A 57,671-nucleotide genomic window follows, 5' to 3' on the forward strand; every position below is an offset into this window, starting at 1 on the left:
CAACGAACGGGCCACCATTGTAGATGCCATTGGTCAGGCAGGCATTACAGAGCAAGGCATGCGTACCAATATCCTGCTCATTCGCCAGCAGCCCAACGGACAGGTAGAAACCCACCGCATCGACCTCAACGATGCCCTCATCTTTCAATCGCCCTACTACCAGCTGCAGCAAAACGATATCCTCTACGTATTGCCCAACGACAGCAAGCTCATTCAATACCAACGGAGCAACTCACCCTTCTTTCGCGACCTGCCGGTTTACCTCGGTTTGGTTACCTCCATCATGGCCTTCGGCACACTGATTATTAGTTTAACGAGGTAGGGTTTGGATGTATGAGTTGACGAGTTGATAAGTTGATAATACAGTCACATTACTCAGCTTCATGCCATATCACTCATTTGAAGAATTAAAATTTTGGCTGGAAGCCAAACAATTGAAAAACTATTAAGTGGCTACATCTCTTGGTTGGAAAAACAAACAAAGCAGGATGGAAACAAAAATGCCTGACAGCTCCATATTTATAAATGGCTCTCATTTTGTTGATGTCGCAACTCGTCAACGCATCAACCCGTTAACCCGTTAATCTTCCCAACTAATTCATGACTCCATTTCCTTCCGAATACAACCCCACCGGCGACGGTAGTGGCGGCAAATTTTCTCCGGCAGATATACTGTTCAAGTACCTGGCCTTCTTGCCCCTCTTCATCGTGAGTCTCGCCTTGTGCATTGCCGGCGGCATGATATACCTGCGCTACACCACGCCCAAGTATACCAGCAGTGTACAAATGCTGGTAAAAAGTGGCGAAACCAATCCCGTATACGGCAATCAGGGCGACATTGTAGAACGGGCCCTCTACGGCCCCCGCGACATCAATATGAGCAACGAGATTCAAAAGTTGCGCACCATTGCTGTGGTAAAACGGGCCGTCGAAAAAAACAATTTTCACATCCAGTATTTCAACGAGGGCAATATCAAAACCTCCAACCTCTTCGATCAGGTGCCCTTCCGCCTTGTGCCCGTAGCCATTGCTGATAGCAATGCTTCTTACAAAATACGCTTTACCAATATGTCGCCTTCGGGCTATACCCTGCTGGTAGGCCTCGAAGGCCGCGAAACCCATGTTTGGGGCGATGTACTAAATATTAATGGAAGCAGATTTAAGCTTGTAACCAAAGACAGCAGCATCTACATCCCCACCACCGATGCGGTGAATATTGTTACCTGGAGCAACCCCGCCAGCAGAGCTTCCGAAATACTCAATGGTCTGTTGATTTTCCTGCCAGACCCCAACACCACCATCCTCAACCTCAGCATTACCAACGACAACCCCCACATGGGCCGTGCCATTTTGGATGCCCTGGTGCGGGAATACATATTGTTCAGCGTTGATACCAAAAACGTAGCTGCAGAAGCCACCATCCGGTTTATTGAAGAACGGCTTGACTCACTGAGTGGAGAACTTAAGCAAATTGAAAATTCTTTGCGTGACTACCGCGACCAAAACGATGTACTGCCGGTAGAAGAACAAGCCTCACTGTTTTCTACCCGGCTCACAGAAAGTCAGGAAAAAGCAGCCCTGCTTGACTGGCAGCTGACGATGCTCAGCAACATTGAGCAATACCTGCAATCGCCCCGCAAAAAAACCGAACTCGTACCCAGCTCACTGGGTATTGAAGAACCAACAATCTCAGCACTCATCGGCACATTCAATTCGCTGCGACTGGAGCGGGAAAAAACCGGCCGCCAGCAAACTGCCGGCAGCCTGCAGGTGCAGGAGCTCGACAAGCAACTGGAAGAAGTACAACGCAGCCTCAAAGAAGCCATTGGCAACTACCGCAACGTATTGCTACGCCAGCGGGGCGACCTGATGGCCAAAAGCACTTTGTACACCAGTTACCTTGCTAAAATACCCGACAAGCAGCGCCGCCTGCTTGAAATGGAACGCCAGCAAAAAGTAAAAGAAGGCCTCTACCTCTACCTGCTGCAGCGCAAAGAAGAAATTGCCATCACCACTACCAGCACAGACCCGGGTTATGCGGCCCTCAACCCTGCCGGCGGCAGCCTTACCCCCGTAGAACCCGACGAAGGCAAAATCCGCATGTTCAGCATTTTGCTGGGCCTGCTGCTGCCCATTGGCGTTATCTACCTCCGCGATTTGCTCAACGATAAGCTAATGACCCGCGACGACATTGCCAAAGCCACCAAGGTGACTATCATTGGTGAAATTGGCCATGTAGAAAACAACAAAAGCCTGGTGGTGGCCGACAAAAGCCGCAACCTCATATCCGAACAGTTCCGCATCATCCGGAGCAACCTTGCCTTTATGATGGAAAAGCGGCCTTTCCAAACCATCCTCGTTACCTCTACGGTATCGGGCGAAGGGAAGTCGTTTATCAGTATCAACATTGCCGCGGTACTGGCCCTCAGCGGCAAGCGGGTGGCCCTGCTCGAATTTGACCTCCGCCGCCCCCGCATCATGAAGAACCTCGAACTGAAAAAAACAGGGGTCGGTATCTCCAATGTTTTGCTGGGCCTGGCCGACCCCGCCGATGTGTACACTGCCCTTCCCGGCTATCCCGAGCTGCATGTATACCCCACCGGTATTGTACCCCCCAACCCCGGCGAACTGGTGCTCAGCGTCAAAAACAAGGAATTCTTCGATTATCTCAAAGCCCATTACGATTACATCATCATCGACTCCGCTCCCGTAGGCCTGGTGAGTGATACTTTTAGTCTGGCACCATATATCGACACTTCGGTGTTTATTGTACGCCACCGCTTTACTTACAAGCGGCAGCTGAGTTTTGTAGATGAAATTTACAAACAGGGTAAGTTGCCATTCTTATGGTTGGTGGTAAATGACCTGAAAATGGGGGCCCGTTTCGGCTACTACGGCTATGGGTACGGCTATGGCAAAGGATACGGTTACGGCTACGGCCACTACTATGGCTATGGCGGCGAATACTTCAACACTGGTGCCGATGAATACTACGACATCAAAGTGCCGCAGTGGCGCCGCAAATGGAAAAAATGGAAACAAAAGCTGATGTTTTGGGACCGTTAAACCAGTCAGCAGTTGACAGTTGGCAGTTGGCAGTTGGCAGGATGAGACGTTTGCAATAAATATCCATGTTTAGCAATCATGGGAACTTTTAAAGATCTCACGGTATATAAAAAGGCTTTTGCGCAGGCAATGGAAATCTTTCATATCAGCAAAGAATTTCCACCGGAAGAGAAGTATTCCCTAACAGACCAGATAAGAAGATCTTCTCGTAGTATTTGTGTGAATTTGGCTGAAGCATACAGGAAGCGACAATATGAAGCCCATTTTGTAAGCAAACTATCTGACTGTGATGCTGAAAACAGTGAAACGCAGGTATGGTTAGACTTCGCACATGCCAGCCACTATATCAACAACGAAACCTACCAAAAGCTGTATTTGTCAACGGAGGAAATTGGTCGCTTGTTGAATGACATGCTGGCTAATCCTAAAAAGTATATCGGCTTCCTGTCAAAAAAATAATTGGCAGTTACCAGTTTGCAAGGCAGCCTTCATCCCTCGCAAATTGCAAACCCTCACAGCTGCCCCACTGCAAACTGCAAATTGCAAACTGCCAACTAGCTATCACCCCCTGCCAACTGCAAACCGCAAATTGCAAACCCCTCACAACTGCCCCCCTGCAAACTGCTAACTGCAAATCGCAAACTGAAATGGAAACCACCATCATAGAACCCAACCGCCGCAGCCGCACCTACCTGCGTGACCTTTGGCAGTACCGCGACCTGATGGTATTGTTTGTGAAACGCGACTTCACCGCTCGGTACAAACAAACCCTGCTGGGTCCGCTCTGGCACCTCATACAACCGGCCCTCACCACGGCCATGAGTGTGCTGCTCTTCAATGTGGTGGCGGGCATAGGTACCAATGGCGTCAACCCCGTGCTGTTTCAAATGAGCGGCATCGTTATCTGGAGCTATTTTGCCGCCTGCCTCACCAATACCAGCAACACCTTCATTGCCAATGCCGGCATTTTCGGCAAAGTCTATTTCCCCCGCTTGGTCAGTCCCATCAGCGTGGTCATCAGCCAGCTCATCCAGTTCGGCATCCAGCTCTTCCTCCTCATCTGTGTGATGCTCTACTTCCATTGGATAGCACCCGCCAGTCAATCCCATTCGGCATTCAGCATTCCTCATTCATTATTCATCATTCCCATAGTCCTGCTCATCATGGCCGGTATGGGCCTAGGCCTCGGCATCATCATCAGCAGCATCACCACCAAGTACCGCGACTTCACCGTACTCATTGGTTTTGGCGTACAGCTGCTCATGTTTGCCAGTGCAGTCAACTATCCGCTGAGTGCCCTCAGCAACCTGCAAGCCAAACACCCCTGGGTATATAAGCTGATAGAATACAACCCGCTGGCAGCCCTTGTGGAGCTGTTTCGCAACAGCATCCTCGGTGCCGACGTGCAATACTGGCAACTGGCATACAGCAGCGCCTGGATGCTGGTGCTCCTGTTCATCGGCATGCGCCTGTTTAGCCGGGTAGAAAAGACGTTTATGGATACCGTGTAGATGATGGTTGGTTGATCGTACAACATATCAATCCATCAAGCTGCCAACTTACCAACCTCTCCCAATGCCCGGCACAACCTTGCTCTACAGCCAACCCACTCCACAACCCTGTTTTTTATACAACATAGCGGCGAAGCAAGGGCTTGTAACGAATGACATCCATGCCGCACCATACCTGCTGCTGCCATTTGCTTACGAAACGCTTGTGTATAACCAGCCGTCGACTAAGCATGAAGAAAAGGCAGCAAAAGAAGCATATGAGCAAATGCAACAGCTGGCTGCACATTACGAGCAGCTTTCCATCACGCATCAAAAAAAGCTGATTGTATTCTTTTACCACGACTCTGAAGAAGAACTGCCCTTTAGCAATGCCATTATTTTCCGCACATCCTGGCGCAGGAGCAAGCAACGGCCCAATGTGTTTGGCATGCCCGCATTTGTGGACAGCCTGCCGCAAAACCCGCAACCCACCATACTACCATATCAGCAGCAGCCCACGGTTAGCTTCCGGGGGCAATCGGCGCCATTAACGGTGCCAATTACGATGCGCTTAAAATTTGCCATCAACCGGTTATTGCGCAAAGCAGGTATAAACCGCCACCAACTGAAGCTTTGGTACTTACCGAATTATCTTTATAGAAGAGCAGCAATACAAAGTCTGTTACAATTGGATAATGCAATACAGTTTGATGTAGCCATTACGCAACACCATGGTGCTTATGCACACCCGCTAAAAAATGATTATTTGCAGGCTATGGCTCAGCATGCCTACATACTGTGTGTGGGCGGATTTGGCAACTACTCCTATCGGTTTTATGAAGCCATTCGGGAGGCCCGCATTCCCCTGTTCGTAGATAGTGATTGCCTGCTGCCCTGCACCGATGTCATCAACTGGCGGGAGCATCTGGTATGGATAGATACCGCACAAATACCACAAACAGGGGCTATCCTTTTGCAGTTTCACCGCCAATGCAGCCCGGCCCAATTTGAAACCCGCCAACAACAACTACGACAGTTGTACAACCAATACCTTACCCCCGAAGCTTTTGCACAATATGTACTTGGTATGCTGCAAAACAACATGACAAACAAATAACTAGTCTTTGCATCGCCTCGTCAATATCATCGCTTTTATCGTTTCACACCCTTTCAGTAAAAATCATCCGCTGAAAGCGTTTGTACGTTTTGTATCCTGGCAGTTGTATGCAAAACTCATTCAAAAACCCAAACTGGTAAGATGGACCAATAACAGCAGACTTTGGCTTGCGCCGGGGCTGAGCGGAACAACCGGCAACCACTACTGCGGCCTTCACGAATTTGAAGACATGTCTTTTTTGCTGCACCTCCTGCGGCCCCAAGACAACTTTGCAGATGTGGGTGCCAATGCCGGTTCATATACGGTACTTGCCGCTGCACACACAGGTGCCCGTGTGTACAGCTTCGAACCAGTACCGGCTGCCCTGCATTGGTTGCAGCAAAATGTAAGCGCCAACGATATACAACAACAGGTCACTATCATTCCCAAAGCAGTGAGTGACCAATCGGGACAAGTGCATTTTACCAGCCACCTCGATGCCATGAACCACGTGCTCGACCGTGCCGATGCTCACAGCATTGCCGTACCCTGCACCACACTGGATGAAGCCCTGCATGATACTACACCGCTGCTGCTGAAAATAGATGTGGAAGGCAACGAACACCGGGTACTACAAGGTGCCACAAAACTGTTGTCATCACCTGGCCTCAAAGCCATGATTATAGAAACCACGCAACAACCCTTTCAACCACCACACCCGCAAACCACACATGAGTGGTTGCTGCAGCAAGGTTTTGTTGCATTTACATATGCGCCATATAGCCGCAGGCTAATTGCGTTGACGCAACCGCATGGTCACAATACCATTTATATCAGGGATATCGATTTTGTAAAAACAAGACTTCAAACAGCTCCGCAATTTTCACTTTGGCGTAAGAAAGTCTGACAGCTTACATAACGTTATTATGATTAAAAGAAACTTCTGAAAACAATGCTGATTTTCAATGAAATCCTTTCTTAATAAAATTCTTAGAAACAAAGAAAAGTTAGAAATACCAGAAGTTCCTCATTGAAAAAGCTATGCCCAGCATGGCGAAGATTTGCTGGTAGAGCACCTCATGCGTGTATTACAGGTGCAGCAACCCTTTTTCGTTGATATAGGAGCTCACCACCCGTTTATCCTCAGTAATACCTACCTGATGTATCAGCAAGGCGCCCGGGGTATAAATATAGAACCCGACCCTTCGCTAATGGCCGCTTTTCAGCAATACCGGCCAGCAGATACGAACCTGCAATGTGGCGTCCGGTTCAACGACAGATCCGAATCAACCTTGTATGTCATGAGTTCCCCAGTGCTAAACACTTTTAGCCAACAGGAAGCAGAACATGTAGCTGCGTTTGGTACCTATACCATTACTGGCAAAGTAAGGGTTCCACTACTATCGCTTACCGAAATCATCGAGACACATTGCCCTACTGGTGTAGTCGATTTTATGAGTATAGATGTAGAAGGACTTGATTGGGAAATCATTCACTACAATCCGCTTCATCTGATACGGCCCAAGGTGCTCTGCGTAGAAACCATGCGTTACACAGAAGCAGGAATTGGACAAAAAAACCAGTCCCTCATTCAATATCTTACAGACATTAATTATCAGGTATACGCCGATACCGGGCTCAATACCATTTTTATAGACAACACACTGTTATAAGTTGATACGGGTTATTTCGGATGGCCGCTTGGGTAATCAAATGTTTCAGTATGCCTTTGCCATTGCTACTGCAAAGCAATTCAATACCACATTTCAGCTTGAATTTGTACACCACAAAGACGAAGTGGCAGATTGGTTTAACATCAAAGAAATACTTCAACCACTGATAGCCACACCACTTGAGCAGTGGATTTTTAAGCAACGCAGCCGCTTGCTACAGAAAAACTTCCTGGAAGAAGACATGCGCCTGTTTTATCCAGATTTGTCGAATCATTGTACCTACAAAGGCTTCTTTCAAAACGAACAATATTTTGCCCAAGTAGCCCCGTTTATTAAAGAGGTCTTTCAGCTGCAACCGCAATGGAAAACGGCATTTGAAAAAGTAAAATTCCAATATGATTTCGACAACAGCATTGTGGTACACGCAAGGTTGCGAGATTACATTACCTGGGGTAATGACGAACTTGGAGGAATGGACTTAAGTCTACCAACTAGTTATTATATAAACGCCATGACACAGTTAGGCGCAACCACAAACACTCCTGTTATATTAATCAGCGACGATGAAGCGTATGCACAGGAAAGGCTATCTTTCTTGAAAAACCTTGTGGTTTTTAGCCATGGCTCCCAACTAAGTTTTCAGGCAATGCTAGAGGCAAAAAGACTTGTTATCTCCAACAGCACTTTTGCCTGGTGGGCCGCATGGCTCAATTCACATCAACCGCAGGTGATGGCCCCCCAACATTGGCTGGGTTTTAAAATTGGCCAAGAATATCCGCAGGGTATTTTACCGGCTTCATTTACACCGGTTCCGGTATATTAATTTCATCTTTTAGCAGCACTGGCTGCATCCTCTTATGACTCCTATCATTTCCGTTTCTAATGTATCCAAGCAATACCGCCTCGGCGAAGTAGGTACCGGCTCCTTTCAGCAAGACCTCAACCGCTGGTGGCACAAGCTGCGGGGTAAAGAAGACCCCTACCTGCAGGTGGGCGATACCAACGACCGCAGCACCCGGGGCCACAGCGATTATATATGGGCATTGCAGCATATCAACTTCGAGGTACAACAGGGCGAAGTGCTGGGCATCATTGGCCGCAACGGCGCCGGCAAAAGCACCCTGCTCAAAATACTGAGCCGGGTAACTGAACCTACCACCGGCCGCATAGCCATGCGGGGCAGGGTAGCCAGTCTGCTCGAAGTAGGCACCGGCTTTCACCCCGACCTTACCGGCCGAGAAAACATCTACCTCAACGGCGCCATCCTCGGCATGACCAAAAAAGAAATTACCCGCAAGTTTGATGAGATTGTTGACTTTGCCGGGGTAGAACGCTACATCGACACCCCCGTAAAACGCTACAGCAGCGGCATGCATGTACGCCTCGGCTTTGCGGTAGCCGCCCACCTCGAACCCGAAATCTTAATTGTAGATGAAGTATTGGCCGTGGGCGATGCTGAGTTCCAGAAAAAATGCCTCGGCAAAATGAAATCCGTGAGCACCAACGAGGGCCGGACCGTGCTGTTTGTGAGCCATAACATGGAGGCAGTCAAAAATCTTTGTACCACCGGCTTAGTCTTACAGAACGGAACTTTCAGCTTTCATGGTAGTGCATTACAAGCCATTGAACATTATCAAAGACACAATATTGTTGCTAGCACAAACAATCACTGGTCATTACCTGAGGCACCCGGAAACCTCAAAGCAAAATTGCTTTCTGTTAGTGTCGTAAATCCAAAGACAGATGATTCATCTCGTTTTGATACGACTACAGGTTTTCATATCAACTGTATAATACAACTATTGGATATTGATGATGAACAATTAGATATTACAATTCACTTGGTGGATGAAAAAGGCATACTAGTGCTTGTAACATCAACTGCACACTTTTTTGAACCAAAAAAATTCAGTTCATCAGAACTGCATTGCAAAATTGAGTTTCCGGCAAATATTTTAAATGAAGGTATTTACTCTGTAAGCAGATTACTACTGGTAAAAGACCGGGGTACTGTAATAACCGAATGGAACGACACTGTGACATTCGAGATAGAACAAGGTATGGAATTAGGATTTGGATGGCAAGGTCAAAAGGAAGGAGTCATTCGTCTTTCAAACATTCAATGGCAGATAAACACAGAAAAATAGTGCTCACCGTTACCAAAACCACACTCCCCGATTTCGATCAGTTCATCAGCATCCTGCGGCGTGCATGGAGCAAAGGATATGTCACCAACAACGGTGCGTTAGTACAAGAACTGGAAACACAATTACGCCAGTACCTGCAATCGCCGCTGCTCTGGTATTGCAGCAATGGGACCGTGGTATTGCAAATGGCCATCAAAGCCCTGCAACTACAACCCGGCGATGAAATCATTACCACACCTTTCAGCTATGTAGCCACGGCCAATGCCATAGCCTGGGAGCAATGCCGGCCCGTGTTTGCCGACATTGACCCCAACACCTGCTGCATAGATGCAACACAAATAACCCGGCACATTGGCCCCCGCACCAAAGCCATTTTGGCCACCCATGTGTACGGCCTTCCTTGCAATACTGCCGCCATCGACAGCATTGCCCGGCAGCACCACCTCACGGTGATATATGATGCTGCCCACGCCTTTGGGGTACACTATCAGTCGCAACCGCTGCTGCAGTATGGCGACATGGCCACCTGTAGCTTTCATGCCACCAAGTTGTTTCATACCGTAGAAGGCGGCTGCATTGTGTCGCACAACGAAACCCTGCACCATACCCTCGAACTCTACCGCCAGTTTGGACATATTGGCGAGGAATACAGCAGCATTGGCATTAATGCCAAAAACAGCGAAGTCCATGCCGCCATGGGCCTGGCCATGCTGCCCATAATGGATGGCCTGATAGCCGAACGGAGGCAATTGTTTGAACAATACCGCCAACTGTTGCAGGGCCTTCCGCTGCGGATGCTGCAACCCGAAGCCATTGAAGGACTGCAATGGAACTATGCTTACTTCCCCGTGTTTTTTGAAACCGAAAGCACCACCCTGCGCATCCGGCAGGCCTTGGAAGCAGCACAAATTTTAACCCGCCGCTATTTTCATCCTTCACTCAATACATTGCCCTTTTATGGACCGGTACAACAATGCCCCGTAAGTGAGCAGCTGGCCGCTACCGTGCTTTGCCTGCCGTTTTTCAACGGCCTCAGCAGCACCGACCAGGAACGGGTAGCCAGCATCATACGCAACAATTGCTGAGCAGTTCATCATGCCGAGGAACGAGGAATCTCAACAACTAGAATTCAATAGCCGAATCGTGGGACCCTTCCTCCGTCAGGGTGACTGTAATACGACGTCATGCTGAGGCACGAAGCATCTCAACCACAAAACGTTTCAGGAGATCCCTCGTACCTCAAGATAACACTCCTGGACCTCAATCTCGGCCTTGCCCTCCTAACATCTAACATCTGTCATCTAACATCCAATATGCAACTCGCCATCATGCAGCCCTACCTGTTTCCCTACCTGGGCTACTTTCAGCTCATGCACCGGGCCGACAGGTTTGTATTGCTTGATGCCGTGCAATACATCCGCCACGGATGGATCAACCGCAACCGCATTTTGAAACCCGGCGAAGGTTGGCAATACTTCATCTTACCACTGCAGCCGCATCATCAAACAGATAGCATTGCGCAAATACAATATCAACCCCAGCCCAACCACCGCGAAAAATTGTTGCGCCAGCTGGAACACTATAAAAAGAAAGCCCCACACTACGAAGCCTGCCGGGCCGTGGTAGCCGAAGCACTGGCCACGCCAGAGCTATCGGTAACACAGGTAAATGCCCATGCCCTGCTATGCTGCAACCGGTACATCGGCATCCACACACCGGTACACATCAGCAGCCAGCTGTCACTCCAATACCACGAGGTGCAACATGCCGGCCAATGGGCACTGCGCATTGCCCAGCAATTGCAGGCAACAGCCTACCTCAACCCCGAAGCTGGTGCCGAATTGTTTGTACCCGAAGAGTTTGCAGCCGCAGGCATAGCCCTGCAATTTTTACAGCCAGCACTGCCGGCCTATAGCCAGCGCCGACCCGTTTTTGAACCCGGCCTCAGCATCATTGATGTGATGATGTACAACGAGCCCGCCGCCATCCGGCAAATGCTGGATGCCTGCACCATAAACAACCATGCCTGAAATAGGAGGATACTTTCCCACCGAAAGCTGGCTGGGCGCCAACAGCGCCTACCACCACACGCTGGCACTCAAAAGCGGCAGAGCCGCCCTCTTGCTGCTGTTGCAGCACCTCAAGCCCACCCATGCATGGCTGCCCCGCTATACCTGTGGCGTCGTGTATCATCCTTTTGAAACGCTGGGTATTCCATATAGCCTGTACAGCATCAACGAACAGGCTGAGCCTATTGAGCTGCCTGCTCCACAACCCGGGCATCTGTTGCTCTACATCAATTACAACGATGCCTGCAGGCCAGTGGCCGAAGCCCTGGCAGCCGAATGGCAGCAACAACTCATCATCGACAATACACAGGCATTTGGCTGGCAGCCCCGGCTAGCTGCCTGGTCGTTCAACAGTGCCCGCAAGTGGTTGGGCGTAGCCGACGGTGCTTACCTCTATGCCCCCTCAGGCCAGCCACTACCCGATGCTGGCGGGCTGTTGCCCAACACCGCTTACACCACCCGCCACCTCGAACTGCGCAGGAAGGGCCACACGCAGGAAGGCTATCCTTTCTTTCAGGAAAATGAACGCTTGTGCGGAGAAGGGCTGGCGCTGATGTCGGCATACAGCCACAGTATAGTACAGCAGGCAGATGTGCCCGCTATGCTGGCCCGCAGAAAAGCCAACTACCAACAATTGCATCAAGCCTTGCAGCCTTACAATCAATGGCAGCTGCATTCCGGTGATGGCGATGTCACACCCATGTACTATCCATTCTTGCCAAACCTGCACATCAGCCACCAAGCCTGCTGGCAGCAGCAGTTGTATGTACCCCGCCTGTGGGCTGAAGTGCCACATACACCCGGCAGCAACGCCAACGAAATACAATGGGCTCAGCAATTGCTGCCGCTCCCTATCGATCACCGCTGCGGTGTAAAGGATATGAAAACAATCATAGACTTTTTTCTTCAGCACTATTAATACCCAACAGCATTCTTATGCATTGCCTTATTTGTCAAGAGCCTACTTCTTACTTTTTATCCAAGACGTATACTGAACAGCCTTTTGCCGCACATATGGAAGACATTGGTACAGTTGATTACTTCAAGTGTAGCAACTGTGGATTTACTTTTTCCAAAACCCATGCCTCACTCAGCCCTGAACGATGGGCCAAATTAAACCTGGATGTACATGCTTTTATGGAAGACCCTGCGGCTGAAAAAAAGGGCAATCAACCACCCTATTTAGAGCAGGCTGCCATGATCAAAATTCTCATAGAGCATGGTCTTATCAACGGTACAAACATGCTTGACTATGCAGCTGGTCATGGCACACTCAGTCGGGTGCTGGAAAAATATTTTCAGCTACATCTACCCATATTTGACGAGTATGTAACTGACGGGGATGTAAAGAGGTATATCCTAAAAGAAAACCTTGGATTGTACAACACGGTTATCAACAGTGCCATGTTTGAACATGTGCTGACCAGAGAGGATCTGGATAAGGTCAATCAACTGGTTACAGACGATGGAGCTCTCATACTTCATACGGTTATCTGTGAAAATGTTCCTGCCGATCCCGAATGGTTTTATTTTAGACCGCCTGTGCACACAGCCTTTCATACCAATAAGAGTATGAGTATTCTGATGCAGCAATGGGGTTACGCTTCTTCATTGTATTGCCCTACTGCTAAGTGTTGGATTTTATTAAAAAAGGATACTGACAGTATCGCAGCAAGCGTAGCACAAATCAATCTGGAATTACAGAAAGAGTATTTGATGTACACTAAAGGGTTCGTTGATTATTGGAAAGGTTTCTGATGCAATAATCATAGCTAATAGCTACAAGAAGTGAGTATTATTTATTTGCGGGATTTGACCATAGCTGATGCCAAAACTTCATGGCCATGGCGCAACGATGCCGATGTGTGGCAGTACACCGGTAGCCGACCCGACCGTGCCATTACCGAGGCCATCGAAACCGCTTGGCTGGAAGAAGCCCTACAACGCCCCAATGAACGCCGATACGCCATTTGCCTGACCGATACGCATGAATACATTGGCAATGTGCAGCTCACCCATATTACCGCCCGTGGGGCACAGGTACACCTGTTTATTGGTGTCAAACAATACTGGGGCAGCGGCTATGGCCGGCAAGCCATAGCCGCTTTGTTGCAACTGATTGACCACTTACCTGAAAGTGAAGTACTCTACCTGCAGGTTCACCCCGATAATACCGCTGCCATTCGCCTGTACCAGCATGCAGGCTTTGTGCCCGTTGGTCACATCAGTAGTCAACAACTGCTTATGGAAAGACGCAAACCCAGCGAGAGTAACCCTACGCTCAGCGTATTTATGATGAGCTACAACCATGCGGCCTTCATTGGGCAGGCCTTGCAAGGAGTGTTCGATCAGCAAGTGGATTTTCCCATAGAAATTGTACTGGGCGACGATGCCTCTACCGACGATACCCGTGCGGTTATCTTTCGGTATTACCAGCAGCGGCCCTGGCTGTTTCGTTTGATATTGCATGACATGAACATTGGTGCCTGTTTTAACCAAATGGTGGTTTTTAAAACATGTAAAAAAACTAATGCCAAATATATTGCTATATGCGAAGGCGACGACTACTGGACAGACCCAATGAAACTACACAAACAGGTAAGCCTTCTGGAATCAAACCCACAATACTCACTGTGTTTTCATGATGCCTGGCTGCTTTTGAATAAAAGCGGAACTATGCAGACTTATGGCCTGTTCCGACAAGATATTTATAAAACTGTTGATATATTAAAAACAGGCGCCTTCATTCCTAGTTTAAGTATTGTATTTCGAGTAGAAGGATTCGACTTTCCAAGTTGGTTTTCCCGGACATCTATTGGTGATATCGCCCTTGTTTTGATGAATTCTTTACAGGGAGATATAATCCTCCTCCGCGAAAAAATGGGCGTGTACCGCAAACATGAGAAGGGTGTGAGTGTTGAAATGGAAGCCAATCAAATTCAGCTGTCATTAGAGTCGGTAAAATTGCTGCACTATTTCAATTTGCATACACAATTTGAGTATGACCACATCATTCAAGAAGTAAACAAGGCCACACTTTACCGAATGAAGCATTTTGTGGCCTACCAAAACACCAGCGATACAAGACCACTGCGGCAGAAATTAGTATCGCCTGATTTTTGGCGCCGCAAAATCAGGGAACTCATCTCCTGAAATCAACAATAAATTATTATTCAAGCAGACGCTAGCACTGTATATGGATACACCCATTGCCATCATTTTTTACAACCGGCCTGCCTATCTGCAATCGCTCCTCAATGTGTTGGCCATCGTTCGGCCAACACGGCTGTTTGCCATTTGCGATGGGCCTAAAGATGCCGCTGCAGCCGTACAGGTAAACGCCTGCCGGCAACTGATAGACCAAATCTCATGGCCCTGTACCGTTACAAAAAACTATGCCGCTACCAACATGGGCCTGCGGGGCCGCTTCGATAGTGGCCTCGACTGGTTTTTTGACCTCAACGAAGCAGGCATTGTACTGGAAGATGATGTGATACCCGATCCTTCTTTTTTTACCTACACAAGTACCTTACTCCACAGGTATATGCATGATGACCAGGTAATGCAGATTGGCGGATTAAACTTCCAGGATGGTATCAGGCGTACCAAACAGGCTGGCTATTATTTTTCGGCTTACGCTCACTCCTGGGCTTTTGCTACCTGGCGCAGGGCCTGGCAACTGCACGACAAATCCATGGCCGATTGGCCTACTGATGGACTACACATTTTACACCGCCAGTTTGGTAAGGATAAGCAAGCCATTCAGTACTGGCAGTACATCTTCAACCGGCATCATCAATCGCCCAACGATACCTGGGATTATCCCTGGCAATACTCCATTTGGCGGCATCGGGGCATCTGTTGTATTCCTGAAGTAAACCTCATCAAAAACATTGGTTTTGGCCCCGATGCCATTCATACCAAAGACCCCAACGGACCAGGCATGAATAAAAATACGTTTACATTAGAAAATTGCACAGCACCCACTGAGAAGATAATAAACCGGTTAGCAGACCTATACACACTGCAGCATATTTATGGAGTAGACACCAATTTTTGGAGAAACTCGAAACTCAGGCAATACTGGATGGGTTTTAAACATAAAATTTTCAGCAAAACTGCACAGCATCAAGCAATGTAAGTATCAAGCTGCGCAAACAATCATACCGCTTTACCTTACCATTTTTCTGAAACGATACATGCTAGGACGTTTGGCCAATATGTTACTTCGCCCTTTAGGTGTACGATTAGTACCCGCATTGCCAGCTGATTCAATGCAACAGCAGGCAAACATCCGCTCCTTTAACAGAACAGACTACCCCGATTTCGAAACCTTTCATACCAACATTATTGAAAAGGTTTTTCCATACACCATGACTTCCCCCGAACGATTGTATGCACTCATCAATGCAGTGAAATACATCGTAGAAAATAAACTGCCCGGCGATATGGTGGAATGTGGCGTGTGGCGTGGCGGCAGCATGATGGCTATTGCAGAAACCCTGCTGGCATTGGGTGATACAAGCCGCCATTTGTACATGTATGACACTTATGAAGGCATGAGTGCTCCTTCAGATCACGATAAAGATTTTGGCAACCAGGCGGCGGCTGAATTGCTGCAACAAACTTCCGTGGGTACTTCGTACGACAATATCTGGTGCTATGCTTCTTTGGAAGATGTACAGGCCAATTTGCAATTGACGGGCTATCCTGCAGCACAATTGCATTTTATAAAAGGCCCCGTAGAAGAAACCTTGCACCAGCATGCGCCGCTTCATCCGCATATTGCCATGCTGCGGCTCGATACCGATTGGTACGCCAGTACCAAAGTGGAAATAGAACAACTGTATCACCAATTAGTGACGGGTGGTTTTATGATAGCCGACGACTACGGACACTGGCAAGGTGCCCGTCAGGCCATTGATGAATATGTTGCTACACTACCGGCTGCACCTTTTTTGCACCGCGTAGATTATACCGGCAGAATGATGCAAAAACAACCTGACTTTTCTTAGCAATGACCTTACTCAATCTTGGTTGTGGCCAACGCTTTCATCCCGATTGGATGAATATCGATTTTGTGAGTCATGCACCCGAAGTAATGGCACACGATCTCACTACCGGTATACCCGTACCGGATAACCGTGCCGATGCCGTGTATCATTCGCATGTGCTGGAGCATTTCAGCAAAAGCAACGGAGCAGCTTTTATACAAGAATGCTTTCGGGTGTTAAAACCCGGTGGTGTGTTGCGGGTGGTAGTGCCCGACCTCGAAGCACTGGCCCTGCAATATGTGCAGGCATTGAATGCCTTTCGCCAACAACCCGATGCAATGAACAAAGCCAACCATACATGGGCTACCATTGAAATGATTGATCAGCTGGTACGTACCCAAAGCGGTGGCGATATGATGGCTTACTGGAGTCAGCCACAGATCCTCAACGAAACTACATTGGAGCAAAGGCTGGGGTACGAATTTACCACATGGCGTAAAGCATATTTGCAAAACCAACAGGCCTCTCCTGTAAACAATTACCGTATTAAACATGCATCGCCTTCATGGCGTCAACGCATCAGCATGCATTGGAAAAATTACTGGCTGCACCGTTGGGGCATTGCTGCATCGCAACTACCCGATATGCTGTTTCAACAGTCGGGCGAAAAACATTTGTGGATGTACGATGCCGTTTCGCTGCAGCAACTGCTGGAGCAGCAAGGCTTTGAAGCCATCACACAAACAGATGCCTTTCATAGCCGCATTCCGCAGTGGAACAAGTATCAAATGCTGGATGTAGAAGCAGGTGTTGTTCGCAAACCCGATTCGCTGTTTATGGAAGCCCTGAAGCCATTGTAGCGCCTATGAAAGTGGTTCATGTTTGCCTCAACAAAAATGGCGGCGCTGCCGCAGCAGCCTGGCGTTTGCACCTGGCCTTGTTGCAAAGCGGTGTGAACAGTTGGTTTTATACACTCGAACCCCGCGGTGCCGAAGACCCTGCACAACAATGGATCTGCTGGAAAGAACCCAAATACAATTGCTGGCAAAGAATAAAAGCCTACAGCATCCGCAAATACTGGCAATGGCAAACAGCCGGCAGCAGAAAAGAGTTGCATACAATGGCAGTTACCTATGCGGCGCTGCTCCCCGGCATAACAGCAGAAATGGTTTCACTGCCCGATGCGCAAAAAAATATTTTGGAAGACCCCCTGTTGCAGGATGCCGACATTATTCACCTGCATTGGGTCGCCCTCTTTATCAAACAGCATGAGTTTTTCCGTAGGGCCCGTGGCCGCTATGCCCTCTGCTGGACACTGCACGACCTCAACCCCATCAGTGGCTTATTTCACTACCATTACGATGTGAAACGCAATCCGCAGGCTGCCCTGTTAGAACAAGAAGTGGTGGCATTTAAACTGCGATGTATGCAAGAGTATGGGCAGTCAGTTGTAGCCATTGCACCCAACACCTGGATGCAGCAGCAAATACAGCAGTCGGATTTTGCCGCACACATGCAGGCGGTTAACATTCCTTACTGTTTGCCCAAGCAACCTGCCGCACCTGTAACCCGCTTACAAGCCCGCCGGCAATTGGGCATCGATGCTCATCAAACAGTGCTGCTGGCGGTGGTAGAAAGCACAACCGTGGCCCGCAAGCAAACAAACCTGATTTATGAAGTGGCGCCACAATTCCCCAATATTCAATGGGAAATTGCCGGGCATTATACCAACGGCACACTTGCCGGCAGCAATATGCGGTTGCATGGTTTTATCAGCAACAACAGCTACATGCAACTGCTCTACACTGCTGCCGATGCTGTGGTTATACCCAGTGCCGAAGACAACCTGCCCAATGTAATGCTCGAAGCCTTTGCCTGTGGCACACCTGTACTCAGTTTTGCCGTTGGCGGCATGCAGCAATATGTGGTGCCCGGGCTTACCGGCTACACCAGTACCAACATGAGTGCCGAAGGACTGCAACAACTCATTCAGCAATGGCTTGACGCTCCAGAAAAACCCGAAGCCAACGCTATCCGCCAATTTGCACAGCAGCATTTTGATGCACAACACATTGCTCAGCAACACCAGCAGCTGTACCAGCAATTGCTGACAACCTTACCATCATGAACCCCTTTCCGAAAATATCCATCATTACCCCCAATTACAATGGCGGTGCCTACCTCGAAGCCACCATTCAATCGCTGGTAAACCAGCACTATCCCAACCTCGAATACATTGTGATAGATGGCGGCAGTACCGATCATTCAATGGAGATCATCAACCGCTACAGGCAGCACATGACGCATATTATCAGCGAACCAGATAATGGTTTGTACCATGCTATTCAAAAAGGGATGGCCCTGGCTACCGGCGACATTATGGGCTGGCTCAATGCTGACGATATGCACCACCCTAAAAGCTTGTTTACCCTTGCCGAAATATTTACCAGCTTTCCGCAGGTACAGTGGCTCATGGGCAATCCTACCTACTTCGACGAAAAGGGCCGTACCATTCACTGCTATGGCATGGCCCGCATTTGCAAATATGACTACCTGATGCCCCGGGGCGGCTGGCTGCAACAAGAATCTACCTTCTGGACAAGAGCCCTTTGGGAAAAGGCCGGCAGCCGCATCAGCCAGCAATACAAATACGCCGGCGACTTCGAACTCTGGAGCCGCTTTTTCGATCATGCACAGCTATGTATTACCGATACCTTGCTGGCAGGCTTCCGCTACCGCTCCAAGGCACAGCTCACCCTCGAACACTTTGACGACTACGTAAATGAAGTGAACGAAATCATCCGGCAAAAAAAACTGACACATACTACGAGCCGGTTTACACTATACAAAACACTGAAAGCTTTGAATCGCTTATTGGCTCGCTTAAAAATAGTCAACACTGCGTTTTTTGACCTTGTCATTCGCAGCAAACTGGGCGTCAATAATCCGGTGATCAGTTTCGACCGCAGCACACAAACGTATAAACTGAGCCAATAGTGGTATACCGTATTTATAGTATCACCGAAGGCATCCCGGCAGCTTTGCTGTCGGAAATTTTTGTGTGCACCGATACGTATGCCCTGACGGCTAACCCCGAAGAAGCCGACTTTTTTGCCTACCCCACCCATTATCAGGTGGCGTATGATTATACCGCTGTTGATTTTTCACAGCACAATGTTGCGGCGGATATTCAACCGCTCATTCAGCAACGGTTTCAGGAATTAGAGGCATTGGCAGCCCGGTGCAACAAAAGAATCATTGCCGTGTACATCCGCGACAATGCTAAACCTTTGCCAGCGGAACATGCCATTGTATTTCGCACTTCGCTTACGGCTTCGGGCAGGCAGCGCAACGAATTTGCCTTTCCGGCCAACGGGCGTCCATTACTAACCAATGGTCAGGCGTTTCCCGAATTTCTGCCCTGGCAAAAAAAACCTGCCGTAAGCTTCAGAGGACAAGCAGCGCCGGAACAGCTGCCACGCAACGAAGCCTGGCGCAACTATTTTAACCTGCTGGCGCAGCAATGGGGTTGGAAAAAACGCTTTCCCATTCAGTACAACTTTGGCTACCTGCACCGGCGCAATGCCTTGCATTATTTGCAGCAATCATCCAATATTCTGCTGGACTATCAACTAACCCAGACATCAGATATTTTTAGTGAAAATTCCCGCATGGCCTATGCCCGCAACCTGTTGCAACATCCGTATGCATTGTGTGTGAGCGGTCACGGCAATTATTCTTTCAGGCTTTATGAAACCATGGCCGCAGCCCGCATACCGCTGTTTGTAAATACAGACTGTGTATTGCCGTTGGAAGAAAAGATAGACTACAGAAGGCTGTTTGTGTGGGTAGAAGCCGATCAGCTGCATCAGATAGTCCCAACCTTAATGGCCTATCATTTTACATACCAGGACAATGCTTTTATGCAACAGCAACAACAGATACAAAATACCTGGCTAGAGTATTTGGCTGGCAATAACTATTACCGGTGTATGCCATTGTATTTACAACACTTCAGGTAACTGCAACAAACAGTGTTCAGCCAATACCATCATCATACATTCCCATGCAATCAGCTCCTTTTGTATCCATAGTACTGTTTTGCTATAATGCCGAAAAATTCCTGCGAAAAGCCATCGACAGCTTGCTGCAGCAATCGTATCAGCATTTTGAACTCATTATTATTGAAGATTGCTCTACCGATGGCTCAATGAGCATCGTAGGCAGTTACACCGACCCCCGCATCGTACTCATTTGCAACGAGCAGAACTCCGGTATTGCCTTCAATCGTCAGTTGGCGCTATCCGTAGCCAAAGGCAAGTATATATTTTGGATGGACAACGATGACATTGCTGCAACAGACAGAATAGTCAAACAGGTGGACTGTTTTGAACAGCATCCGGAAGTAGTGCTGTGCGGAACAAGTGCTGTTATCATCAATGAACACGATGAACAACTGCGTGAAATAACTTATCCCGCTACAGATGAAGCCATCAAGGCAGGCATGTTTTTTGGATTTCCGTTTATGAGTCCTTCTGTAGGCATACGCATGGCAGCAGTAAAGCCGGCTCATGTCGAAGCCCTGTCGCTGGTAAATCAGGCCGACGACTACACATTGTATAGTATGTTGATGGATACAGGAAGCTTTGTCAATCTTCCGGATAAACTCTACTACTATCGGGAACATACCGATCCCAACCGCATTACCACCAACCCCGCAAGAGGCGCCGATATAGTAGCCGGAAGAAAAGTAGCGTGGAATATTCAGCTGACAGCAAAAGGGCTTCGGGCTGATGATGCAGTGCTGAGCTTGCATGACAAGCTTACTTATTATCCTCAATTGATTTCCCTGGCAGATCTGCAACATACAAAGGCATACCTGACATTGTTGCTTGAACTTTACCAGCGAAGTGCCCAACTTTCGATAGCACATAAGCGAATTATAAAGCAACACATAAGCAGATCAATAGCTAATCTGCTGCTTGCAGAACTGCCCTTTTCAGATAGGATTCAATATCAACTTCGTTTTGCCAGCTGGCTTTCATTTAAGCAACATGCCAAAATTGCGCTTAAACAAATACTGAGAAAAATTGCATGATAGCTTTACTCGAAAATCATTACTTCACAAACCCACATGAAACATTTCATCTATCGCTTTTTACAGGCCAACATGCTCTTTTGCCTGCGGCTGTATGCCATGGGGCAGCGCAAGCTAAACATTATACAAGCGGGTGCCAATGATGGCAAATCCATCGACAACATGTTTCGGCTCATCACCCTGCCCAAAAGCCATGCCATTGTATTGGAGCCGGTGCCCCATATATTTAGCCAGTTGAAAAAAAACTATGCGGCTTACCCACAGGTGAGGCCTATGCAAATAGCTGTGGGCGATAATGATGCCATCAGCAGCTTACCCTTTCATTATTTAAAACCTGTACCCGGCGAACCCTTTTTGGAGATGTACAATTTGTGGGGCTCTTTTTCCCGGCAGCATCTGGAAAACTTTCGGGGCAATGTGCCCAATTTTGATACGCTTTTTTGTATGGAAGAAGTGCCTTGCCTCACCATCAATGCACTATACAAACAATCGGGCTTTGAACAACTCAATATTTTGGCAACCGACACCGAAGGATACGATGGAAAAATCATTGACTCGGTAGATTTTGAAGTGGTGAGACCACACATCATTTGGTTCGAACATTATCACATTCCAAAACCGGAACTCATTAGGTTAATCTTAAAACTTCGAAAAGAAAACTATCGTTGTTATTCATTAGGCTATGATACCCTTTGTGTGCACCGCCGGGTTCAATGGGCAGATGCCCTGCTGCGTTTCATGAGATTTGTACATCCCAACTGGTACCTGCCACCAAACTGTAGTGCCGAACTGAAAGCTGCGTAAAACCAATTTTCCGAACTTACAAGCCTTACAACAAGCTATTGCAGCAAACCACCATGGCAGCCCAACTGATACTCATAAGTGATGGCAAACCGTCTATCAACGGTGCCGGTATCAGCCAAACGCTGGCCAACCTGCTGGATGCTTACCCCGGAAAAATAACCTGTGTATGCGCCGATACAGAACAGCGCAGCCCAATGCCCGGCGAATTGCTCATGACCATTGCATATTATTCCACCGGGCCCTGGCGTTGTTGGAGCAACCGGCTAGGCCATTGGGTAAACCCCTACCTGTTGCGAAAGCAACTGCAATGGATGATGCAGCAGCCATTGGATACGACGGATTTACCGGCACCCACAGCAGCCACCGTACTGGTAAGTACCACTGTAGCCCACAAGTTGCTGTATGCTTGGCGCCTCTTGAAAGCCGGCTACACCGTACTTCCATACTTTATGGACGACTGGATGGCAAATGATACCCGGCAATGGAATCACCGTCGCCAATGGTACAACATACACCTGATTACCAAAGAGCTGTTGCAGCATGCACCCGCCTGGCTCATGATCAGCCGCCAGCTGGCCAACACCCTCCGCCACCGCTACAACCTCCTCCCCAAACCCACCCTCATCATCCACAATCCGGCACCCAGCATCGAGTTTGCAGCCAACAATTTGCAGTTGGCAAGGAGTACGGTTGCTGAAGATGATCTTTCCTGCAAACTGCAAACCGCAAACTGCAAACTACAAACCACAAACCGCAAACTCGTTTACGCCGGCTCCATCTGGCCCATGCATGCCGATGCCCTCATCGCAGTGGCCAAAGCCATTCACCTGCTGCAGGCACAGGGGCAAACGGCCTATGAACTCACCATTTATACCAGCGAAGCCCATTGGGCGCAATACCGCTTGCAGCTCACCGGCCCCGGGGTGCAGTACGGCGGCTGGAAGCCCTACCACGAAATACATGCCCCACTGCAACAAGCGTGGCTATTGGTATGCACCGCCAGTTTTGCGGAGGCCCACCAGGCCTATAGCCGCAGCAGTGTACAAACCAAACTCACCGATTACATGGCCTGTGGCAAGCCCATCTTATTCGTAGGTCCCGCCGACGCTGCCAGCGGCGCCTTTGTAGAAGATTACGACTTGGGCTTTACGCTGGCCACGCAGGTACCGGCAGATATAGCCGAACGCTTGCAGGTCATTGCCCGCATGCCCGAACAAGACCACCGCAAGCAGCTCAACACCTTGCACGAAGCCCGCACCCGCTTCAGTAAGGCTTTGGTACAACAGGAGCTGTATGCGTTTTTGAAAAAGATTTCTTCCCGGCTGTAGATAGCCTGCCCCGCCATAAGCGGGGAGTGCCCGCAGGGCGGGGTGTCTTCTCCCCCTCCTTTGGTGGGGTGCCCTTCAGGGCGGGGGAGGTCAAACTATAAATGAACATAAAATCATCTCACCCACCCCTCAAAACCGGTTCTATGCCTGCTGGTTCCCTTCCCCTCCACAGGAGGGGAGTTGCAAAACCGGTCGCAGCTGGCCAGCATTAGCTTCCTCCCCTCCTGCGGAGAGCCCGCCCCGCCATTAGCGGGGGGTGCCCTTCAGGGCGAAGAGGTTTCCTCCCCTCCTGCGGAGGGGTGCCCGCAGGGCGGGGTGGTTAAATCAAAACAGAATCAGCACCCATCTCACCCACCCCTCGCAGCCGGCTTCATGCAAGCCTGTTCCCTTCCCCTCCACAGGAGGGGAATTGTGAAACCGGCCGCTACTTGCCAACGTTTACTTTCCCCCCTCTTTCGGAGGGGGTGCCCTTCAGGGCGGGGGAGGTCAAACAACACCCAACCCACACCCTAACATTTAACATCCAACATCTACCATCTGTCATCCACCCCCACCATCCTCTTCGTTTGCACCGGTCTTGGCGGTGTGCACCGTGGCTTTGAAACACACATCCACGACCTGGCCACTGTGTGTATGCAGGCCCCCGATCGCCGTTTCAACGTGGCAGTCGCCTCCGCATACAATGTGCCCAACAGCACATACCCACACAAAAAGTTGTTGGCCATTTCCCGAAACAACAGGTGGTTACAACACCTCACCAGCAACCTCCACACCCAATTCCATACCGAGCAACTCAGCATATTATTGCCGCTGTTGCTGCACATCCATCGTATCAAACCCCGCGTAGTGTATTTAGGCGAATACCAATTGTATTGCTGGTTGTACAAATGGCGCCAGCTGTTTGGCGGGCAATGGCAACTATGCCTCCACACGGGTGGCCAGGCTATGCCCGGTCTGTTTGTACCAGGCAAAGACTGGGTGCACCATGTAACCGACCGTTTTGTAGCATCCTGCCGGCAGCAGGGCTTTCCCGATACACATCAATTTGTTTTGCCACACCTCATCACCGAACAACAACCCGTTGTGTCGGCTGCACTCGCCAACGTTCAGGCGGCAGCCCATGCACCCATTGTGCTCAGTGTTGGCTCCCTCGACGAATCAGTTAAAGGCATGCTATCGCTCCTGAAAGCTTTGGCGCAATGCGGCAAGACTGTTTTTCCAATATTGCTGGGAGAAGCTTCACCAGAAACACCAGCCATCGAACAATATTTACAACAACATTTTGGCAATGCTTACTACCTCGGAAAAGCCACACAACCAGAATTAGCTGCCTGGTACCAGACAGCCGATTTGTTGGTGTCCAACAGCAAAGCAGAGTCATTTGGTTTGGTCATGCTGGAAGCCATGCTGCAGGGCACGCCTGTCATTTGCCATCCATGGCCAGGGGCTCGTTGGGTATTTCAAGATTATGCTGCCTACTTTACTTCATCAGATATCGTAGGCATTGCGAAAACCATCTCCCAACATGTACAGCGAAAAAATCCGGCCATCTCTGCAGAACTACGCACCTATGTGCAACACCGGTTTGGCACATCATTGGCAGCACAATACATCACACAACTCAACAAGATGCTCACGGCATGAAATACGGTCCCTCTTTTTGGAAACGCCAATTCCGGATGGCCAAACGCAAGCCAGCAGTTGCATGGCTACGACACCAGCTGTGGTCGGAAGAGGTAAGCATCATCAGCAATGATTGTTTCGGCGGCGAGTATTACCGCCTGCTACAGTTGCCTTACAACACACCCTTCGTGGGGCTGATGCTCATGGCACCTTGTTACATCAAACTGTTACAGCACTTTGATGAGTATATGGAACAACCGCTTCATTTTGTGAACGAGTCCAAATACGCATCCCTCAATGTCCATCGCCAAGCCAATCCTTATCCCATAGGCATGCTCAACGATGTAGAGATTCATTTTCTGCATTACCACACTGCCGAAGAAGCAGCAGCTAAATGGAAACGACGTTGCCAACGCATCAACAAACAGAACATGCTGATCAAGTTTGCAGGTGAAAAAGATTTTGCAACAGATGAACATTATGCAGCGTTCAGCAAGCTGTCGTTCAGCAAAAAAATCAGTCTGGGTACCATGCCCCGGCCTGCAACAGAATCCTGCTATCACCTGATACCAGGCCTTACTTTTGATGGGGCCGCAGCATTTCATGTGGCACTAAAACACCTGTATCTCCCGGCACTCATCCGCACAGGAAAAGGATATCCTGAAAACGATTGGCAAAAATGGCTCACCCGCTGGATAGCGTGGAGCCTGCGCTGACATGAATACGACTTATGCCTGTTCAATATTCAATTGTCATCCCAACATACAAACGCAACCACCAGCTGGCACTATGCCTGCAACGCTTGCAGCCAGCGGCACAATCGCTGGAGGCAAGTTTGTATGAGGTGATTGTAACAGATGATGCAGCCGATGCTGCAACGGAACAGTTATTGCTCACTCAATTTCCCTGGGCCACATATACTGCCGGACCGCACAGAGGACCAGCGGCTAACCGCAACCATGGCGCAAGTTTGGCCATCGGGCAGTGGCTCGTATTTACCGACGACGATTGCCTGCCCGATGCGCAATGGTTGCAGGCCTATGCCGACGCCATTGAATTGCATCCCGATTGCAAGGCTTTTGAAGGCGCCATCCTGCCCGACGATTGGGCGCTACTTAAAAAAGACATGGCCGAATGCCCCGTCAACACCGAAGGGGGCTGCTTTTGGAGTGCCAATATCATGGTTGCCCAATCACTGTTTCAAGAACTGAGTGGCTTCGACGAACAGTTTGCCATTGCCGCACAGGAAGACCAGGATTTACAATGGCGCATTCAACAACAACACGACATTGTATTTGTGCAGCCGGCAACAGTGGTACATCCGGTGAGGAGGATTTCATTGCGTAATAAACTCAGTGCTATTCCCGCTGGTATATCAAATTGGTGGAAGTTTTCGCTGAAAAAACAATCTCGCTATATGGCTCTGTTGTCTGGTATACAAAGCCAGTTTGCTGCCTGCATTGCCAATCTCAAAGCCAGAAAATGGCAGTCAGCTGTCTTAAATATAATTACGCTTTTACTACTATTGCCAACACTTCTCTTTCACTCCAAGCACAAATAATGGCTTCTAGAACATTCCAATGGATTTCAAGTACTGACCCACAAAACAAACTGCAACTGGAGCAGCTGCACCATCGCATGATGCAGTTTTATGCAAATGAATCAACGAGAGATGGCTATCAGGTACTCATTCCAACTAGCGAAAACACAACTCCAGCAGACCCTGTTTCAATTGCCTTTCTTCATTGGTTTCAACAACAACAATTTTCAAACATCATTGAAGTCGGTTGTGGCAATGGCAGAACCTTTAACTACTTACAACACCTGATGGCAAATGGTACCTATACTGGCATAGAAGTAGATGAGCAGTCAATAACAAGAAATCAACAAAAATGGCCGCAGCAACATTGGATTCAGTCTGATGCCTACACTTTACCAGTGACGGACGAATTTGCTGACCTCATTTTTTCCATGTACGTTGTAGAACACTTGGTTTACCCAAAAAAAGCCTTAGACCTGATGTATCAAAAACTCAAACCTGGTGGCATAATGGCATTGGTATTTCCCGATTTTACATGTACCAAGCGGTTGCCTTCTCAACAATTGGGACTGAGTTTGCTGCAGTCTGCAAAACGAAAATTACAAAAGCTAAGGGTTTTCGATGCTATCATAAGTATCTACGACAGCAGGGTAAGATTGCAAAAAGCGTTGAAGAAGATAGCGCTACACCCTGGTCAATTTATCATCAATACTGCACCGGCCTGTTTACACGCCACCAAACAACAAGTTTGGCCAGATTATGATGCCGTATATATAGCAAGTAAAAGCGATGTAGAACATTGGGCAATGCAAGTAAATGGCACCATTGAATACCCAATGGGTAAAGAAGCACCGTTTGACGAACATAGTTTTATAACCATTCAAAAGCCAGCCTGATTTAAATAGTGCGTATTCTCTTCTTACATCCAAATTCGCCCGACTATTTATGTGCCAGCTTATTTCATGGCCTAAGAGAAATATATGGTACCAACTGCGTGGACCTGCCCCGGTTCGATTGTATGTATGCACCCATAAAACGGGGTGTGTTGAATAAAATCAGGGGGCATGGTTTCACTTTGTATGGATTATTAGAAGACATACCGGAGCTGGAAGAAGAACGTTTTTTTATTTGGCAAAAAAACATTGCAGCTTTTGACTTGTACATTATCGCCGACATCTGGAACAGTTGGCGGATGCTCGACCAATTGCTGGAGCACGTTGATACCCGGAAAATTCTGATTGTTGACTCTGGAGATACAAATCGCTTTTTTCCTTGGAACAATTTGAAAACTTCATGGCGAGGTATTTGGCGTAAAAGAAAACTATTGAAGCATTGTTTAGGATATGCCAAGCGGGAGATACCTGCCCGTTGGTCTGAAGCAGTCGGCCCCGCTATGCAGCTTTTGCCCAATAGCCTATACAAAAGTTTACTTCCGGAAAAAATTTTACCCATCAGTTTTGGCATTCCGGGTTCCAAAATCAGTTACATAACCCCCGCTCAGAAAACACAACGCTTTACCACACACATAGTGGATGCAGACATTGCATCTGTGTTACATCATAACAAGCACACTGAAAGCTATGCTTTTACGAATGAGCAAGATTACTACGCTGATATCCAGAAAAGCATGTATGGCATTACTACCAAAAGAAGTGGATGGGATTGTTTGAGACACTACGAATTCGCTGCCAATGGCGCTGTGCTATGCTTTCAAGATTTGAATAAAAAACCTGCCATGTCTGCTCCACATGGCTTAAACGAAAGCAACTCCATTTGCTATACAAATTTTACAGATTTAGAAAATAAGCTTAATGCCATTGCTGAAAAAGACTACGAGAAACTGTTGCAGAACAGTTATCGATGGATTGAACAACACACAACAGCTGCCGTTGCTCAACGACTGATAGCAAGCATTCACCCTACACTGCCAAAAGATTAGTCGTTTAAACCCCATTGCTAATGAGTTTTCGTTGCAAAGCTTGTCATCACACAAAAATTGAAAAGCATCTTTCAGCAAAAGAAATGATGCGTGGAACCAGAGCAGTATTCGACTATACAGTTTGCGAAAACTGTGGCAGCTTGCAATTACTGGATGAACCGGCCGATATGTCGGCATACTATAGCCAAGGCTACTACAGTACCAATCATGCAGTAGAGGGGTTATTTCAGCCGGCATGGAAAGCTTGGCTGAAACAATACAGAGATGCCTATTGGATAACAGGCAAAGGTTGGTTGGGAAAACACATTCAACAACGCATGCCTAACAAATCCATTGAACTGGCAAACCTGCGGCACTTAGAACTCACTTCCTCTACACGCATTTTAGATGTTGGTTGTGGCACAGGTACCATTCCCTATGTATTGTACAATGCAGGGTTCAAACAAATTACTGGCCTAGAACCCTTCATACAAGAAGACATTCATTACGCCAATGGATTGACGATAAAAAAAGGGTGGCTTGCCGATTATGCGGATGAACCTTTCGATCTCATCATGTTCAATCATTCATTCGAACATTTGTCATCACCACACGAATACCTGGATGCCGCTTACAAACTCTTAAAACCGCATGGGCAGTTGCTCATACGGATTCCTACTGTTTCTTCTTTCGCCTTTCAACAATATCAGGAAAACTGGGTGCAATTGGATGCCCCCCGTCATGCCATGCTGTACTCCAGAAAGGGTATCGAACTGCTGGCAAAAGCACACCAATTCCACCTGCAGGTAATGATAGATGAAGGCACTTCCTTTCAATTCATCGGCAGCGAACAATACCGGATGGACATTCCGCTACATGGCGACAAACGCAGCTGGTTTGAAGGAAATACAGAGCTCTTTACGCCAGTCCAAATCCGTCAGTTTGAAGAGCAGGCGAATGAACTCAATAGAACTGGGAATAGCGATTCTATTGCTGTCACACTCCAAAAGCGATAACCCCCTGAAAGCCTCGGTCATCATACCCACCTACAACTATGCCGAGTTCATTGGCCGTGCCATTGAATCGGTGCTGGCACAGCAATACCCGGCAGTAGAAATCATCGTGGTAGATGATGGCAGCACCGATGATACAACAGCTGTAATTGCAGCCTTGCAACAGCAGCTACCAATGCTCCAATACCATGCGCAGCCCAACAGCGGCAAAGCAGTGGCTACACAACAGGGCATTGCACTCGCCACCGGCGATTTCATTTTCACCCTCGATGCCGACGATTGGTTGCTCCCCGGCAAGCTGGCTGCTACAGCAGCCGTGTTGCAGCAATACCCTTCCGTGGTACATGTGGCCAGTCCGGCACAAATACAATGGCAGGAGGGCAGGCAACCGGTAGCCGAACCCATCCCCACTGCATTACTCGGGCAGCCGCTCAAAGGCACCGAGGTATTGCAATATTTCTTTCAGCGCAATAGGCTGTTCGGCGGCGGCTCTTCGTTTGCCATGCGTACCGCAGCAGCCAAACAAATCCAATGGCAGCCCGCCATCGATATGTACACCGACGAATGGTTAGTGATTGCCGCCCTGCTGTCCGGCGATACCTATTTCCTGCCCGAGCCCTACAGTGTGTGGTGGGTACACCAGCGCAATTACTCGGGCAGCGGGGGAGAAGCCCTGCTGCAAAAACAGGCCCGCCTTCGACAATCGAGCCTGGCAATATTGCAGCAGTTAGCCAACATACATGCACCCGCATGGCTGCAAAACGCCTATCAGCTCAAACACGATACCCGTGAGCTGGCCTGGCAGGAAGCCGCATACAGCAAAACCTTGTCCGGCATCTGGGCCTACACCCGCCGCCACCTGCTCAGTGGCCGCCATCGCCTCAGCACCCTCTGGCACTACCACGCCTTTCAACGCTTGCTGAAATGGTAATGATAAAAAACACTACACAGGATGATGGTAAACAATACCGCATTCAATTGCACAGAGGGAGGAGTGGGCCGGGCAATCCCGATAGCTATCGGGATTCTTTGTACGCAAGCTCCCATTCCGCTTGCCTTTCTTTTTTTCAAGAAAAAGAAAGTAACAAGGCTGACACTAAAGACATGTAAATATTTCTTTAGCTGTTTGCATACAAAGGATACAGATTCCATTACTGTTTAGAAGTCGTTTACTCAACTATCAACCATTTACCATGCTCATAGAAAGAGCCAACGCTGGCTTACATCATTCCATCTGGGCGCAGCTCATAGCTCCCTTGCTTCCCCTTTCCTCCGTGATGGACATCGGCTGCGGCAGCGGTGCCTGGCTGTCGCGGTTCGAGCAAGCCGGTACACAGCAGCTGCTCGGCCTCGATTTGGATACCGCTCAGTTTCAACTGCAACAGGTGCCCACCATCGCTATGAACTTCGACCATTACCGCAACGAAGTGTTTGGCAGTTTCCAACTCATCACCTGTTTGGAATTAATCGAGCACCTCGAAAATCCCGGGCATGTCATCAGCATGATACAGCACAACCTTGCTCAGGATGGTTGCTGCATTATGAGTACGCCCAACATACACAGCCGAAATGCCCGGCTACGCTATGCCCTCAAAGGGGAACTGGGCCATTTCGATACCAAAAGCGACCCCACTCATATTTATCCTGTATACACCGACAACCTCAAAAAACTGTTGCAGCGTCGGGGCCTGCGCATCGATAGCATCCATCATTTTCCCGAAGGCCGGTCGCTCAACTACAATGCACCCATTCGCCTGCTGGCAGGTCTGCTCAGTCCATGGATGAAAAAAACCTACGAAGGCGACAACATCATTTATATCATCCGGCACCAATAAGCATCCGTTGCACTTGCCATCCTTGCTCATCATTACCCCCAACTATGCCCCGCTGATATGCGGCGTAGGGCACCACAGCCAAGTGCTGGCCGGCAGGTTGCGCCAACGGGGTTGGACAGTGAGCATCCTCACCAAAAGAACGCATGGCTGGTGTTTACTGCAAGAAGGCGCAGCCGAGCAACCCATGGGTAAGCAGCTGCAAAAAGCCATTCTGCAAAGCTTGCCACACATACCTGCCAATACCAAACTGCTCTGGCAATATGCCCCCAACGGATTCAGCAACAAAGGCATGCCGGTTTTCCTGATAGCCCTCATGCTTCGCCTACGGCTACAGGGCATTCGTCAATACATCTTTTTCCACGAAATAGCCATGCGTACCCTTGGCTATGGGAGTCGGCAAATGCTCTTGTCGATGGTACAAAAATGGCTGGCCAACAAGATGAATGTTTTGGCCAACGCTTCCGCCACCAGCATCGCATTATATCAGCAATATTGCTGGTTGTACAAACCCATCATCATACCGGCGGGCAGCAATTTCCAACTGCCGCAGCAGCCACAGGCACCGATAGTAAGTGAGGGTTTGCGTTGCTGCTGTTTTACCAACCGTTGCAGCTATGCCCTGTTGCAAGCCTTTGCACAATGGCTGGTAGAAAATCCGGCGCATCAGGTCATCCTCATAGGGCAGGCAAATCCGGTGCAAACAGCACAAATACAACAGTGGTTAGCTGCACTCCACCTGCAGTCATCGGTACAATGTCTGGGAGCATTACCCGCAACCGATATGATGGACCAATTACTGCTAAGTGATATTGTACTGCAATGGCAGCCCCGAACAGCCAACGGGCAGGGTGGCGTATCGGCCAAAAACGGTACTATCGCCGCCGCCATGCAAGCAGGCAAACCCATCATCAGCATCGCCGGCGACATGACCGAAACCACCTACTTCAGGCACGGGCAAACCTGCTGGCTCTTACAAGAAGACAGCCCGCAAGCCTGGCTGGATGCTTTGCAAGAACTCGGCAGCAAAGCCTCCCTGCGCCAACAACTGGGTCATGCCGCTCAAACCTGCTATCAGCAATACATGAGCGATACCGTATTAACCGACCAATTCGAACAACTGTTGAATACTTAGCACATTTGAAAACCTGTTAGCAGTTCGGCTGGTGTGCCAAAATGAATACATTCATTTGTCCGAAAGAATTAGACGCAGATTTTACGGAGAAGTTCGGATGTTCACAGATTCTTCTCTACTACCATCCAACATCCAGTTCAATTGGACGCGGATTTGTAGGATAAAGCCGGATGTACATAGCTAAAACAAAATTTCTCCGTGACCTCTGATAGCTATCCCGCCTGCTGCGGGACAAGTTGTGCGAAAGCAAACATTTGCCGAAGGCAAATAAAAACCTCCGTGCTCTCCGTGCCTCTGTGCGAAACCAAACCTCATTTGCCGAAGGCAAATACCTCCACAGCTCCATTTTCAAATTTTCAAATTAGCACATTAGCTAATTAACTCATCAGCACATTACCCTCCGAGTCCTCTGTGAGCCCTGTGCGAAACACACCCATTAGCACATTTCCAAATTAGCTAATTATCACATTGAACATCGTTCTCTACTCCCCCCGTTTCTATCCCCTCCTCGGTGGCCTCGAAAGAGTCACCATGGCCTGGGCTACCTATTGGCAGCAACAGGGGCATACGGTCACGGTCATCACCCACACCCCCAACCCGAAGCCCGACAACTGCACTTACCGCATCCTGCGCCAACCATCACTTTGGCAACAATGGCAGGCCATGCGCCGGGCCGATGTCGTACTCATGCTCAATATTTCCCTGAAAGGCTTGCCACTGGTTTGGTTGGCGGGCAAACCACTCTTCATCAGCCACCATACCCTGCTTACAGACGGCCACTATGCCCGGCAATGGCGGCAGCAACTCAAAAGGTTCATTTGCAACCGCTTTGCCCGGCTCAACATTTGCTGCAGCCATTACGTAGCCCGCAGCCTGCGCCGTACCGTGGTGGTGCACAGTCCTTACGATGCCAGCCTGTTTCAACCCGGCAGCGGCGAAAGAAATCCCGGCAGCATCTTGTTTGTCGGCCGCCTCGTTAGCGACAAAGGCATCCACACTCTGCTCGAAGCTGCAGCCCTCTTGCAACAACAGGGGCTGCCATTTCAGCTCAGCATCGCCGGCGACGGACCGCTCCGCGAAGAACTGCAGGCCTTCAGCAACTCCCAACAACTCACTCAAATTCAGTGGTTGGGCGCAATAAACCAGCACCAGCTGGTACGGCTCATGCAACAGCACCAGATGGTTGTCGTACCCTCATTAGTAGAACCCTTTGGCACCGTAGTGCCAGAAGCACTGGCCTGTGGTTGCACCGTTATTTGCAGCAACAGCGGGGGCCTGCCCGAAGCAGCCGGCGGATTAGCCACAATGGTACGGGCCGGAGATGCAGCAGCGCTGGCGTCGGCCATCCAGGCAGCATTACTATCACCAAATAAGCCCATCGCAACTGCGGCAATGGCTGCACATTTGCAGGGGCTTACCGTTCCGGCATCGGCCGATGCAGTGCTTAGAGCCATTCAACAACATTTGTAACACATGCGCCTGCTACCCAAGCATACCAACAACGAAATGAGGTGGTACCTCATCCTGTTTTTGCTGGCCGCATTGGGTGGGGCGGTACGCAAATGGGGCACCAGCAGCGGGGCCGTTTCCAATGTGATCCTGGGTCTGCAAATGATTGTACCCTTTTTGATGGTGTATTTCCGCAGTCCCAACTGCTACACCCCATTCAGTCAGCACAAAATATTGCTGTTCTATTTTTTCTACATGGCCTTCCATATCATTCACCCCCTGCAGCTCACGTTTATGCACGGTGTGTTTGGCATCTTGGTACATGGTGGTTTTTGGCTGGGCATCTTTTACTATTTCTCCAACCGGCACCTCTTCGATCCCCGGCAATACATGTATGTTTTTTTAATAGTGGCCATTATAGAAGTAGCGCTGGCCTTTGTTCAATATCAATTACCACCCAATCATATCCTCAACAAATACGCCAGCGATTTGATTGAAGTGGCCACGGTGGGCGATCGGGTGCGGGTAACGGGCACCTTCAGCTTTCTCAGCGGCTACACGGCTTATACCATGTTTTTTGCCCTCATGATTTGGGGCATGATTCGGATGCGTTTGCCCCAGTGGATGATTTTTACAGCCATCCCTGCCGGCCTTATTGCCACCTTCATGACCGGCTCCCGAAGCGGACTGGTAATCTACTTTTTGTTTGTAGGAGGAATCCTATTTACCGAATACCCAGCGGGAAAAATCTTCGCTTTATTGGGAAGATTGATCATTCCCGCTATGATTTTTACGGCCGTCATTTTATTGTACAAGAAAATACCGGTATTCGAGCAGGCGGAAAAAGCGTACGACAATTTCATGGCAAGGGTAGAAGCCAACCAAAAATCGGGTGAACAAAATGCCCGGTTCACCACAGATTTATGGTACCTGCAAAACGGTCGATTTAAAAACCCGATCATAGGTGTTGGATTAGGAAGCACCTACCAAGGTGCCACCCAATTATTTGGCACCAGCAGATCTGTATTGGAGTTCGGCTACGTAGAAACAGAATTTACCCGCATTCTTTTGGAAGGCGGTGTTTTACTGCTGTTATTTAAACTCTCCCTTGGCCTCATTATGGCCCTCAATCTATCTTTTGGCGGTTTTATGCGCTGGGCAGTATGGCTGGTAGTGGCATTTGCGCAGCCCATCGTGTACAACCCGCACAATGCTGCCTTTTTATTACTCGGCATTATCCTCGTCGACAACATCATTTGGCGGCAAAAAATAGAACGCAAGCACCAATGGGAGCTTTACCAAAAAGCACGGCAAGGGGCAACCCAAACAGCCGCCACAGATACAGCACCACCACCCATTGCTATAGGCACAACTTCCTGATGTCGTGACACAACCTGCCGTTTTACTCACCCATCCGGGTACCCAATACAGCCACGCACTGGCCGCTCAACTGCACCGCCAAAGCATGCTTTACCGCTTTGCCACCGGCATTGCTTTTGGCAAGAGGTATAGCTGGCTACCGAAAGCCCTGCAAAGCCGGTTACTGCCCACTGTACCCGATGCCCTCCTGCACCGCCAGTGGCGCACCGAATACCACAGCCTGCGCCAACTGCGCAAAGGCAGCGATGCCGAAAACATCCTCCACCAACGCAACCAACGCTTTCAAGAGCAACTGCCCGATGCCCTGCTGCAAGCCGCCGACTGCATCATTGGCTTTGATACCAGCTCCTGGATATTGGCTCAACGGGCTGCAAAATGGCGCAAACCTTTTGTGCTCGATGCCAGCATTGCCCACCCACGCCTCAAAGAATCCATCTATACCCAACTGCGGGAGCAATACCCGCAATGGCAGCAGCAACTCATCCCCAAAAGCGAAGCCTTCCTGCAACTCGAACAAACCGAAATGCAACATGCTACCCACATAGTAGCAGCTACGTCTTTTACCAAAAACAGCTACATCGCCCAAGGCATTCCTGCCGATAAAATCAGCATCAATCCTTACGGCGTCAACCTCGGTTACTTCCACAGCAAATGGGATCAACCGGTAGCTGAAAAACAGAAAGTCATTTTTGCCTTTCTCGGCAGCATCAATGCCCGCAAAGGCATCCCTTGGTTGCTGAAAATTTGGCCCGCCATTCATGCCCAATACCCGCAGGCTGAGCTGCAGCTGGCCGGCTATGGTCAATGGCCGGCACAACTGCCCCTGCCCAAGGGCGTTGTACTAAAAGGCCCCATTCATCCCGCCGACCGGCTCGCTTTTTTGCAGCAGGCCGATGTGTTTGTCTTCCCCAGCTTTTTTGAAGGTTTTGCACAAACCATCATCGAAGCCATGGCCTGTGGACTGCCTGTAATTACCACCACGCATACCGTGGGGCCCGAAGTGATTGAAAACAACCAGCACGGATTTGTGCTCACACCCGGAGATGATGATGCGCTGACAAAAGCCATGATTCATTTTCTGGAACAGCCAGATACCATCCGCCCCATGGGCGAAGCGGCCCGCCGGCAGGTATTGCCCTACACCTGGCAGGCCTATGGCGATCGCTGGGCACACATCATTCACCAACTGCTGCAGTCTTCATAACAATGCGACCGTTCATTTTCATCCATACCCATCCCATCCAGTACTTTGCGCCGCTCTACCAATACCTGATCAGCAAAGGCATGGCCTTGCAGGTATGGTACTGTGCTGCTGGCAGCCGCCCCGATGGCTACGATGCCGAATTCGGACAAGCCGTACAGTGGGACATACCGCTACTCGAAGGATATTCGTATCGCATCTTTCCCAACAAAGCCAGCGCTGCACAGCAGGCCGCTAAAGGCTTTTCAGCCTTTCACAACCCCGCCATGCTGCAAGCCCTGCAGCAAGAACCACCCAGCATCGTAGTGGTGCATGGCTGGAACTACCGCACTTATGTACAACTGCTGCAACAGGCCAAACGATATGGGCATCAGCTGGCTTTCAGAGCAGAAACCAATGCCGCCATGGAAATGGCCCGCCCCCGCTGGCAACAACTGCTACGCAAATACATGTTGCGTTACTTGTTGCGCCACGTTGATTATTTCCTCTACATCGGCCAGCAAAGCAAACAGTTCTATACCCGGCTGGGCATACCACAGCAGCAACTGCATTGTACGCCCTATGCCGTCGACAATCAACGGTTTCAACATGCAGCACAACAACTGCACAAATCTGCAGTACGTGAGCAACTCCGATTGCCCGCCGAAGCCAGTATTTTTTTATGCTCGGGTAAATACATCGATAAAAAAAGACCGATGGATGTGCTCCGTGCTTTTGCACAGCTGCGGCATCCGCAGGCACATTTGCTGATGATGGGCGAAGGCGCCCTGCGGCCACAAATGGAAGCATTCATGCAAGCCGAAAACATCGCCCACTTGGTTACACTCACCGGCTTCATCAATCAAAAGGACGTTGCCAATTATTACGCCGCTGCCGATGCCTTCATCATGAGCAGTGATTATGGCGAAACCTGGGGCCTCAGTGTCAACGAAGCCATGAACTTCGGCTTGCCCCTCATCCTCAGTCATCGGGTGGGCTGTGCCCCCGACCTACTGCTGCCCGGCCAAAACGGTTGGCAATATACTTGTGGAAATGTGGATGCCTTGCAGCAATGCATGCAAGCATTCCTCCATACCGATGCCGGTACCCGTGCCGCCATGCAGGCACAATCTCTCCGGCGCATCAACCAATACAATTTCGCCGCCATCGAAGCCACCCTGCGCCAGCTGGCGGCAGACAGGCAATAGCTCGTAGCCTTACTACAGCTTTTCTCGAAGGCCCCATCTTCACTGGCCTTCTTTTCCCAAATTAGTTTTGAAAGAATTGAAAAATGCTCCGACAACAGTCATTAGATTCCACACTACATCCCAGCGGTAAAAACTATCTGTAATTTCTTGGCGTTTTAGCGCCTTCGCATTGTGTCTTCAGCTCATCCGCTGCACTATCTGCCGGAAACATTCTTCCAATGAAATCGTAATATCCCAACCGGGATAATGACTGCGAATTTTGCGCAGGTCGCTATAGTAACAAATGTGATCGCCTTCGCGGTGCTGCTCCAAATAGCGGTAGCGCATCGGCTTACCGGTAATATTGGCCACCAAATCAAAGGCTTCCAGAATGCTGCAGGTATTGGCCTTGCCACCACCCAGGTTGTATACTTCACCGCTGCGGGGAGCGGCAATAAATGCTTCTATAAAAGCAGCCACATCGGCGCTGTGAATATTATCCCGTACCTGCTTGCCTTTGTAACCGTTAATATGGTATTCCCTGCCTTCCACATTGCAGCGTACCAAAAAACTGAGGAAGCCATGCAGCTCCACGCCGCTGTGGTTGGGCCCAGTGAGGCAGCCACCCCGCAGGCACACCGTAGGCATACCAAAATAGCGGCCATACTCCTGCACCAGCACATCGGCAGCTACTTTGCCGGCGCCAAACAAAGAGTGCTTGCATTGGTCGATGGATAAACTTTCCGGAATGCCATGAGCAAAAGCTGCATCGGCATAATCCCAACGGGTTTCGGTCTCTACCAGTGTAATATCATTGGGCCGGTCGCCATACACTTTGTTGGTGCTCATGTGTACGAAGGGCGCCTCGGGCACATGGCGACGGGCAGCTTCCAACAGGTTGAGCGTACCCACGGCATTGGTATCAAAATCGTCGAAAGGAATTTGTGCCGCTTTGTCGTGGCTGGGCTGTGCCGCAGCATGCACAATGGCATCAGGCTGTATAGAAGCGACCAGCGCAACAAGCTCATCGCGGTGGCGGATGTCAATCTCGTGATGGGTAAAGCCCGGCAGCGTTTGCTGCAAGCGTTGCTGGTTCCAGCGGGTATCGCCTGCTGTGCCAAAAAACACAGCCCGCTGATTGTTGTCAATACCGTGTACTGCCCAACCTTTCCTGCCAAACCATTCGCATACTTCCGAACCTATCAATCCGGATGAGCCTGTAACCAGTATCTTTTTCAAACCAGGGATTTTTGACCTGCGGGCAAGATAAATCAATTGACAGCAACACCGGTATTTCAACAGGCCGTCATTAACTATCCATTGGGGCGTGGGTCAAAATGTTGCACCTTCACCGCAGCGTGATTGACTAACATAGTACCGAATTTGACCCATGTGCCGCATTGCCGGAATCATTGATTTTACACAACCAGAAAATTGCCACCGCATCACCGCCATGCGGGACAGTATGTTGCATGGCGGCCCAGATGATGCGGGCATTTTTCATGCCACTGCTTTGCCCCTCAGTTTTGGCGTTCGCCGGCTATCGCTGCTCGACCTCAGCCTGCAGGGTCACCAGCCCATGCAAACCGCCGATGGCCGCTACCACATTGCTTTCAATGGTGAGCTGTACAACTTTGCCGACATCCGCCGGCAACTACAGCAAGCCGGCCACCTTTTCCATTCGGGTACCGATACCGAAGTGGCCCTCAAAGCTTATGTGCAATGGGGGCTCGATTGCTTCCAACGCTTCAATGGGATGTTTGCCCTCGCTGTGTACGATGCAACGGCCAACACCCTCACGTTGGCCAGAGACCATGCCGGCATGAAGCCCCTTTATTATTATGTCAACGCCCAACAACGGCAGTGTTATTTCGGCTCAGAAGTACGCAGCTTTCATCAGGTAAGGCCCGGCTGGCCCGAAGACGAACACTGGCGCATCCGCTTTTTGGCCTATGGCCACATGCCCGAGCCCCACACCACCCTCAAAGACGTGTACAGCCTGCCCAAGGGCCATTACATGCACATACAGCTGGATAGTTTTCAGCAGCATACACAGGCCTGGCACCAGCCGTATAACGGACCTGCATTGCTGCACGGAGCTGCTGCCAATGATGCCTTGCACCAAAGTATAGAAGCCGCCGTAAAAGACCACATGATAGCCGATGCCCCCATTGGGGTGTTTTTGAGTGGCGGCATCGATAGCTCCATCATTACCACCATGGCTGCAAGGCACCATACGCAGCCCATTGTTACGCTGAGTCTCGATTTTGAAGACGCCAAATACTCAGAAAAAGAATACCAGCAAATCATAGCCCGCCAATGTGGTACTACGCACCATGCGTTTACCATTGACCAAGCACAGTTTCAGGAGCAGCTGCCCGATATTTTGATGGCCCTCGACCAACCCAGCAACGATGGTATCAATGCCTATTTCATTTGTAATTATGCCCGGCAGATTGGTTTGAAAGCAGTACTCAGCGGTATCGGCGGCGATGAACTCTTTGGCGGTTATCCCTCTTTTAAAAGGCAACGTTGGGTAAAACCCTTGCAAACACTGGGCCCACTCTTAGGGCTCGGCAACTGGTCGGCCAAAGACTGGATCAAACGCTTCTCGTATTTACGCCATACATCCGATGCGGCGCAATACCTCTTTCACCGGGGATACTTCAACAGCAGCCAGATAAGCATGCTCACCGGCAGTAGCCTGCAGCAGGTAAATGATGTGTTGCAACTGCAACAACCAGCTGCCATCCTGCGCCACAACAACCCCGCACAGGTGAGCAGCATGGAGCAACATTTTTACCTGCAAAACCAACTGCTCCGCGATACCGATGTCATGAGCATGTGGCACAGCGTAGAAGTCCGCATTCCATTTCTCGATAAGCGGGTGCTGCAAGTGTGTGAGCAAACAGACAACCATACCCGATTCAATACCAGCCAACCGAAGCAGTGGCTGATACAAACCTTTGCCAACGACCTGCCCGAAGCTATTTGGAACCGCAAAAAAATGGGCTTCGCTTTTCCTTTTGGCAAATGGATGCAACCCCTGAGTGTACGGGGTGCCGTACATCCCGAGCTGCCGCATTTTGAAAAGCAATTCGAAAACGGCCATATGCAGTGGAGCCGTTACTGGGCCTACCTGCTCAGTACCAGATTGCCCATTCAAATTGGCAAGCCTAAGCAGCGCATGTTGTTTGCCAGCCTGCGTACATTTTCTGCCATGGGGGGTATCGAAAAATTCAACCGGGCCTATGCCCTTGCCTTGCAGCACAATGCGCTGCAGTACAACTGGCAGGTGGCACATACCTCACTGTACGATGCACAACCCGATACCCGCTATTTTCCGGCGCAGGCATTCATGGGTTTTAGGCAGCACAAATGGGAGTTCGTATGGTATTTCCTCCGGCATCACCGCTACTTCGATACGCATATTCTGGGGCACATCAACCTCAGCATTTGTTTTGCCATTACCAAGTGGTTTAGCAATGCGCAGCGCATTATGCTTACCCATGGTATTGAAGTATGGAGCAAGCCTTCAACGCTGCAGCGGGTAGCACTGCATAGCTGCAGCAATATTTGGACCGTGAGTGCATTTAGTAAAACCAAGTTGAAGGAAATAAATGGTCCTTCATTGCCCGGGGTGCACATTTTTCACAATACACTCGATCCTTTTTTTGAGCAAGAAACAGCGCAGCTGGTTAAGGTTACCCTGCCAGCCCCGTTACCTGCGGGTTACCTGCTTACCATTGCCCGCCTGGCAGATTCCGAAGCTTACAAAGGATACGATAAAGTGATTGCTGTGCTACCCAAATTGCTACAACAATACCCAAACATACAATACATATTGGGTGGCTCAGGCAGTAAACATGAATTGCAACGCATACAGCAGCTGATACAATCGCTGGGATTGGAAAAACATGTAACCCTCACCGGATTTATTCCCGATGAAGCTTTACCTGCTTACTATCAACACGCTGCTGCATTTATTATGCCCAGCCGGAAAGAAGGGTTCGGGATTGTATTTGTAGAAGCTGCCTGGTGCGGCACAAGGGTGATAGCAGGCAATGCCGATGGCTCTCCGGAAGCATTGTTGCAAGGACAGCTCGGCCTGTTAGTAGACCCCCAAAGTGAAGAAAGCATTTTGCAGGCCATTGAAACGGTGCTGCAGCAACCACCGATTTCTCAAGAGGTGCAACAGCAGCAGCGAAGGTTGGTGGCCACCCATTTTTCGTTTGAGCATTTTCAGCAACATCAGGCACAATTACTGCAAGAGAAAGCCCAGACATAATAGCGACCTGTTACGGCTGAATGATTTTACTTCGTAGCGTTACTGCAGCTTATTAACTCCTATCCATGAAGATGCATTATTTGCATATTACTCCTTACTACTTACCCGATGTGGCCTTTGGCGGTCCCGTTTTTTCTGTGTCGGCTTTGTGCGAAGCATTGGTAAAATCTGGACACGAAGTTTCTGTGTACACCGTTGGCTACCAAAGTGAACAACAATACCCATTGCAGCAGGTGGTAAACGGGGTACAGGTAACTTATTTTAAAGGCGATGCCGGCAAACCTTGTCAAATTTCCCGCCACCTGTGGCAGGCATTGCAGCAGAATTGCCATTCTTTTCAGGTGGTGCACCTCCACACCTGGTGGAATGTGCTCATTTTTCGCTCCATTCAGATACTGCAAAAAGCAGGGGTGCCTTTTGTGGTGTCGCCGCGGGGCATGATGAGTGATTACAGTTTTACCCACCGTAAAACATTTGTAAAACGAAACTTCCAAAAGTGGCTGGGGGTAAAACTGCTGCGCCATGCCGGCCTGCATGCCACCAGCCTCGCCGAAGCAGCCGATATGGCGGCCAGAAGCCAACGCAATGAAGCCGACATCCACATTATGCCGAATATGCTGAGCCTGACTGCTGCAAGTGAATACACGCCTGTTGAAGGTGGTTTTTCCATTGGTTTTTTATCGAGGCTGCACCACAAAAAAGGCATTGAAGAACTGCTGAAAGCAGTAGCACTCACTCCAGCCATTACCGAGCTGGTAATAGGTGGCCGTGGCGATGATACCCAATACGAACAAAAGCTACAACAGCAAATAGCCGACTTGGGCATTGCCCACAAAGTGCGGTTTGTAGGCTGGGTAAGCGATGCCGAAAAGCCGGCATTTTTCAAACAGTTTCAGGTTTTTGTGCTGCCCTCTTTCAACGAAAATTTTGCCAACGTGGTAGCCGAAGCCTGGGCAGCCGGCAAACCTACCATTGTAAGCACCGGCGTGGGCATCAGCCATTATGTGGCCGATTACGGATTGGGCTGGATTTGCGAGGCCAATCCGGAGAGCATCAGCCATGTACTCAACACCGCCTGGGAGCAGCAACGTAAATGGCCCGAAATGGGCAATGCAGCCATAGCCCTGGTCAATACTCATTTTACCGATGAGCATATTGTAGCTCAGTACAGCAGCATGTACCAGCAGTTGCAAAACTTAGTCAAGCCTACCCACAACGGATCACAACAACCCGTGTATGTATTGGGCATCAATGCGCACCATGCCGATGCATCGGCAGCATTGCTGAAAAATGGCGAACTTATTGCTGCCATTGAAGAAGAACGCATCCGCCGCATCAAGCACTGGGCAGGCTTTCCTACAGAAGCCATCCGTTTTTGCCTGAGTGAAGCTGGAATTGGGTTCAATGAACTGCAGGCTATCGCCATTAGCCGCGACCCCCGGGCCAAGTGGCTGAAAAAAGCCCGGTTTATGATGGCCCACCCCGAGGCGGTTGGCTTTGCCATACGGGGGCGGCTCAACAATGCTGATGCCATGGCCAGCACTGAGGCAAGCCTCAACCAAATGGCAGTTGCCATGGGGCACCATAAAGTGGGCCATAAAATTTTCCAGATAGAACACCACCGCAGCCATTTGGCCAGTGCTTTTTATGCCTCGGGTATGGAAAAAGCAGCCCTGCTGAGTGTAGACGGCTCGGGCGACTTTAGCACCACCATGATGGGCGTGGGCAACGGGCAGCATATCCAGGTGTTGCAATCCATCGACTTTCCGCATTCCATGGGTATTTTTTATACCGCATTTACCCAGCTGCTTGGCTTTCCGCACTATGGCGATGAGTACAAAGTGATGGGCCTGGCGCCTTACGGCCAACCCGACTATTTTGAAGACCTGAAAGCCGTTGTAAACTGGCACGATGATGGTACTTTCAGCCTGAATGAACAATGGTTTCGGCGGCCGGAAAAAGGGTACGTGACCTATGACGAACAGCATCGTCCACTCATACCAGAATTATTCAGCCCGGCACTGGCCCACAAATTTGGCCCTGTAAGAACCGCCAGCGAACCGCTGGAACAACGCCACAAAAACATGGCCGCTTCGGTGCAAAAAATGCTGGAGGAAACCCTCTTTCACATGCTGCGGCACCTGCACCATCAAACCGGCCTCACCAACCTTTGCCTGGCGGGTGGTGTAGCGCAAAACTCGGTGGCCAACGGAAAAATTACCCGCAACACGCCTTTTACCAAAGTATACGTACCCTCCGCCGGCCACGATGCCGGGCTCTCTATGGGGGCAGCCATGTATGTAAGCCACCAAATGTTACAACTACCCCGTACACAAGGACAGTTTCATGCCTACACAGGCAGTGGATACAGCAACGAGGCCCTGAAAATATTCTTGGAAAAAAGGATGGTTAAACATACATTTATACAAGACAATCAGGAGCTTTACCAAAAGGTGGCCCGTTGTATTGCAGATGGTGGCGTGGTGGGATGGTTCAAAGGCCGCAGTGAATTTGGCCCCAGAGCCCTCGGCAACCGATCCATACTAGCAGATCCCCGACGGGCAGATGCCAAAGACCTGCTCAACAAAAAAATTAAGCGTAGAGAAATCTTCCGCCCCTTTGCGCCCTCTGTACTGGAAGAATACGCCAGTGCGTACTTCGAGTTTTGTGAAGAAGCCCCTTTTATGGAAAAGGTGTTTCCCATTAAGCCCGAGATGCAAAACCAAATTCCCGCAGTAACTCACGTTGATGGAAGTGGCAGGTTACAAACAGTATGTAGAAAATATAATCCGCCTTATTACGACCTGATTGATACTTTCAGGCAATTAACGGGCGTTCCTGTATTGCTGAACACATCCTTCAACGAGAACGAACCAATCGTCAACACCCCTGAAGAAGCCTTAGACTGTTTCGAAAGAACCAGTATGGATATGCTGGTATTGGAAAACTACCTTATCAGCCGTTAAAAAAAGGCCAGCGTGATATGAAAGTTTCTGTAATTACCACATCGTACAACAGTGGGCACACCATCAAAGACACACTCATGAGTGTGGCCACGCAGGATTATGCCAACATTGAACACCTCATTATCGACGGTGGTTCTAAAGATGGCACCATGCAGGTAGTGAGCAAATTCGACCACGTGTCGGTTGCAGTTTCAGAAAAAGATGGCGGCATTTTTCATGCCATGAACAAGGGCCTGCAACTCTGCACCGGCGACGTTATTTGTTTCCTCAACTCTGATGATTGGTACATTAGTCCACACGTTATTTCCAGCGTCGTAAATTGTCTGCAGCAATCGCATTGCAATGTGGCCTATGGCGATTTGCAATATGTGCAGCAGTTTAATCCTGAACGCATAGTTCGCACCTGGAAATCGGGCCGCTTTCGCCGCAAAAACCTGTACTATGGTTGGATGCCACCACACCCCGCCTTTTTTGCCAAAAAAGAAGTGTACGAAGAGGTGGGCTTTTTCAATACCGAACTCACCAGTGCTGCCGATTACGAACTGATGCTCCGCATTTTGCTCAAACACGAACATGATGCCTGCTACATTCCCGAAGTACTGGTAAAAATGCGGCTGGGTGGCTACAGCAACGCATCGCTTAAAAACCGCCTGCGGGCCAATCAGGAAGACCACCAGGCTTGGGTAATGAACGATTTGAAACCCATGATTTTTACCCGCTACCTCAAGCCCATCCGAAAAATTCCACAGTTTCTGTTCAGATAGAATTCTCCAAAAGCAAAGCGGCACTCATGGGTATGAGTGCCGCTTTTTTTATGCGTATTTGTCTGTGTCGATATTTACAGCTGGCCTACCAAATGCGTCAGCAAACCATCGCGGAGCTTGGGCTCAAACCAGGTGCTTTTGGGTGGCATTACGTTGCCGCTGTCGGCTATGTCGAACAGCTGATGAATGGTAACAGGATACAGGCTGAAAGCCACAGCCATTTCGCCACTGTCTACTCTTTCCTGCAAGGCTTCCAACCCACGAATGCCGCCTACAAAATCGATGCGCTTATCCGTCCGCTGGTCCAGAATGCCCAGCACAGGAGCCAACAGGTTGTCTTGCAAAATGGTTACATCCAGCACACCAATCGGGTCGTTGCTATACGTGCCCTCTTTTGCTGTAAGGCGATACCAGGTTTTGTCGAGGTACATGCCAAACTCATGCAATCCTTTCGGATGCAATGGCTTTCTGCCAATGGCTTCTACTGTAAAATGCGTGGCTGTCTTTTCCAGAAAAGCTTCTTTGCTCAGGCCGTTCAAATCGGTCACCACCCGGTTGTAATCCATGATGTACAACTGGTCGGCAGGAAACAATGTGGTAAGGAACCAATCGGCTTTGGCCTTGGCTCTTTCGCTGGTAAATAGTGCCTGGCTTTTGGCCGCACTGGCTGCCCGGTGGTGGCCATCGGCTATATACGTGCAGGGCACTTCAGTTTCAAACAGCTGGGTAATGGTTTCAATCGCCTTGTCGTTGTTGATCACCCATATTTCGTGCTTCACCCCGTCTTCGGCAGTAAAATCGTACACGGCACCACGCTGGGTTTGCCAGTTGGCAATAAACTCATCAATGGCGGCCACATTGCGGTAAGCTAAAAACACGTTGCCGGTTTGAGCTCCCGTATTCACAATGTGCTGAATGCGGTCGTTCTCTTTTTCCGGACGGGTAAACTCGTGTTTCTTGATAATGTCTTTGTTGTAATCTTCCACCGAAGACACACACACCAAACCACTCTGGCTGCGGCCGTTCATGGTAAGGCGGTATAAATAATAGCAGGGTTTGGCTTCTTTAAACAGCACATTGCGGCTCAAAAAAGCCTTGAGGTTACTCTTGGCAGTTTGGTATACCTGCTCATCGTAGGCACTTACCGTATCGGGCAAATCAATTTCGCTGCGGGTAATGTGCAAAAAGCTGTTGGGGTTGCCCCGGGCTTCGTCTTTGGCCTCTGAGCGGCTCATCACGTCGTACGGACGGCTGGCTACGCCTGCGGCAAACTGAGGGTCGGGTCTTAGCGCTTTGAAGGGCTGAATGTGTGCCATGTTGTTTTGACTTACTACTCCTGTTGATCTGATACTAAAAATCGGGGGTGCAATATAGCATATCGTACCCTATTGCAAAGGTTGATACCCGGCAGGGAAAATGGTCACCCATGGGTGTGGGCAAAATGTTCCATCAGTTGCACCAATGCCTGCACACTGCTCAGTGGCATGGCATTGTACATAGAGGCCCTGAAACCACCCACACTGCGGTGCCCTTTAATACCCACCATGCCTTCTTTTTTGCACTGTTCCAAAAACAGGGCTTCCAGTGTAGCATCTTCCATAATCCACACGGCATTCATGAGGCTGCGGTCTTCCTTAGCCACGGTGGGGGTAAAAACCGGCAGGCGGTCGAGGGCATTGTACAGCAGGTCGGCCTTGGCCTGATTGATGGGTTCAATGGCGGCAATACCCCCCATTTCTTTGAGCCACCGGAGGGTGAGCATGCATACATACACGGCAAATACCGGTGGCGTATTGAGCATGCTGCCATTGGCAATGTGCTGTCGGTAATCGAGCATGGGCGGCATGCTGCGGTCGTTGTGGCCCAGCATGTTTTTATCTACCACTACCAGGTTTACCCCGGCAGCGCCAATGTTTTTTTGCGCCCCGGCATAAATGAGGCCAAAGCGGTTAAAATCGAGCTGGCGGCTCAGGATATCACTGCTCATGTCGCTGATGAGGGGCACTTGTGTATCGGGCCACTCATGCTGCTGCGTACCTTCTACGGTGTTGTTGCTGGTGATGTGGCAGTAAACCGCATCGGCATCCACTGTATAATCTTTGGGGATGTAGGTATAATTTTTGTCTTTGGATGAGCCCAGCACCTGTACATCACCGTAGAGTTTGGCGTCTTTAATGGACTTGGTACCCCACATACCACAATCGAGGTACGCTGCTTTTTTACCCTGCGGCAGCAGGTTGAACGGCACCTGAAAAAACTGGGTGGATGCACCGCCATGCAAAAACAAGACTTCTTTGTTGGCATCGAGTTGCATCAGCTCTTTTACCAGTGCCACGGCTTCGTCCATCACGGCCTGAAAATGCGATGTGCGGTGGCCCAATTCTAAAATAGATAATCCGGTGCCGTTGAAATCGGTTATTGCCTGAGCAGCCAGCTCATACACCACTTTTGGCAGTATGCTGGGGCCTGAATTGAAATTATGTACCACAGTGTTGTTTGGTTGTTTGGGGGCACAAACATACATCAACCCATGGGGAAGGGGTAGCATGGATTTGTTAATCGCAAATTTTGCCCAATGCTTTGCCGGTTTGCCAGCCCGTGTTCAGGGCTTCAAATTCTTTCAGGTCTTCGGGGGTAAAGCTTTTGTTGGTCAGGCTTTTCAAATCTGGCTGGCCGGCATCTACCCAAGCCGTGTACCAAAAGCTGGCTGTAGCCAAAATGGACTGCCGCATCCGCCGTTCAATCATGCCATCCAACGCCTGCTGATACGCTGCTGAAAAAGCCGTGGAGTACTGCCGGATGATTTTGCCCGACCGTTCTTCAAACGCATATTTTTCATCGGGCTTCATCTTACTGGTCAGCAGGGCTTCCATTTTGAGCACGGTATCGGCAGCAGCACCGCTTTCGAGTACCCGGTCCCACATAAACTGGCTGGTGTTTTGGATGTATACAGCTTTGCCAATGAAAAAATCATACTGTGCTTCGGCAAACAACTCTGGCACCCGGCTTTCCCAAAAACCATGAATGCCATACTGATTGCTAAACTGCCCGTTGTGGTTGTGGCAGGCATGCAGCGGCACATGGGCATCGCTGATGTAATGCGCAATCTCTGCACTCAGCTTTAAAATTTTCACCTGATTTTTTTCTTTGAAGGCATCGGTCAGGCGCAGCTTCATGGTTTGCACCCACCACGGCACTATGCCATAGGTGAGCAATGTGTCTTCCGAAAACTTGGCTACCGCATCTGTCCACTTACGGGGCAATTCTTTGTAGGGATACTCACCATAATGATCGATATCGATGTAATGCCGCGGCGCTTCTTCGGGTATGGCATAGCGTCGTTTATCGGGGTCCACAGCATGCTCGGTAATGAAATCGATATGCATTTTATAAAAACCAATCATTTCGGGTGGCAATGAAAACACCGCTTGAAAATTGATTTTGCGGTGGCCGAAAAAACCCCAGCAAAATGCTTGTAGCTGCAGGCTGAGTAAGCACAGCAAGAGAATTCCGTATTTCTTTTTAACAGTAATGAATGGTATCATAAAGATTAAAAATAACCGTATTAACCTACCAGTTTTTCTAAGATGAAATCTATAAATGCAACAACTTTTATATTCGCTAAGAGATTCTTATGCAAGCATTGTTACTTTCTTTTTCTTGAAAAAAAGAAAGGCAAGCGGAATGGGAGCTTGCGTACAAAGAATCCCGATAGCTATCGGGATTGCCCAGCCAACGCCTCCCCCTGTGTAACTTATTTTTACAACTTCTTACTTGCATCTCATCTGTTGGCTAGCATTTTTTAATAAACTCAACTTTTTAAAAATAAATGAAGCAGGCACTGCAGCAAGCTTTTGTCATCAATAAATTATTATTGCCTTTATAAACCAAACATCATGGCTATGGAACCAGGCATTGGCACAAGATTGCAACACACACAATTGGGCCCCGGCGTTATTGTAGATGTACGATTGTCGAGCTACCTTATTTCTTTCATTCATCATGGCATTAAAGAAATTGACAAAAAGGATGATGCCCTGGATGAAATCATTCCGGAGCAAATAAAACCTGTAGGTGAAACCAGCAGTGAAGTAGAAAAAAGTTTGCTGCAAATACTGCGGTACTGGAATGGCATTGGCGAGCCCGTTGCCCTCGGCGACCGTTGGAAAAACGGCATGATGTTGTTGCAGCCTGCCGACAAATCACTCAAGCCAAAAGAAGTACCGGTAGAAATGTTTTTTCATAAAATAGTAATGCTGCGAGACAGGCTGCGGGTGCTGGAGCAAAACATCAACAGCCACAAAGTGCTGACTGATGAAGACAAAATCAACCTGCAGCAATACATCACCCGCATCTATGGTTCACTCACCACGTTCAATGTGTTGTTTCGGGATAAAGATGATTGGTTTGTGGGCGAAAAAGGCAGCAAGGAAGAATAACCAACAGTAATACACAAAAAAATAATTGCCGCATGATGTAACATTTTTTCATGCGGCATTTTTTTTACATACGAGGCTGCCACTCATCACTTCGCATGAGCAACGGCGCATTCTTCCAGCTATTGCAACCGTTCTTAACAGCATGCTTGTGTAGGTGTATGTGGTAGTACATCTTTGCTGTACAAACAATTACTCACACCAAAAACCGTAACACATGAAACGTTTGTTTTGTATCGCCGTAGTTGGCGTATTCGCTTTGTCTGCACAGGCTTTCACTACTTCAAGCCACGTTGCTCCGCACCAGGTGCGCCAGTCATTTGCCAGAGAGTTTGGTAATGTAAAAGAAGTCAACTGGTCGCCTCTGAAAGAAAACTTAACCAAGGCCAGCTTCATGCTCGACGATCAGGAAGTGTCTGCATTTTTCGACAATGCCGGCGATCTGGTTGCCACCACCGTGAGCCTGCAAAAACATCAGTTGCCAATTAAGTTACGCTTAGCGATTGATGCAAAGCTCGGTAGCGTCTTATTATCCGAAATGTACTACGTAGAGCATTCCTTGGAAACAGCTTATTACTTCAATGCCATTAAGGATGGACAGACCAAAACATATCAGGCTTTTGCCAACGGCCGCATTTCGGAAGTACAATTAGGATGGAAGAAATAGTTTTTTGCAATACATGTTGTTAGTTTAGACCACCGGCCCTTTCCAGGGTCGGTTTTTTTATGTTGCTACCACAAAGGCTTTATCGCATATTCAGTACATTGCCATGCTAAAAATCTGATTGCTATGCCTACTTCTGTCATCGCTGGTATTGGTATGTATGTACCACAGCAGGTTGTAACCAACCACGATTTAATGCAGTACATGGATACCACCGATGAGTGGATTCAGGAACGCACCGGAATACAACAACGGCGCTATGCCCACCGTACCGAAGAAACCACCACTACCATGGGTGTGGCAGCGGCCCAACAAGCCATTGAAAGAGCAGGCCTTACCCCACACGATATTGATTTTATTGTGTTTGCCACGCTCAGCCCCGACTACTATTTTCCGGGCTGTGGGGTGCTGCTGCAGCGGGCCATGGGCATGCGCCAAATTGGTGCCCTGGATGTACGCAACCAATGCAGTGGTTTTGTATATGCCATCAGCGTAGCCGATCAGTTTATTAAAACCGGTATGTACAAAAACATATTGGTGGTTGGTGCCGAAAAACATTCTTTCGGACTCGACTTCAGCACCCGTGGCCGCAATGTGAGTGTGATTTTTGGCGATGGCGCCGGTGCGGTGGTATTGCAAGCCAATGAAGAACCCAACCGCGGCATACTCAGCACCCACTTGCACAGCGATGGCAACGAAGCAGAAATACTGGCCATGTACAACCCCGGTACCCATGCCAACAAATGGAAACCTGAGTTGGCCGATTTTGGTGATGCCGCCATGGGCCAAATGTTTGTAACACAACCCATGCTCGATAAAGAACAATTTTATCCCAACATGGATGGCCCGGCTGTATTTAAAACAGCGGTAGTGAAGTTTCCGGAAGTGATTATGGAATCGCTTAACGCCAATGGATTGACGCCGCAGCATTTGCAATTGCTAATACCGCATCAGGCCAACCTCCGCATCAGCCAGTTTGTACAGCAGCGCCTCAAGCTGCGAGACGATCAGGTGTACAACAACATACAGCAGTACGGCAACACCACCGCCGCCAGTGTGCCCATTGCCCTTTGCGAAGCATGGGAGCAAGGGCGTGTACAAAAAGGTGACCTGGTGTGTTTGGCAGCCTTTGGCAGCGGCTTTACCTGGGCCAGTGCACTGATGCGTTGGTAAGCTTGCTACTTTTATCAAACCATGACGAATTTTATTCCCCTGTTTCCATTGGAGTTGGTGGCTTTTCCTGGAGAAAAACTCAACCTCCACATTTTTGAACCCCGCTACAAACAGCTCATAGGCGATTGTGTAGCGCAGGGTAAACCCTTTGGCATTATTGCGGTCATCAACAACAAGCTGATGGAATACGGCACCCTGATGCAGGTAGCCGAAGTAAAAAAATTGTATGAAGATGGCCGCATGGATATTGCCACCCGGGCCACAGAAGTGTTTCGGGTGCTGGAGTTGGTAAAAGACCTGCCCGACAAGTTGTACAGCGGCGCCATTGTTACTTATCCGCAAAATGAAATCGTCGTCAATCTGCCTGCGTTGCAACCAGTGCTCAGGCAAATACAACAGTTATTGCTATTGCTAGAATCGCCAAAAGCATTTTCGAAACCCGACAACGAACTTTGCAGTTACGATGTAGCCAGCATGACCGGTTTGAGCATAGAAGAAGCCTACGACCTGCTGCAATTGCTGCGGGAAGACCAACGGGTAGAATACCTGCGCCGGCATTTGCAAAAAGTATTGCCGGTGGTAAAAGAAATGGAACTGCTGAAAAGTAAAATCAAACTCAATGGCCATTTTAGGGAGCTGAGGAGCCTTGGCTTTGAGGAAGAATAAAACGGCGTACCACCCAAGGCAACAATAGCAAACCCAATACGGCACCTGCTGTATCTGCCAGTACATCCCAAGGGTCGGCGCTGCGGTTGGCGGTAAAGTTCCCCTGCACTATTTCAATAGCAATACCATAGCCCATCGCCAGCAATACCGCCAGCCATCCTGTTTTTTTACTGAGAGAAATTCGGCGCAAATATTGCGGCATCAGCCATAGTTGTACCAGCCCAAAAAACAGCGCCATGTGCACCCATTTATCGGCATACGGAATGTCTATGAATGGCGTTGTTTCCATGCCATCGGTGGGCATTAAAAAAAGATAGGTTGCGGCACTGAGCCACAGCAAAGCGGGAAAATAAGTACGGAGAATATTGTGCAGCCAGCGTTTCATGTTTCACCAATAGGAACAGGTGAAAATAAGTGGCTTTATGCTTTGCCCAGCACTTTTACTTCGGTTAGTGTAGGCACTTTGCTGCCACCTTCCGGTTCCAGACTGATGGCAAAAGCCTGTGCATTGGCTATGCGGCTCATTTTTATCAGGGCTACATCGTCTGTCCAGGTGAGCAAGCCTGCATCTACCATTTGGCCATCTACCTGTGCCCACAACTGGTATTGCTTGCCTTTTTGTGGCATGGGCAGGTTATTAACCATCAGGTACACATCGGTGGTGCTTTTGTCGTAGTACACGGTGGCCATCATGCCGGCATTGCCGGGTACGCCCTGCATTACCACGGGTTGTACCTGCGGACTTTTAATCATTTGCATGCTGGCTTCCATGGCATTGGCCTTGTTGGCCAGTACATTTTGGCGGGCAGAGAGTTCTTCGTACCGGTTAGAAAAGTCGGTGTATTGACTATAAAAATAAAAGTTGAGCAATACGCTGCCCATGAGCAGCAGCACAGAAGCCGCCAAGGCAGTACGAAACCAACGGATGGGTTTGGGTGCGGCTTTCAAATCGGTAGGCATCGTCACCACTTTGGTGGTGTGCGCCTTTTCCTCTTTGAGGGCATTGAGGATGCGTTCACGGGTGGCAGCAGGGTTGGCCAGCGGCATTTGCAGGGCCTGTTGTTCCAGCTGCTCTTCCAATGCCATGCGGGCTGCCCGCACTTCCGGATAGCGGCCTTCCATTTCCAGCTGCTGGGCAATATCTGCCTCATCGGCCAGTCCGTGGATGTAGGCTTCTATAGCCCCACTGTTGATGTATTCGTTGGCGTTCATCGGTTTACTTGCATCATTGTCCTCAATTTTACCAGACCGCTTCGCACCCGGCTTTTGATGGTACCGAGTGGTGTTTGCAGCAGTTGGCTGATTTCTTCCTGCGTGAGTCCTTCCAGGTAGGCAAGTATTACTACCTGCTGTTCGGGCTTTGGTAGCTGGGCTATCCACTGCCGCACATCGGTGGTATCGGGGTTAAAACTCGTACTTGCCTGAGTAGGTACGTCTTCAGGCGCCTTTTGGTTCACTACCGATGGTTGATTTCCTGTTTTGCGCATCCAATCAATGGCGGCATTGCGGGCTATCTGGGCCATCCAGGTGTACAAACGGCTCTTGCTGTGGTCGTACAATTCTATTTTCCTGAATATGCGGATGAATACCTCCTGCAGTACATCTTCCGCCACGGTAGCATCGCCCACCACTGCGTAAATGATGGCATTGAGGGCACCGCTATAGTGGTCGTACAGGTAGGCAAATGCCTCCTGCTTTCTGGCTTGCAGCAGGCTTACCAATTGTGCTTCGGTATACTGTTCGGCTTGTTTCAAATGGGTGGCAACACTTTAAAATGAACCCCGGTTCGAGGCTCGTTGCTTTGCCAGAGCAAAGCAAATACGATGGCTTTGCCCTTTTGGCTTAGGGTTAGGTAGAAAAATTTAGCTCACAGAAGCACTGTAAGCTTCAGCAGTCATAAGTGCTTCTACATCTGCAGTATTGGCCACTTCCATTTTGATCAACCAGCCCTGTCCGTAGGGGTCAGTATTTACCAGTTCGGGCTGATCATTCAGGCCGGCGTTTACTTCCAAAATTTTTCCTGCCACTGGCAAAAACAAATCACTCACGGTTTTCACGGCTTCTACGGTACCAAACACAGCTTCGGCTTCCAGGCTTTTGCCTACACTGTCAACGTCTACGTATACAATATCGCCGAGCTCACGTTGTGCAAAATCGGTAATGCCAATGGTGGCAACATTGCCTTCGAGGCTAATCCATTCGTGGTCTTTGGTGTAACGCAGTTCAGCTGGAAAATTCATGACGTAAATTTTTAATACAGTTTGCAATGCAATTTGGAAAGTGCAAACCTAATGGGAAAATGGCTTTCGATAGCCAAGCGTTGAAAACCTTGTTGATAGGACGCGGTTTCTGGGACGCGGATGAATAAGATTGATCGGATTTTCACGGATTCATCTTGCAAACTGCTCACTGCAATCCCGATAGCTATCGGGAGCAAACGCTTTTCAAATATCTACTTCCGTTTGCGGAGCACAAACATGCGCATCCGTACATCGGCTTCGGGGCGATCGCCGGGGCGGGTTTTGGTGGTGGCTATTTTGTCGAGTACATCAAAGCCAATCACCAGTTCGCCAAACACGGTATAGTTGCCATCGAGGTGCGGTGTGCCGCCTACGGTGGTGTACAGTTTCTGCTGCTCGGCATTGAGGGTGAGTTTGCGCTGCGTAATGGTACTGTCGAGCTGGCTCTGGCGCCAGGCCGGCCGCTGCACAATGTAAAACTGGCAATTGCTGCTGGCCTTTTCGGGGTTGTTGTCTCTGGCGGCCGCCAATGCACCCCGCTTGTGGTAAATGCCGATGTCGGTTTTCAGTTCGGCCGGTATGCGTTCCTGACCCGGTGCACTGCCGCTGCCCACCGGTGTTTCGGAAGTTGCCCGCTTGCTGGTGGGGTCGCCGCCTTGTATCATAAAGTTGTTGATGACACGGTGAAACAACAGGCTATCGTAAAAACCAGCCTGCACTTTGCTCATGAAATTGTCGCGGTGCAGCGGTGTTTCGTCGTACAGTTTTACCACCATATTGCCCTGCGTAGTCATGATGAGCACATAGTAATGGTTGTCTTTGGCAGGAATGAGTTGGCGGTAATGTTTTACGGCTGATTTTTCTTCGCTGTTGAGCTTACGAAACTGCTTAGGAGCACTACAGGCTGCCAGCGTCAGCAGCACTACAAACAAGGAAACGATACGCATGGAATGGATGGATTGAGATGAAGGGAAGATAAAGCTTGCCGTTGTTTCAGCAAGTAATATGCAGATGCTACTCCGCAAACTTCTCTTGCTCAAAATAAAGCAGTACATGGTCTTTCAAAAAATCTTCCTGCTCCCGCAGGCCCATATCGGGCAGGGCTTTCAGCTGTTTGAAATGCGGCCAGCCGTCTTCGTCTTTTCCTTCCAATACATAATAACCGCTGGGCGATAAGATGGTGCACACCGCCACATGCATCAGGTCTTGCTTGGTTTCTTTCGAAATGTTGTTGTCGAACAGTTGCATTTCCTGCAAACCAATGAGGTATAAAACAGCATCGAGGTCGGGCTTTTTGCCAAACCGCTCCACCAATTGTGCTTCCAAATTCCACCAGCGCTGCTGCAGGTCGTCGTGTAGGTTCATGGGGGCAAATGTAGGTAAGAACCCTCCAAACCGCTAACCCTCCAACCTTCCTAAAGGGAGGCTTTGCAAGAGGTTTAACGTTGGTGGTTGGTGGGAAGAAAGTAGATGTTTGATGACAGATGTTTGATGTTAGTCCGGAGACGACGACCCATGCTTCGTCTCCTCTCCTGTGGAGAGGCCGGGAGAGGTTAAAATTGGCAGATGATGGTTGGCGGGAAGAAGAATACAGTCGTCGGCTGTTATTCTTTGTGTCCCTGTGTGTCTTTGTGACTTGGTGGTTCAAAAAACAAATCTGCGAACATCCGTTTCATCCCTAAAATCCGCGTCCTATACTATTTCCCCCTCCGGGGGCTAGGGGGCTTTCGATTCATACTTGCAAATCCGTGTCCCATAGATTATCCGTGCCCCCTTTTACCCGCTTGGTTATCTTTGTGCCTCGTAAAAAAGACGAACCACTATGCTCGACATAAAACTCATCCGCGAAAATCCTGACTTCGTAAAAGAACGCCTGGCACACAAACAGTTTAAGCAACTGGAACTGGTCGATCAGATTGCCACCCTCGACAGCCAGCGCCGCACCCTGCAGCAGGAATTGGATAATGTGCTGAACCAAAGCAACCTCGCCGCCAAAGCCATTGGTGGCCTCATGAAAGAAGGCAACAAAGAAGCTGCCGAAGCTAAAAAAACAGAAGTAGCCGTACTGAAAGACCGCGAAAAACTGCTGAAAGATGAGCTGACAGCTGTAGAGCAGCAGCAGCAAGACATTGCCATACAATTGCCCAACCTGCCGGCAGCCCTTGTACCAGCGGGCAAAACCCCCGAAGAAAACGAAGTAGTGCGGGAAGGCGGTGCCAAACCCAACCTGCCCGCCGATGCAGTGCCGCACTGGGACCTCATCAAAAAATTTGACCTCATCGATTTTGAAACCGGTGCCAAAATCACCGGCAGCGGTTTCCCGCTGTACAAAGGCAAGGGTGCCAAATTGCAGCGTGCCCTCACCAGCTATTTCCTCGACTTCAATACCGCTGCGGGTTATGTGGAATACATTCCTCCCTACATGGTGAATTCCGCCAGCGCCTACGGCACC

At 49.4% G+C, this 57,671-nt stretch carries 54 protein-coding genes (2 of these 54 running past the window's edge); 44 read left to right on the top strand and 10 right to left on the bottom strand.

Going from position 1 to position 57,671, the window contains the following annotated elements; genetic code table 11:
- The 36 genes from V7Q13_RS06670 to V7Q13_RS06845 form a co-directional block, all read left to right on the top strand.
- Nucleotides 1-322 carry the final stretch of a polysaccharide biosynthesis/export family protein gene (locus V7Q13_RS06670; protein ID WP_333799903.1) on the top strand. Its footprint begins 509 nt before the window's first position, so 322 of the gene's 831 nt are visible here — the last part of the coding sequence; the start codon falls outside the window, past its left edge; it ends in the stop codon at nucleotides 320-322.
- A 278-nt stretch (nucleotides 323-600) separates the two neighbouring features.
- On the top strand, nucleotides 601-3,066 hold the full coding sequence (locus V7Q13_RS06675) for a GumC family protein (RefSeq protein ID WP_333799904.1): 2,466 nt from the start codon (nucleotides 601-603) through the stop codon (nucleotides 3,064-3,066).
- 78 nt (nucleotides 3,067-3,144) lie between these two features.
- On the top strand, nucleotides 3,145-3,525 hold the full coding sequence (locus tag V7Q13_RS06680; RefSeq protein WP_157480145.1) for a four helix bundle protein: 381 nt from the start codon (nucleotides 3,145-3,147) through the stop codon (nucleotides 3,523-3,525).
- A 188-nt stretch (nucleotides 3,526-3,713) separates the two neighbouring features.
- Nucleotides 3,714-4,577, top strand: a complete 864-nt coding sequence (locus V7Q13_RS06685; RefSeq protein ID WP_333799905.1) for an ABC transporter permease — start codon at nucleotides 3,714-3,716, stop codon at nucleotides 4,575-4,577.
- Between the two features lie 64 nt (nucleotides 4,578-4,641).
- Nucleotides 4,642-5,673: an exostosin domain-containing protein gene (locus V7Q13_RS06690; protein ID WP_333799906.1), complete on the top strand. Its 1,032-nt coding sequence runs from the start codon at nucleotides 4,642-4,644 to the stop codon at nucleotides 5,671-5,673.
- A 7-nt stretch (nucleotides 5,674-5,680) separates the two neighbouring features.
- The gene (locus tag V7Q13_RS06695) at nucleotides 5,681-6,559 is read left to right on the top strand and encodes an FkbM family methyltransferase (RefSeq protein WP_333799907.1); all 879 of its coding nucleotides are present in this window, start codon (nucleotides 5,681-5,683) and stop codon (nucleotides 6,557-6,559) included.
- Nucleotides 6,560-6,731: 172 nt separating this feature from the next.
- Nucleotides 6,732-7,325 (top strand): FkbM family methyltransferase, encoded by a 594-nt coding sequence (locus V7Q13_RS06700; protein WP_333799908.1) that lies wholly within the window; start codon nucleotides 6,732-6,734, stop codon nucleotides 7,323-7,325.
- 1 nt (nucleotide 7,326) lies between these two features.
- Nucleotides 7,327-8,148, top strand: coding sequence for an alpha-1,2-fucosyltransferase (locus V7Q13_RS06705; protein ID WP_333799909.1), 822 nt, complete (start codon nucleotides 7,327-7,329; stop codon nucleotides 8,146-8,148).
- 34 nt (nucleotides 8,149-8,182) lie between these two features.
- Nucleotides 8,183-9,472: an ABC transporter ATP-binding protein gene (locus V7Q13_RS06710; RefSeq protein ID WP_333799910.1), complete on the top strand. Its 1,290-nt coding sequence runs from the start codon at nucleotides 8,183-8,185 to the stop codon at nucleotides 9,470-9,472.
- Nucleotides 9,448-10,557 carry a DegT/DnrJ/EryC1/StrS family aminotransferase gene (locus tag V7Q13_RS06715; RefSeq protein WP_333799911.1) on the top strand — a complete coding sequence of 370 codons (1,110 nt, stop codon included), beginning with the start codon at nucleotides 9,448-9,450 and terminating at the stop codon, nucleotides 10,555-10,557. The genes V7Q13_RS06710 and V7Q13_RS06715 overlap by 25 nt, the downstream gene beginning before the upstream one ends.
- Before the next feature lie 228 nt (nucleotides 10,558-10,785).
- Nucleotides 10,786-11,502: a WbqC family protein gene (locus V7Q13_RS06720; RefSeq protein ID WP_333799912.1), complete on the top strand. Its 717-nt coding sequence runs from the start codon at nucleotides 10,786-10,788 to the stop codon at nucleotides 11,500-11,502.
- On the top strand, nucleotides 11,495-12,460 hold the full coding sequence (locus V7Q13_RS06725; RefSeq protein WP_333799913.1) for a hypothetical protein: 966 nt from the start codon (nucleotides 11,495-11,497) through the stop codon (nucleotides 12,458-12,460). The genes V7Q13_RS06720 and V7Q13_RS06725 overlap by 8 nt, the downstream gene beginning before the upstream one ends.
- 95 nt (nucleotides 12,461-12,555) lie before the next feature.
- The gene (locus tag V7Q13_RS06730) at nucleotides 12,556-13,299 is read left to right on the top strand and encodes a methyltransferase domain-containing protein (protein WP_333799914.1); all 744 of its coding nucleotides are present in this window, start codon (nucleotides 12,556-12,558) and stop codon (nucleotides 13,297-13,299) included.
- A 30-nt stretch (nucleotides 13,300-13,329) separates the two neighbouring features.
- Nucleotides 13,330-14,694, top strand: a complete 1,365-nt coding sequence (locus tag V7Q13_RS06735) for a GNAT family N-acetyltransferase (RefSeq protein WP_333799915.1) — start codon at nucleotides 13,330-13,332, stop codon at nucleotides 14,692-14,694.
- A gap of 43 nt (nucleotides 14,695-14,737) precedes the next feature.
- Nucleotides 14,738-15,682, top strand: coding sequence for a hypothetical protein (locus V7Q13_RS06740; RefSeq protein ID WP_333799916.1), 945 nt, complete (start codon nucleotides 14,738-14,740; stop codon nucleotides 15,680-15,682).
- 133 nt (nucleotides 15,683-15,815) lie between these two features.
- Complete coding sequence (locus tag V7Q13_RS06745) at nucleotides 15,816-16,556, top strand: TylF/MycF/NovP-related O-methyltransferase (RefSeq protein WP_333799917.1); 741 nt, start codon at nucleotides 15,816-15,818, stop codon at nucleotides 16,554-16,556.
- A gap of 2 nt (nucleotides 16,557-16,558) precedes the next feature.
- Nucleotides 16,559-17,395: a class I SAM-dependent methyltransferase gene (locus V7Q13_RS06750; protein ID WP_333799918.1), complete on the top strand. Its 837-nt coding sequence runs from the start codon at nucleotides 16,559-16,561 to the stop codon at nucleotides 17,393-17,395.
- 5 nt (nucleotides 17,396-17,400) lie between these two features.
- Complete coding sequence (locus V7Q13_RS06755) at nucleotides 17,401-18,663, top strand: glycosyltransferase (protein WP_333799919.1); 1,263 nt, start codon at nucleotides 17,401-17,403, stop codon at nucleotides 18,661-18,663.
- Nucleotides 18,660-19,532 carry a glycosyltransferase family 2 protein gene (locus V7Q13_RS06760; RefSeq protein WP_333799920.1) on the top strand — a complete coding sequence of 291 codons (873 nt, stop codon included), beginning with the start codon at nucleotides 18,660-18,662 and terminating at the stop codon, nucleotides 19,530-19,532. The genes V7Q13_RS06755 and V7Q13_RS06760 overlap by 4 nt, the downstream gene beginning before the upstream one ends.
- Nucleotides 19,532-20,557 (top strand): exostosin domain-containing protein, encoded by a 1,026-nt coding sequence (locus tag V7Q13_RS06765; RefSeq protein WP_333799921.1) that lies wholly within the window; start codon nucleotides 19,532-19,534, stop codon nucleotides 20,555-20,557. Before V7Q13_RS06760 ends, V7Q13_RS06765 begins: the two co-directional genes overlap by 1 nt.
- Before the next feature lie 44 nt (nucleotides 20,558-20,601).
- Nucleotides 20,602-21,633: a glycosyltransferase family 2 protein gene (locus V7Q13_RS06770; RefSeq protein ID WP_333799922.1), complete on the top strand. Its 1,032-nt coding sequence runs from the start codon at nucleotides 20,602-20,604 to the stop codon at nucleotides 21,631-21,633.
- Nucleotides 21,634-21,669: 36 nt separating this feature from the next.
- A complete protein-coding gene (locus V7Q13_RS06775) occupies nucleotides 21,670-22,437 on the top strand; it encodes an FkbM family methyltransferase (protein WP_333799923.1) in 768 nt (255 codons plus the stop codon).
- Between the two features lie 53 nt (nucleotides 22,438-22,490).
- The gene (locus tag V7Q13_RS06780) at nucleotides 22,491-23,765 is read left to right on the top strand and encodes a glycosyltransferase (RefSeq protein WP_333799924.1); all 1,275 of its coding nucleotides are present in this window, start codon (nucleotides 22,491-22,493) and stop codon (nucleotides 23,763-23,765) included.
- 585 nt (nucleotides 23,766-24,350) lie between these two features.
- On the top strand, nucleotides 24,351-25,409 hold the full coding sequence (locus tag V7Q13_RS06785; RefSeq protein ID WP_333799925.1) for a glycosyltransferase family 4 protein: 1,059 nt from the start codon (nucleotides 24,351-24,353) through the stop codon (nucleotides 25,407-25,409).
- Nucleotides 25,406-26,104, top strand: a complete 699-nt coding sequence (locus tag V7Q13_RS06790; RefSeq protein ID WP_333799926.1) for a DUF1919 domain-containing protein — start codon at nucleotides 25,406-25,408, stop codon at nucleotides 26,102-26,104. The genes V7Q13_RS06785 and V7Q13_RS06790 overlap by 4 nt, the downstream gene beginning before the upstream one ends.
- A 14-nt stretch (nucleotides 26,105-26,118) precedes the next feature.
- Complete coding sequence (locus V7Q13_RS06795) at nucleotides 26,119-26,949, top strand: glycosyltransferase family 2 protein (protein WP_333799927.1); 831 nt, start codon at nucleotides 26,119-26,121, stop codon at nucleotides 26,947-26,949.
- Entirely contained in the window at nucleotides 26,871-27,824 is a 954-nt protein-coding gene (locus V7Q13_RS06800) for a class I SAM-dependent methyltransferase (RefSeq protein ID WP_333799928.1), read from the top strand. The genes V7Q13_RS06795 and V7Q13_RS06800 overlap by 79 nt, the downstream gene beginning before the upstream one ends.
- Before the next feature lie 149 nt (nucleotides 27,825-27,973).
- Entirely contained in the window at nucleotides 27,974-28,867 is an 894-nt protein-coding gene (locus V7Q13_RS06805; protein WP_333799929.1) for a hypothetical protein, read from the top strand.
- 83 nt (nucleotides 28,868-28,950) lie between these two features.
- A complete protein-coding gene (locus V7Q13_RS06810; protein WP_333799930.1) occupies nucleotides 28,951-29,862 on the top strand; it encodes a class I SAM-dependent methyltransferase in 912 nt (303 codons plus the stop codon).
- On the top strand, nucleotides 29,804-30,790 hold the full coding sequence (locus V7Q13_RS06815) for a glycosyltransferase family 2 protein (RefSeq protein ID WP_333799931.1): 987 nt from the start codon (nucleotides 29,804-29,806) through the stop codon (nucleotides 30,788-30,790). Before V7Q13_RS06810 ends, V7Q13_RS06815 begins: the two co-directional genes overlap by 59 nt.
- A 262-nt stretch (nucleotides 30,791-31,052) precedes the next feature.
- A complete protein-coding gene (locus V7Q13_RS06820; protein WP_333799932.1) occupies nucleotides 31,053-31,694 on the top strand; it encodes a class I SAM-dependent methyltransferase in 642 nt (213 codons plus the stop codon).
- Between the two features lie 13 nt (nucleotides 31,695-31,707).
- Nucleotides 31,708-32,826 carry a glycosyltransferase family 4 protein gene (locus V7Q13_RS06825; protein ID WP_333799933.1) on the top strand — a complete coding sequence of 373 codons (1,119 nt, stop codon included), beginning with the start codon at nucleotides 31,708-31,710 and terminating at the stop codon, nucleotides 32,824-32,826.
- A gap of 468 nt (nucleotides 32,827-33,294) precedes the next feature.
- Nucleotides 33,295-34,296 carry a glycosyltransferase family 4 protein gene (locus V7Q13_RS06830; RefSeq protein WP_333799934.1) on the top strand — a complete coding sequence of 334 codons (1,002 nt, stop codon included), beginning with the start codon at nucleotides 33,295-33,297 and terminating at the stop codon, nucleotides 34,294-34,296.
- Between the two features lie 3 nt (nucleotides 34,297-34,299).
- On the top strand, nucleotides 34,300-35,655 hold the full coding sequence (locus V7Q13_RS06835; RefSeq protein ID WP_333799935.1) for a hypothetical protein: 1,356 nt from the start codon (nucleotides 34,300-34,302) through the stop codon (nucleotides 35,653-35,655).
- Nucleotides 35,656-35,659: 4 nt separating this feature from the next.
- Nucleotides 35,660-36,859, top strand: coding sequence for a glycosyltransferase family 4 protein (locus tag V7Q13_RS06840; protein ID WP_333799936.1), 1,200 nt, complete (start codon nucleotides 35,660-35,662; stop codon nucleotides 36,857-36,859).
- Nucleotides 36,860-36,861: 2 nt separating this feature from the next.
- Nucleotides 36,862-38,043, top strand: a complete 1,182-nt coding sequence (locus V7Q13_RS06845) for a glycosyltransferase family 4 protein (protein ID WP_333799937.1) — start codon at nucleotides 36,862-36,864, stop codon at nucleotides 38,041-38,043.
- A 177-nt stretch (nucleotides 38,044-38,220) separates the two neighbouring features.
- Here the strand turns inward: V7Q13_RS06845 and V7Q13_RS06850 are convergent, their stop codons facing one another.
- Nucleotides 38,221-39,261 carry an NAD-dependent epimerase/dehydratase family protein gene (locus tag V7Q13_RS06850; protein WP_333799938.1) on the bottom strand — a complete coding sequence of 347 codons (1,041 nt, stop codon included), beginning with the start codon at nucleotides 39,259-39,261 and terminating at the stop codon, nucleotides 38,221-38,223.
- A gap of 151 nt (nucleotides 39,262-39,412) precedes the next feature.
- Between V7Q13_RS06850 and asnB the strand changes: the two genes are divergently transcribed.
- From asnB to V7Q13_RS06865, 3 genes are all read left to right on the top strand, one after another.
- Entirely contained in the window at nucleotides 39,413-42,310 is a 2,898-nt protein-coding gene (asnB, locus tag V7Q13_RS06855) for an asparagine synthase (glutamine-hydrolyzing) (protein ID WP_333799939.1), read from the top strand.
- A gap of 65 nt (nucleotides 42,311-42,375) precedes the next feature.
- Nucleotides 42,376-45,276 (top strand): carbamoyltransferase C-terminal domain-containing protein, encoded by a 2,901-nt coding sequence (locus V7Q13_RS06860; RefSeq protein WP_333799940.1) that lies wholly within the window; start codon nucleotides 42,376-42,378, stop codon nucleotides 45,274-45,276.
- 17 nt (nucleotides 45,277-45,293) lie between these two features.
- Nucleotides 45,294-46,040 carry a glycosyltransferase family 2 protein gene (locus V7Q13_RS06865; protein WP_333799941.1) on the top strand — a complete coding sequence of 249 codons (747 nt, stop codon included), beginning with the start codon at nucleotides 45,294-45,296 and terminating at the stop codon, nucleotides 46,038-46,040.
- A 74-nt stretch (nucleotides 46,041-46,114) separates the two neighbouring features.
- Here the strand turns inward: V7Q13_RS06865 and V7Q13_RS06870 are convergent, their stop codons facing one another.
- The 3 genes from V7Q13_RS06870 to V7Q13_RS06880 form a co-directional block, all read right to left on the bottom strand.
- Entirely contained in the window at nucleotides 46,115-47,356 is a 1,242-nt protein-coding gene (locus V7Q13_RS06870) for a DUF1015 domain-containing protein (RefSeq protein WP_333799942.1), read from the bottom strand.
- 104 nt (nucleotides 47,357-47,460) lie between these two features.
- Nucleotides 47,461-48,528 (bottom strand): 3-phosphoserine/phosphohydroxythreonine transaminase, encoded by a 1,068-nt coding sequence (serC, locus tag V7Q13_RS06875; protein WP_333799943.1) that lies wholly within the window; start codon nucleotides 48,526-48,528, stop codon nucleotides 47,461-47,463.
- 67 nt (nucleotides 48,529-48,595) lie between these two features.
- Nucleotides 48,596-49,585: a zinc dependent phospholipase C family protein gene (locus V7Q13_RS06880; RefSeq protein WP_333799944.1), complete on the bottom strand. Its 990-nt coding sequence runs from the start codon at nucleotides 49,583-49,585 to the stop codon at nucleotides 48,596-48,598.
- A gap of 351 nt (nucleotides 49,586-49,936) precedes the next feature.
- On the opposite strand from V7Q13_RS06880, the gene V7Q13_RS06885 reads away from it, so the two are divergent.
- The 4 genes from V7Q13_RS06885 to V7Q13_RS06900 all read left to right on the top strand — a co-directional run bounded on the left by V7Q13_RS06885 (nucleotide 49,937) and on the right by V7Q13_RS06900 (nucleotide 52,979).
- Nucleotides 49,937-50,479, top strand: coding sequence for a hypothetical protein (locus tag V7Q13_RS06885; RefSeq protein ID WP_333799945.1), 543 nt, complete (start codon nucleotides 49,937-49,939; stop codon nucleotides 50,477-50,479).
- Nucleotides 50,480-50,693: 214 nt separating this feature from the next.
- Nucleotides 50,694-51,143 carry a hypothetical protein gene (locus V7Q13_RS06890; RefSeq protein ID WP_333799946.1) on the top strand — a complete coding sequence of 150 codons (450 nt, stop codon included), beginning with the start codon at nucleotides 50,694-50,696 and terminating at the stop codon, nucleotides 51,141-51,143.
- A 123-nt stretch (nucleotides 51,144-51,266) separates the two neighbouring features.
- A complete protein-coding gene (locus V7Q13_RS06895; protein WP_333799947.1) occupies nucleotides 51,267-52,313 on the top strand; it encodes a 3-oxoacyl-ACP synthase III family protein in 1,047 nt (348 codons plus the stop codon).
- Between the two features lie 21 nt (nucleotides 52,314-52,334).
- Nucleotides 52,335-52,979 (top strand): LON peptidase substrate-binding domain-containing protein, encoded by a 645-nt coding sequence (locus tag V7Q13_RS06900; RefSeq protein WP_333799948.1) that lies wholly within the window; start codon nucleotides 52,335-52,337, stop codon nucleotides 52,977-52,979.
- On the opposite strand, the gene V7Q13_RS06905 is transcribed toward V7Q13_RS06900, so the two are convergent.
- The 6 genes from V7Q13_RS06905 to V7Q13_RS06930 form a co-directional block, all read right to left on the bottom strand.
- Nucleotides 52,942-53,364, bottom strand: a complete 423-nt coding sequence (locus V7Q13_RS06905; protein ID WP_333799949.1) for a VanZ family protein — start codon at nucleotides 53,362-53,364, stop codon at nucleotides 52,942-52,944. The two genes, V7Q13_RS06900 and V7Q13_RS06905, sit on opposite strands and share 38 nt — an antisense overlap.
- Nucleotides 53,365-53,399: 35 nt before the next feature.
- Nucleotides 53,400-54,191, bottom strand: a complete 792-nt coding sequence (locus V7Q13_RS06910; protein WP_333799950.1) for an anti-sigma factor — start codon at nucleotides 54,189-54,191, stop codon at nucleotides 53,400-53,402.
- Nucleotides 54,188-54,733 (bottom strand): RNA polymerase sigma factor, encoded by a 546-nt coding sequence (locus tag V7Q13_RS06915; RefSeq protein WP_333799951.1) that lies wholly within the window; start codon nucleotides 54,731-54,733, stop codon nucleotides 54,188-54,190. The genes V7Q13_RS06910 and V7Q13_RS06915 overlap by 4 nt, the downstream gene beginning before the upstream one ends.
- 108 nt (nucleotides 54,734-54,841) lie before the next feature.
- Nucleotides 54,842-55,219, bottom strand: a complete 378-nt coding sequence (gene gcvH / locus V7Q13_RS06920; RefSeq protein WP_333799952.1) for a glycine cleavage system protein GcvH — start codon at nucleotides 55,217-55,219, stop codon at nucleotides 54,842-54,844.
- 212 nt (nucleotides 55,220-55,431) lie between these two features.
- On the bottom strand, nucleotides 55,432-56,166 hold the full coding sequence (locus V7Q13_RS06925) for a peptidylprolyl isomerase (protein WP_333799953.1): 735 nt from the start codon (nucleotides 56,164-56,166) through the stop codon (nucleotides 55,432-55,434).
- Between the two features lie 67 nt (nucleotides 56,167-56,233).
- On the bottom strand, nucleotides 56,234-56,584 hold the full coding sequence (locus V7Q13_RS06930; RefSeq protein ID WP_157480246.1) for a hypothetical protein: 351 nt from the start codon (nucleotides 56,582-56,584) through the stop codon (nucleotides 56,234-56,236).
- Nucleotides 56,585-57,041: 457 nt separating this feature from the next.
- Between V7Q13_RS06930 and serS the strand changes: the two genes are divergently transcribed.
- Nucleotides 57,042-57,671, top strand: partial view of a serine--tRNA ligase gene (gene serS / locus V7Q13_RS06935; protein ID WP_333799954.1) — the start only. 642 nt of this gene lie beyond the right edge of the window; only the first 630 of its 1,272 coding nucleotides appear in the window; it begins with the start codon at nucleotides 57,042-57,044; its stop codon lies off the right edge, out of view.

This window comes from Phnomibacter sp. (genome assembly GCF_036803085.1).
Classification (GTDB): domain Bacteria; phylum Bacteroidota; class Bacteroidia; order Chitinophagales; family Chitinophagaceae; genus Phnomibacter.

Excerpts from the sequence above, each read along its gene's own strand:
- V7Q13_RS06910 (WP_333799950.1), bottom strand. The coding sequence starts at position 54,191 with ATGAACGCCAACGAATACATCAACAGTGGGGCTATAGAAGCCTACATC.
- V7Q13_RS06795 (WP_333799927.1), top strand. The coding sequence starts at position 26,119 with ATGCCTGTTCAATATTCAATTGTCATCCCAACATACAAACGCAACCAC.
- V7Q13_RS06730 (WP_333799914.1), top strand. The coding sequence starts at position 12,556 with ATGGAAGACATTGGTACAGTTGATTACTTCAAGTGTAGCAACTGTGGA.
- V7Q13_RS06740 (WP_333799916.1), top strand. The coding sequence starts at position 14,738 with ATGGATACACCCATTGCCATCATTTTTTACAACCGGCCTGCCTATCTG.
- V7Q13_RS06810 (WP_333799930.1), top strand. The coding sequence starts at position 28,951 with ATGATGCGTGGAACCAGAGCAGTATTCGACTATACAGTTTGCGAAAAC.
- V7Q13_RS06925 (WP_333799953.1), bottom strand. The coding sequence starts at position 56,166 with ATGCGTATCGTTTCCTTGTTTGTAGTGCTGCTGACGCTGGCAGCCTGT.
- V7Q13_RS06760 (WP_333799920.1), top strand. The coding sequence starts at position 18,660 with ATGAACCCCTTTCCGAAAATATCCATCATTACCCCCAATTACAATGGC.
- V7Q13_RS06890 (WP_333799946.1), top strand. The coding sequence starts at position 50,694 with ATGAAACGTTTGTTTTGTATCGCCGTAGTTGGCGTATTCGCTTTGTCT.
- V7Q13_RS06775 (WP_333799923.1), top strand. The coding sequence starts at position 21,670 with ATGAAACATTTCATCTATCGCTTTTTACAGGCCAACATGCTCTTTTGC.
- V7Q13_RS06680 (WP_157480145.1), top strand. The coding sequence starts at position 3,145 with ATGGGAACTTTTAAAGATCTCACGGTATATAAAAAGGCTTTTGCGCAG.
- V7Q13_RS06865 (WP_333799941.1), top strand. The coding sequence starts at position 45,294 with ATGAAAGTTTCTGTAATTACCACATCGTACAACAGTGGGCACACCATC.
- V7Q13_RS06895 (WP_333799947.1), top strand. The coding sequence starts at position 51,267 with ATGCCTACTTCTGTCATCGCTGGTATTGGTATGTATGTACCACAGCAG.
- V7Q13_RS06725 (WP_333799913.1), top strand. The coding sequence starts at position 11,495 with ATGCCTGAAATAGGAGGATACTTTCCCACCGAAAGCTGGCTGGGCGCC.
- V7Q13_RS06700 (WP_333799908.1), top strand. The coding sequence starts at position 6,732 with ATGCGTGTATTACAGGTGCAGCAACCCTTTTTCGTTGATATAGGAGCT.
- V7Q13_RS06750 (WP_333799918.1), top strand. The coding sequence starts at position 16,559 with ATGACCTTACTCAATCTTGGTTGTGGCCAACGCTTTCATCCCGATTGG.
- gcvH (WP_333799952.1), bottom strand. The coding sequence starts at position 55,219 with ATGAATTTTCCAGCTGAACTGCGTTACACCAAAGACCACGAATGGATT.
- V7Q13_RS06690 (WP_333799906.1), top strand. The coding sequence starts at position 4,642 with ATGCCCGGCACAACCTTGCTCTACAGCCAACCCACTCCACAACCCTGT.
- V7Q13_RS06905 (WP_333799949.1), bottom strand. The coding sequence starts at position 53,364 with ATGAAACGCTGGCTGCACAATATTCTCCGTACTTATTTTCCCGCTTTG.
- V7Q13_RS06820 (WP_333799932.1), top strand. The coding sequence starts at position 31,053 with ATGCTCATAGAAAGAGCCAACGCTGGCTTACATCATTCCATCTGGGCG.
- V7Q13_RS06860 (WP_333799940.1), top strand. The coding sequence starts at position 42,376 with ATGAAGATGCATTATTTGCATATTACTCCTTACTACTTACCCGATGTG.
- V7Q13_RS06815 (WP_333799931.1), top strand. The coding sequence starts at position 29,804 with ATGAACTCAATAGAACTGGGAATAGCGATTCTATTGCTGTCACACTCC.
- V7Q13_RS06885 (WP_333799945.1), top strand. The coding sequence starts at position 49,937 with ATGGCTATGGAACCAGGCATTGGCACAAGATTGCAACACACACAATTG.
- V7Q13_RS06880 (WP_333799944.1), bottom strand. The coding sequence starts at position 49,585 with ATGATACCATTCATTACTGTTAAAAAGAAATACGGAATTCTCTTGCTG.
- V7Q13_RS06755 (WP_333799919.1), top strand. The coding sequence starts at position 17,401 with ATGAAAGTGGTTCATGTTTGCCTCAACAAAAATGGCGGCGCTGCCGCA.
- V7Q13_RS06685 (WP_333799905.1), top strand. The coding sequence starts at position 3,714 with ATGGAAACCACCATCATAGAACCCAACCGCCGCAGCCGCACCTACCTG.
- V7Q13_RS06780 (WP_333799924.1), top strand. The coding sequence starts at position 22,491 with ATGGCAGCCCAACTGATACTCATAAGTGATGGCAAACCGTCTATCAAC.
- V7Q13_RS06930 (WP_157480246.1), bottom strand. The coding sequence starts at position 56,584 with ATGAACCTACACGACGACCTGCAGCAGCGCTGGTGGAATTTGGAAGCA.
- V7Q13_RS06675 (WP_333799904.1), top strand. The coding sequence starts at position 601 with ATGACTCCATTTCCTTCCGAATACAACCCCACCGGCGACGGTAGTGGC.
- V7Q13_RS06715 (WP_333799911.1), top strand. The coding sequence starts at position 9,448 with ATGGCAGATAAACACAGAAAAATAGTGCTCACCGTTACCAAAACCACA.
- V7Q13_RS06900 (WP_333799948.1), top strand. The coding sequence starts at position 52,335 with ATGACGAATTTTATTCCCCTGTTTCCATTGGAGTTGGTGGCTTTTCCT.
- V7Q13_RS06790 (WP_333799926.1), top strand. The coding sequence starts at position 25,406 with ATGAAATACGGTCCCTCTTTTTGGAAACGCCAATTCCGGATGGCCAAA.
- V7Q13_RS06720 (WP_333799912.1), top strand. The coding sequence starts at position 10,786 with ATGCAACTCGCCATCATGCAGCCCTACCTGTTTCCCTACCTGGGCTAC.
- V7Q13_RS06870 (WP_333799942.1), bottom strand. The coding sequence starts at position 47,356 with ATGGCACACATTCAGCCCTTCAAAGCGCTAAGACCCGACCCTCAGTTT.
- asnB (WP_333799939.1), top strand. The coding sequence starts at position 39,413 with ATGTGCCGCATTGCCGGAATCATTGATTTTACACAACCAGAAAATTGC.
- V7Q13_RS06845 (WP_333799937.1), top strand. The coding sequence starts at position 36,862 with ATGCGACCGTTCATTTTCATCCATACCCATCCCATCCAGTACTTTGCG.
- V7Q13_RS06800 (WP_333799928.1), top strand. The coding sequence starts at position 26,871 with ATGGCAGTCAGCTGTCTTAAATATAATTACGCTTTTACTACTATTGCC.
- V7Q13_RS06770 (WP_333799922.1), top strand. The coding sequence starts at position 20,602 with ATGCAATCAGCTCCTTTTGTATCCATAGTACTGTTTTGCTATAATGCC.
- V7Q13_RS06835 (WP_333799935.1), top strand. The coding sequence starts at position 34,300 with ATGCGCCTGCTACCCAAGCATACCAACAACGAAATGAGGTGGTACCTC.
- V7Q13_RS06710 (WP_333799910.1), top strand. The coding sequence starts at position 8,183 with ATGACTCCTATCATTTCCGTTTCTAATGTATCCAAGCAATACCGCCTC.
- V7Q13_RS06745 (WP_333799917.1), top strand. The coding sequence starts at position 15,816 with ATGCAACAGCAGGCAAACATCCGCTCCTTTAACAGAACAGACTACCCC.